The 54,994-nt window shown below is 72.0% G+C and carries 48 protein-coding genes and 5 tRNA genes; 32 read left to right on the forward strand and 21 right to left on the reverse strand.

The window, feature by feature from the left end:
- From HP507_RS01670 to HP507_RS01690, 5 genes are all read left to right on the forward strand, one after another.
- A partial coding sequence (locus HP507_RS01670) for a flagellar hook-length control protein FliK (protein WP_175350143.1) occupies positions 1-713 on the forward strand: 713 nt, incomplete at its 5' end.
- 39 nt (positions 714-752) lie between these two features.
- Positions 753-1,193: a flagellar hook assembly protein FlgD gene (locus HP507_RS01675; RefSeq protein WP_175350144.1), complete on the forward strand. Its 441-nt coding sequence runs from the start codon at positions 753-755 to the stop codon at positions 1,191-1,193.
- A 49-nt stretch (positions 1,194-1,242) separates the two neighbouring features.
- Positions 1,243-2,418 carry a flagellar hook protein FlgE gene (locus HP507_RS01680; RefSeq protein ID WP_175350145.1) on the forward strand — a complete coding sequence of 392 codons (1,176 nt, stop codon included), beginning with the start codon at positions 1,243-1,245 and terminating at the stop codon, positions 2,416-2,418.
- A 111-nt stretch (positions 2,419-2,529) separates the two neighbouring features.
- Positions 2,530-2,733 carry a hypothetical protein gene (locus HP507_RS01685; protein ID WP_175350146.1) on the forward strand — a complete coding sequence of 68 codons (204 nt, stop codon included), beginning with the start codon at positions 2,530-2,532 and terminating at the stop codon, positions 2,731-2,733.
- 118 nt (positions 2,734-2,851) lie between these two features.
- The gene (locus HP507_RS01690) at positions 2,852-3,916 is read left to right on the forward strand and encodes a YeiH family protein (protein ID WP_271207026.1); all 1,065 of its coding nucleotides are present in this window, start codon (positions 2,852-2,854) and stop codon (positions 3,914-3,916) included.
- 15 nt (positions 3,917-3,931) lie between these two features.
- Here HP507_RS01690 and HP507_RS01695 read toward each other — a convergent pair whose 3' ends face one another.
- The gene (locus tag HP507_RS01695) at positions 3,932-4,834 is read right to left on the reverse strand and encodes a LysR family transcriptional regulator (RefSeq protein ID WP_175350147.1); all 903 of its coding nucleotides are present in this window, start codon (positions 4,832-4,834) and stop codon (positions 3,932-3,934) included.
- A 130-nt stretch (positions 4,835-4,964) separates the two neighbouring features.
- Here HP507_RS01695 and HP507_RS01700 point away from each other — a divergent pair, with 130 nt between their 5' ends.
- The 5 genes from HP507_RS01700 to HP507_RS01720 all read left to right on the forward strand — a co-directional run bounded on the left by HP507_RS01700 (position 4,965) and on the right by HP507_RS01720 (position 9,846).
- On the forward strand, positions 4,965-5,648 hold the full coding sequence (locus HP507_RS01700) for a response regulator transcription factor (RefSeq protein WP_175350148.1): 684 nt from the start codon (positions 4,965-4,967) through the stop codon (positions 5,646-5,648).
- Positions 5,645-7,009 (forward strand): sensor histidine kinase, encoded by a 1,365-nt coding sequence (locus HP507_RS01705; RefSeq protein WP_175350149.1) that lies wholly within the window; start codon positions 5,645-5,647, stop codon positions 7,007-7,009. Before HP507_RS01700 ends, HP507_RS01705 begins: the two co-directional genes overlap by 4 nt.
- A 124-nt stretch (positions 7,010-7,133) precedes the next feature.
- On the forward strand, positions 7,134-8,588 hold the full coding sequence (locus HP507_RS01710) for a ferredoxin reductase family protein (RefSeq protein ID WP_175350150.1): 1,455 nt from the start codon (positions 7,134-7,136) through the stop codon (positions 8,586-8,588).
- Positions 8,585-9,109 (forward strand): FMN-binding protein, encoded by a 525-nt coding sequence (locus tag HP507_RS01715; RefSeq protein WP_175350151.1) that lies wholly within the window; start codon positions 8,585-8,587, stop codon positions 9,107-9,109. The genes HP507_RS01710 and HP507_RS01715 overlap by 4 nt, the downstream gene beginning before the upstream one ends.
- Positions 9,106-9,846 (forward strand): FAD:protein FMN transferase, encoded by a 741-nt coding sequence (locus tag HP507_RS01720; protein WP_271207025.1) that lies wholly within the window; start codon positions 9,106-9,108, stop codon positions 9,844-9,846. The genes HP507_RS01715 and HP507_RS01720 overlap by 4 nt, the downstream gene beginning before the upstream one ends.
- A gap of 35 nt (positions 9,847-9,881) precedes the next feature.
- Here HP507_RS01720 and HP507_RS01725 read toward each other — a convergent pair whose 3' ends face one another.
- From HP507_RS01725 to HP507_RS01735, 3 genes are all read right to left on the reverse strand, one after another.
- On the reverse strand, positions 9,882-11,462 hold the full coding sequence (locus tag HP507_RS01725; protein WP_175350152.1) for a Na+/H+ antiporter: 1,581 nt from the start codon (positions 11,460-11,462) through the stop codon (positions 9,882-9,884).
- A 145-nt stretch (positions 11,463-11,607) separates the two neighbouring features.
- A complete protein-coding gene (locus HP507_RS01730) occupies positions 11,608-12,357 on the reverse strand; it encodes an ABC transporter permease (protein ID WP_175350153.1) in 750 nt (249 codons plus the stop codon).
- Between the two features lie 44 nt (positions 12,358-12,401).
- The gene (locus HP507_RS01735) at positions 12,402-13,970 is read right to left on the reverse strand and encodes a helix-turn-helix domain-containing protein (protein WP_175350154.1); all 1,569 of its coding nucleotides are present in this window, start codon (positions 13,968-13,970) and stop codon (positions 12,402-12,404) included.
- Between the two features lie 221 nt (positions 13,971-14,191).
- On the opposite strand from HP507_RS01735, the gene HP507_RS01740 reads away from it, so the two are divergent.
- The 13 genes from HP507_RS01740 to csrA all read left to right on the forward strand — a co-directional run bounded on the left by HP507_RS01740 (position 14,192) and on the right by csrA (position 24,745).
- Positions 14,192-14,479 carry a flagellar FlbD family protein gene (locus tag HP507_RS01740; RefSeq protein WP_175350155.1) on the forward strand — a complete coding sequence of 96 codons (288 nt, stop codon included), beginning with the start codon at positions 14,192-14,194 and terminating at the stop codon, positions 14,477-14,479.
- Between the two features lies 1 nt (position 14,480).
- On the forward strand, positions 14,481-15,314 hold the full coding sequence (locus tag HP507_RS01745) for a motility protein A (protein ID WP_175350156.1): 834 nt from the start codon (positions 14,481-14,483) through the stop codon (positions 15,312-15,314).
- A 2-nt stretch (positions 15,315-15,316) separates the two neighbouring features.
- Complete coding sequence (locus HP507_RS01750; protein ID WP_175350157.1) at positions 15,317-16,285, forward strand: OmpA/MotB family protein; 969 nt, start codon at positions 15,317-15,319, stop codon at positions 16,283-16,285.
- Between the two features lie 88 nt (positions 16,286-16,373).
- Positions 16,374-17,267, forward strand: coding sequence for a flagellar motor switch protein FliM (locus tag HP507_RS01755; RefSeq protein WP_175350158.1), 894 nt, complete (start codon positions 16,374-16,376; stop codon positions 17,265-17,267).
- On the forward strand, positions 17,264-17,974 hold the full coding sequence (fliN, locus tag HP507_RS01760; RefSeq protein ID WP_175350159.1) for a flagellar motor switch protein FliN: 711 nt from the start codon (positions 17,264-17,266) through the stop codon (positions 17,972-17,974). Before HP507_RS01755 ends, fliN begins: the two co-directional genes overlap by 4 nt.
- A gap of 11 nt (positions 17,975-17,985) precedes the next feature.
- Positions 17,986-18,519: a FliO/MopB family protein gene (locus HP507_RS01765; protein WP_175350160.1), complete on the forward strand. Its 534-nt coding sequence runs from the start codon at positions 17,986-17,988 to the stop codon at positions 18,517-18,519.
- A 50-nt stretch (positions 18,520-18,569) separates the two neighbouring features.
- Entirely contained in the window at positions 18,570-19,337 is a 768-nt protein-coding gene (gene fliP / locus HP507_RS01770; protein WP_254700880.1) for a flagellar type III secretion system pore protein FliP, read from the forward strand.
- Positions 19,337-19,609 carry a flagellar biosynthesis protein FliQ gene (fliQ, locus tag HP507_RS01775; protein WP_175350162.1) on the forward strand — a complete coding sequence of 91 codons (273 nt, stop codon included), beginning with the start codon at positions 19,337-19,339 and terminating at the stop codon, positions 19,607-19,609. The genes fliP and fliQ overlap by 1 nt, the downstream gene beginning before the upstream one ends.
- A gap of 3 nt (positions 19,610-19,612) precedes the next feature.
- Positions 19,613-20,371 carry a flagellar biosynthetic protein FliR gene (locus tag HP507_RS01780; protein WP_271207024.1) on the forward strand — a complete coding sequence of 253 codons (759 nt, stop codon included), beginning with the start codon at positions 19,613-19,615 and terminating at the stop codon, positions 20,369-20,371.
- A 5-nt stretch (positions 20,372-20,376) separates the two neighbouring features.
- Positions 20,377-21,576: an EscU/YscU/HrcU family type III secretion system export apparatus switch protein gene (locus HP507_RS01785; RefSeq protein WP_175350163.1), complete on the forward strand. Its 1,200-nt coding sequence runs from the start codon at positions 20,377-20,379 to the stop codon at positions 21,574-21,576.
- Positions 21,573-23,627, forward strand: coding sequence for a flagellar biosynthesis protein FlhA (locus HP507_RS01790; RefSeq protein WP_175350164.1), 2,055 nt, complete (start codon positions 21,573-21,575; stop codon positions 23,625-23,627). Before HP507_RS01785 ends, HP507_RS01790 begins: the two co-directional genes overlap by 4 nt.
- Entirely contained in the window at positions 23,602-24,474 is an 873-nt protein-coding gene (locus tag HP507_RS01795; RefSeq protein WP_175350165.1) for a hypothetical protein, read from the forward strand. Before HP507_RS01790 ends, HP507_RS01795 begins: the two co-directional genes overlap by 26 nt.
- Positions 24,475-24,478: 4 nt before the next feature.
- Positions 24,479-24,745: a carbon storage regulator CsrA gene (gene csrA, locus HP507_RS01800; protein ID WP_175350166.1), complete on the forward strand. Its 267-nt coding sequence runs from the start codon at positions 24,479-24,481 to the stop codon at positions 24,743-24,745.
- Between the two features lie 12 nt (positions 24,746-24,757).
- Here csrA and HP507_RS01805 read toward each other — a convergent pair whose 3' ends face one another.
- Positions 24,758-26,848, reverse strand: a complete 2,091-nt coding sequence (locus HP507_RS01805) for an acyl-CoA dehydrogenase family protein (RefSeq protein ID WP_175350167.1) — start codon at positions 26,846-26,848, stop codon at positions 24,758-24,760.
- 215 nt (positions 26,849-27,063) lie between these two features.
- Here HP507_RS01805 and HP507_RS01810 point away from each other — a divergent pair, with 215 nt between their 5' ends.
- Complete coding sequence (locus HP507_RS01810; RefSeq protein ID WP_175350168.1) at positions 27,064-28,530, forward strand: peptide MFS transporter; 1,467 nt, start codon at positions 27,064-27,066, stop codon at positions 28,528-28,530.
- A gap of 146 nt (positions 28,531-28,676) precedes the next feature.
- Here the strand turns inward: HP507_RS01810 and HP507_RS01815 are convergent, their stop codons facing one another.
- From HP507_RS01815 to HP507_RS01835, 5 genes are all read right to left on the reverse strand, one after another.
- On the reverse strand, positions 28,677-28,985 hold the full coding sequence (locus tag HP507_RS01815; RefSeq protein WP_175350169.1) for a hypothetical protein: 309 nt from the start codon (positions 28,983-28,985) through the stop codon (positions 28,677-28,679).
- Between the two features lie 49 nt (positions 28,986-29,034).
- Positions 29,035-32,415, reverse strand: a complete 3,381-nt coding sequence (locus tag HP507_RS01820; protein WP_175350170.1) for an ATP-binding protein — start codon at positions 32,413-32,415, stop codon at positions 29,035-29,037.
- A complete protein-coding gene (locus tag HP507_RS01825; RefSeq protein ID WP_175350171.1) occupies positions 32,412-33,230 on the reverse strand; it encodes a DUF4194 domain-containing protein in 819 nt (272 codons plus the stop codon). The genes HP507_RS01820 and HP507_RS01825 overlap by 4 nt, the downstream gene beginning before the upstream one ends.
- A complete protein-coding gene (locus HP507_RS01830; RefSeq protein ID WP_175350172.1) occupies positions 33,227-34,762 on the reverse strand; it encodes a DUF3375 domain-containing protein in 1,536 nt (511 codons plus the stop codon). The genes HP507_RS01825 and HP507_RS01830 overlap by 4 nt, the downstream gene beginning before the upstream one ends.
- A 96-nt stretch (positions 34,763-34,858) precedes the next feature.
- A tRNA-Val gene (locus HP507_RS01835) sits at positions 34,859-34,931 on the reverse strand.
- A gap of 226 nt (positions 34,932-35,157) precedes the next feature.
- Between HP507_RS01835 and HP507_RS01840 the strand changes: the two genes are divergently transcribed.
- The 3 genes from HP507_RS01840 to HP507_RS01850 all read left to right on the forward strand — a co-directional run bounded on the left by HP507_RS01840 (position 35,158) and on the right by HP507_RS01850 (position 35,497).
- Positions 35,158-35,229: transfer RNA gene (locus HP507_RS01840), tRNA-Gly, on the forward strand.
- An 82-nt stretch (positions 35,230-35,311) separates the two neighbouring features.
- A tRNA-Cys gene (locus tag HP507_RS01845) sits at positions 35,312-35,382 on the forward strand.
- A gap of 40 nt (positions 35,383-35,422) precedes the next feature.
- Positions 35,423-35,497: transfer RNA gene (locus HP507_RS01850), tRNA-Val, on the forward strand.
- A gap of 108 nt (positions 35,498-35,605) precedes the next feature.
- Here HP507_RS01850 and HP507_RS01855 read toward each other — a convergent pair.
- The 3 genes from HP507_RS01855 to HP507_RS01865 all read right to left on the reverse strand — a co-directional run bounded on the left by HP507_RS01855 (position 35,606) and on the right by HP507_RS01865 (position 42,521).
- On the reverse strand, positions 35,606-41,677 hold the full coding sequence (locus tag HP507_RS01855; protein WP_175350173.1) for a hypothetical protein: 6,072 nt from the start codon (positions 41,675-41,677) through the stop codon (positions 35,606-35,608).
- A gap of 247 nt (positions 41,678-41,924) precedes the next feature.
- Entirely contained in the window at positions 41,925-42,167 is a 243-nt protein-coding gene (locus HP507_RS01860) for a hypothetical protein (RefSeq protein ID WP_175350174.1), read from the reverse strand.
- Between the two features lie 123 nt (positions 42,168-42,290).
- On the reverse strand, positions 42,291-42,521 hold the full coding sequence (locus HP507_RS01865) for a hypothetical protein (protein WP_175350175.1): 231 nt from the start codon (positions 42,519-42,521) through the stop codon (positions 42,291-42,293).
- Positions 42,522-42,563: 42 nt separating this feature from the next.
- Between HP507_RS01865 and HP507_RS01870 the strand changes: the two genes are divergently transcribed.
- The 4 genes from HP507_RS01870 to phoA all read left to right on the forward strand — a co-directional run bounded on the left by HP507_RS01870 (position 42,564) and on the right by phoA (position 45,751).
- A tRNA-Gly gene (locus tag HP507_RS01870) sits at positions 42,564-42,635 on the forward strand.
- Positions 42,636-42,741: 106 nt separating this feature from the next.
- Entirely contained in the window at positions 42,742-43,164 is a 423-nt protein-coding gene (locus tag HP507_RS01875) for an SIP domain-containing protein (protein ID WP_175350176.1), read from the forward strand.
- 121 nt (positions 43,165-43,285) lie between these two features.
- Positions 43,286-43,795: a Dps family protein gene (locus HP507_RS01880; RefSeq protein ID WP_217508385.1), complete on the forward strand. Its 510-nt coding sequence runs from the start codon at positions 43,286-43,288 to the stop codon at positions 43,793-43,795.
- Positions 43,796-44,059: 264 nt separating this feature from the next.
- On the forward strand, positions 44,060-45,751 hold the full coding sequence (gene phoA, locus HP507_RS01885) for an alkaline phosphatase (protein ID WP_175350177.1): 1,692 nt from the start codon (positions 44,060-44,062) through the stop codon (positions 45,749-45,751).
- Positions 45,752-45,825: 74 nt separating this feature from the next.
- Here the strand turns inward: phoA and HP507_RS01890 are convergent, their stop codons facing one another.
- The 6 genes from HP507_RS01890 to HP507_RS01915 form a co-directional block, all read right to left on the reverse strand.
- A complete protein-coding gene (locus HP507_RS01890) occupies positions 45,826-46,488 on the reverse strand; it encodes a response regulator (protein WP_175350178.1) in 663 nt (220 codons plus the stop codon).
- Positions 46,485-47,720 (reverse strand): sensor histidine kinase, encoded by a 1,236-nt coding sequence (locus tag HP507_RS18090; RefSeq protein ID WP_175350179.1) that lies wholly within the window; start codon positions 47,718-47,720, stop codon positions 46,485-46,487. The genes HP507_RS01890 and HP507_RS18090 overlap by 4 nt, the downstream gene beginning before the upstream one ends.
- Positions 47,717-48,412, reverse strand: coding sequence for a DedA family protein (locus tag HP507_RS01900; RefSeq protein ID WP_175350180.1), 696 nt, complete (start codon positions 48,410-48,412; stop codon positions 47,717-47,719). Before HP507_RS01900 ends, HP507_RS18090 begins: the two co-directional genes overlap by 4 nt.
- Before the next feature lie 92 nt (positions 48,413-48,504).
- The gene (locus HP507_RS01905) at positions 48,505-49,392 is read right to left on the reverse strand and encodes a glycosyltransferase family 2 protein (protein WP_175350181.1); all 888 of its coding nucleotides are present in this window, start codon (positions 49,390-49,392) and stop codon (positions 48,505-48,507) included.
- A complete protein-coding gene (rfaE2, locus tag HP507_RS01910; RefSeq protein ID WP_175350182.1) occupies positions 49,389-50,882 on the reverse strand; it encodes a D-glycero-beta-D-manno-heptose 1-phosphate adenylyltransferase in 1,494 nt (497 codons plus the stop codon). The genes HP507_RS01905 and rfaE2 overlap by 4 nt, the downstream gene beginning before the upstream one ends.
- The gene (locus tag HP507_RS01915; RefSeq protein WP_175350183.1) at positions 50,879-52,315 is read right to left on the reverse strand and encodes an aldehyde dehydrogenase family protein; all 1,437 of its coding nucleotides are present in this window, start codon (positions 52,313-52,315) and stop codon (positions 50,879-50,881) included. The genes rfaE2 and HP507_RS01915 overlap by 4 nt, the downstream gene beginning before the upstream one ends.
- A 145-nt stretch (positions 52,316-52,460) precedes the next feature.
- On the opposite strand from HP507_RS01915, the gene HP507_RS01920 reads away from it, so the two are divergent.
- Positions 52,461-53,549, forward strand: a complete 1,089-nt coding sequence (locus HP507_RS01920; RefSeq protein WP_175350184.1) for a glycosyltransferase family 9 protein — start codon at positions 52,461-52,463, stop codon at positions 53,547-53,549.
- Positions 53,550-53,644: 95 nt separating this feature from the next.
- On the opposite strand, the gene HP507_RS01925 is transcribed toward HP507_RS01920, so the two are convergent.
- Positions 53,645-54,349 (reverse strand): SDR family oxidoreductase, encoded by a 705-nt coding sequence (locus HP507_RS01925; RefSeq protein WP_175350185.1) that lies wholly within the window; start codon positions 54,347-54,349, stop codon positions 53,645-53,647.
- 63 nt (positions 54,350-54,412) lie between these two features.
- On the reverse strand, positions 54,413-54,994 hold a 582-nt coding region (locus HP507_RS01930; RefSeq protein ID WP_254700874.1), incomplete at its 5' end, for an adenylyltransferase/cytidyltransferase family protein.

The following is a 54,994-nucleotide window of genomic DNA, read 5'->3' on the forward strand; positions in this document are numbered from 1 at the left end:
ACAGCGCCGCCGTCGGAGCTACCACCGCCCAGCGCGCCCCGGCCGCGAGGCCCGACCACGCGCCGACCGCCCCGGTCGTCGCGACGACCACCGGCGCGGCCGCGACGCCGTCGGACGCGACCCGGGGAAGCAGCGCCCAGACCGGCCACGGGACGGACCGGGGGACGAGCGGCCAGGGCGATCCGGGCCTCCAGTCCGTCACCGCCCCGCGCGGCGGCGAGACGCCCTTCGCTCTCCCGACCGCGACGCCCACCGCCGCGCCGGTGCCGACGTCGGGGGCGACCACCGCGAACGCGCCCGCCCCCCTCGCGCAGCAGCTGAGCCGTCCCGTGTTCACGCTCGCGCAGGCCGGACCGGGCGAGCACGTCGTCACCGTCCAGGTGACGCCGGACGCCCTCGGGCCGGTCACCGTCCGCGCGCACGTCACGACGCACGGGATGCACGTCGAGCTGTTCGCCGCCTCCGACGCGGGGCGCGACGCCGTGCGGCAGGTCCTGCCGGACCTCCGCCGCGACGCGGCCGGCACCGGGCTGTCGACGACGCTCGACCTGTCCTCGCAGAACCACCCGGACAGCCGCTCCGGGCCGGACGAACGGTCCGCCCCGGCCGTCCCGCTCGTCGACACCGGCCTGGAGGCGCTCCCCGCCCCGCGCGCACCCGGCACCGCCCACACGCCCACCGTCCGCACCGCCGGACTCGACGTCCTCGCCTGAGCGACGACCGCCTCACCAGCGCAACCGAAGGGAACGACCATGCCGATCGACGGCATCACCGGCACCGTGGACCAGGCCGCGCAGGCCGCCGCCCTCGCCGCGAACCAGTCCAGCTCGCGGTCGCAGACGATGGACTCCGACGTCTTCATGAAGCTGCTCGTCACGCAGCTGCAGAACCAGGACCCGTCCTCGCCGATGGACACCAACGACATGATCAGCCAGCAGACGCAGCTCGCGATGATGGAGCAGATCACCAACCAGACCACGACGGCGAACGAGAACTTCTCGCTGCAGATGCGGATCGCCGCCGCCAACCTCGTCGGGAAGCAGGTCAGCTACACCGACGCGACCTCGGGCCAGGACGTCACGGGGACGGCGACCGCGGTGTCGTACGCCGCGAGCGTGCCGACCGTGACCGTGAACGGGAAGGAGGTCAACCTCGACGTGATCTCCGGCATCAGCACCACCACCTCCTCCTGACCCCCTCCTCCTCCTTCTTCCTCGTCGTCGTTCCACGAAAGGACGCACCATGCTCCGCTCGCTCTACTCCGGGATCTCCGGCCTCCGTTCGCACCAGGAGATGCTCGACGTCACGGGCAACAACATCGCCAACGTCAACACGGTCGGCTTCAAGTCGTCGTCGACGGTCTTCCAGGACACCCTGTCGCAGATGACCCAGGGCGCCGGCGGGCCGCAGACCGGCGTCGGCGGCACGAACCCCGCGCAGATCGGCCTCGGCGTGCAGGTCGCGGGCGTCTCGACGAACTTCGCGCAGGGCTCCGCCCAGGCCACCGGCAAGGCCACCGACCTCATGATCTCGGGCGACGGCTTCTTCGTCACCCGCCTCGGCAACGACACCGTGTACACCCGTGCCGGCGCCTTCGACTTCGACGCCGACGGCCGCCTGGTCAGCTCCGACGGCAAGATCGTCCAGGGCTACCCGGCCACGAACGGCGTCGTCAACGAGAACGGCGCACTGTCGGACATCGTGCTGCCGCTCGACGCCGCAGCGCCGGCCGTCCGCACCAGCACGGCCGACGTCACCGGGAACCTGCCGTCCGAGACCGCGGTCGGCACGACGCTCACGCGTGACGCCACCGTCTACGACGCCTCGGGCGCCAAGCACACCATGTCGCTCGCCTACACCCGCACCGCCGCGGGCTGGGACGTCGCGGCGACCGACGGGCAGGGCACCTCGGCGACGACGTCGCTCACGTTCGGCGCCGACGGTGCACTCACGAGCGGCGGCTCCGTCGCGGTCGGCGGCATCGCGGTCGACATGTCACAGCTGACCGGGTTCGCGTCGCTCGACACGGCGTCGATCTCGTCGCAGAACGGGCACGAGGCGGGGTCGCTCCAGGGCTACTCGATCTCGAAGGACGGCACCGTCGTCGGCACGTTCTCGAACGGCGCCTCGCTCGCCATCGGCCGGATCGCGCTCGCGACCTTCGCCAACCCGGCCGGACTCGAGAAGACCGGTGCCTCGGGCTACCGCGCCACGGCGAACTCGGGCAACGCGTCCGTCGGCGCGCCGGGGTCGCCCGGTGTCGGGCAGCTCGCGTCGGGCACGCTCGAGATGTCGAACGTCGACCTGTCGCAGGAGTTCACGAACCTCATCGTGGCCCAGCGCGGGTTCCAGGCGAACGCGCGCATCATCACCACGTCGGACGAAGTGCTGCAGGAGCTGACGAACCTGAAGCGGTAGGCACCGGCGTAGCGCCCACTGCCCCGGTGCCGTGGCCGTCGCGGCCGCTGCGCCGCGGCGGTCGCGCCACCCCCGCGGACAGCACGAGGGTCCGCGGGATAGCGTCACGGCATGAGCGATCCACGAGACGACGACGCCCTCGACGGATTCCGCGAGGCGCAGGACACCGACTACGAACCGACCCCCGCCGTGCACGACCCGGACGACCTCCCCGTGGCCGACGACGGCGACGAGGAGCTGCTCCCCGACGACGACCGGCCGGTGCCGCTCGACGGCGACGACGCGGACGACGCGGACGACGACGAGCTCGGCTGACCGGCACGGGCGAGCACACCGGTCCGCCGGACGACGACGCGGGGCCGCAAGCTGAGGTTGCGGCCCCGCAACGTCGGGCTGCTGGCGCCGCCACCGAGCCGTGCGGCACGATCGCATCGTGTTCGTGAATCCCCAGTCCCTCCGGTCCGCCGTCCCTGGCGTCGCGGTCGCCGTCGCGGTCGGTCTCGTCGCCACCCTGGTCGGGATGGCGGTCCCGGTGGTCGGTGGTCCGGTCCCTGCCGTCGTGATGGGTGCGGTGGTGGGCTGGCTGGTGCGGCGCCGTCGGCAGCGGGACGGCGGGACCGGGGGTCTGGGCGTGTTGCAGCCCGGGGTGAGGTTCGCGTCGAGCCGGGTGCTGCAGGTCGCGGTCGTGCTGCTCGGCGCGCAGTTGTCGATCCGGTCCGTGCTGCGGATCGGCGCGGAGACCCTCCCGGTGATGCTGACCACGCTGGTGGTGTGCCTGACCGCCGCGTGGGGGATCGGCCGGCTGTTGCGGGTGTCGGGCGCGCTCCGCACGCTGATCGGTGTCGGCACGGGCATCTGCGGGGCATCGGCGATCGCGGCCGTCACGCCGGTGATCGGTGCGGTGAGCGCGGACGTCGCGTACGCGATGTCGACGATCTTCCTGTGCAACATCGCGGCCGTGTTCGTCTTCCCCCTCGTCGGCCACGCGCTCGGGCTGAGCCAGCATGCGTTCGGGGTGTTCGCGGGCACCGCGGTGAACGACACGTCGTCGGTGGTCGCGACGGCGACGGTGTACGGCCGCCAGGCGACCGACACCGCCGTGGTCGTGAAGCTGGTCCGGACGTTGATGATCATCCCGATCGTGGTCGGGCTGGCCGGTCTGGAGGCGCGGCGGGCGTCCCGTGAGCAGCTCGCCTCCGCAGTCGGGCCGGGTCGCGCCGGCGGCGTGGGCGTGTTCCGGTTGGTGCCGTGGTTCCTGATCGGGTTCCTCGTGGTGGTGCTGCTCCGGACTGTCGGGGTGGTGCCGGCTGCGGCGGCTCCGGGGTTCGCGACGGCGGCGACGTTCCTGATCACGGTGGCGCTCGCGGCGATCGGGGTGTCGACGGACTTCGGTGCGCTGCGGCGGGCGGGGTTCCGGCCGATGCTGCTCGGGATCGTGCTGTGGGTGCTCGTCGCCGGGACGAGCCTCGGCGCGCAGGCCGCGTTCGGACTGCTCTGACCCTCCGAACCACTATCAGCGTCCCGGGGCGCTCGTCCGCAGTGCCACGTCGAGGAAGTCCCGTGCGAGGCCGGTCAGCGTGCTGCCGCTGCGCCAGACGGCGCTGAGCGGCCGCACGAGTCGGACGTCCTCGACGCGCACCTGCGTCACGCGTCCCAGGGCGATGTCATCCCGGACGGCGAGGACCGACAGCACCGCCGGGCCGGTGCCGGCGATCACGGCGGCCCGCACCCCGGCGGACGTCGGGACGACGTGCAGCGGAGGGGCCGTCCGGGCGATGCCGTGCTCCGCGCAGAGCCGTTCGAACGAGGTCCGCGTGCCCGAACCGGCTTCGCGAGCGATGAGCGGCATCGCGGCGAGATCCGCGAGCCGGACGCCGCCGGTACGAGCGAGCTCGTGTCCAGGCGGCACGACGAGGACGAGCTCGTCGCGTGCGACGACCCGGCTCTCGAGGTCCGTCGGGACGTCCGTCGTCTCCACGAAACCCAGGTCGACGGTGCCGTTCCGGACACGTTCGACGACCTCCGAAGAGTTCACCACCGCGAGGTCCACGACGTCCCCGGTCGCCGCCGACTCGACCATCCACGACGGGACGAGGTGTTCGGCGACCGTCAGACTCGCCGCGACCCGGATCCGCCGCCCCGGTCCGGGGGTGAGCGAGTCGAGGCGATCCGCGAAGACCGCCGCCGCCGCGAGGAGCTCGTCGGCCCACGCCGTGACGCGTCGGCCGTCGTCCGTCGGGCTCATGCCCGACGTCGTCCGGTCGAAGAGCCTGACCCCGACCCGCCGCTCGACGGCTCGCACCCGCGCCGACACCGCCTGCGGGCTGACGCCGAGCCGAGCGGACGCCGCGGCGACGCTCCCGGAGTCGGCGACGGCCGAGAGGACGTGCAGGGCATCGAGCGGGAGTTCGGGCACCCCTCGACTCTACGAACTCTCCGCGGAGCCTGGTTTGCTGGTCCCATGCGCCGATCTGCTCCGTCGACCCCGCCGCACCCCGCCGGGCCGTACGATCGCGACCTCGCCGGCCGTCGCGGGTCGGTGTGACGTGGCGACCATCCTGGTGGTCGAGGACGACCCCGCGATGGGGGACCTCGTCGAGCGTGGCCTCACCGGTGAGGGGCACGCGGTGACCGTCGTCACGGACGGCGTCGCCGCGCTGGTGCAGGCCCGGTCGCAGCCGTTCGACGCCGCGGCGATCGACGTGATGCTGCCGGAGATGAGCGGGTTCGAGGTCTGCCGTCGGCTCCGCGAGATGGGTCAGGACCTCCCGGTGATCCTCATCACCGCACGGGACGCCGTCGACGACCGCGTGTTCGGTCTGGACTCGGGTGCGGACGACTACCTGACGAAGCCGTTCGCGATCGCGGAGCTCAACGCACGGCTGCGCGCGCAGCTCCGCCGACGCGCGGCCGGTGGGACGACGGTCGTGACCGCGGGGACGGTGCGACTCGACACCGTGGCGGTCCGAGCGTCGGTCCGGGGGCGGGACCTCCCGCTCAGCGTCAAGGAGTTCTCGCTCCTGCGGTACCTCATCCAGGGCACGCCGGCGGCGCGGACACGTGCCGAGGTGCTCGAGGAGGTCTGGGGGAGCGCCGAGCACTTCGACCCGACCATCGTCGACCAGTACGTCAGCTACGTGCGGAAGAAGCTGCAGGCGGCGGACGCCGACGTCGTGATCCGGACCGTGCGCGGTGTCGGGTACGCGCTCGAGGTCGTGCCGGCGTCGTGAGGTTCCTGCGTCGGCTGTCGATCCGGGCGCGGATCACCCTCGGGAGCCTCCTCGTCGGCGCGGTCGTGCTCACCGGGGTCGCCGTGGTGCTGCACGTGCAGATCGAGCGCGCCACGCTCGCGACCGACCAGTCGCTCGCGTCCGGGGACGCCGCGCCGTTCGTGTCCGACCTGCGGCACAACCCCGACGAGCCGCCGGACCGGCCGGCCGAGGACGTCCTGGTGGGCATCCGGTCGTCCACGACGGGCTGGGTCGTCGATTCCCTTCCGCGCGACGTCCGTGCCGTCCTGCCGTCGTCGGTGCCGGACGAGGGGGTCACGCTCCGGCTGCACACCGACCGTCGTGTCGCGACGGTCGTCGGGATCCCGGTGCGCAACCACGACGGCTCCTTCGTCGTGTGGGCCGCTCACGACGGCCGAGCCGGTCAGGAGACGGTCTCCCGGGTCGACCGGTCGCTCGTGATCGGCACGGTCCTCGCACTGGCCGCCTTCGCGGCGGCGGCCTGGTTGCTGTCCACGCTCGCGCTCCGCCCGGTGGCCAGGATGCGCCGGACGGCGGAGGCGCTCAGCTCCGGGACGGCCGAGGGACACCTCCCGGTCGGCACGTCGGACGACGAGCTGGCGGCGCTCGCGCGGACGCTCAACTCGTTCATCGACCGACAGCGCGAGAACGCCGAGCGGGAGCGACGGATGGTGTCCGACGCGAGTCACGAGCTCCGCACCCCCCTCGCTGCGCTCACCGCGCGTCTCGAGCTCGCCCACGGAGCGTCCGGGGACGCCGTCGCACTGGAACGCGAGCTCGACGCCGCGGAGGCCGACGCCGCACGCCTGGTCGCACTCGCGAACACCCTCCTCGAGCTCAGCCGACTCGACGAGGCGGGACCGGTGCCGTCCACGGCCACCGCGGAGCTGGTGACCGAGCTCATGGGGTCGATCGACCGTGCACGCGCCCTGGGCGGCACCGGCTCGCGGGACATCGACTTCACGGTGGGACTGGACGCGCCGGACGAGCGGTACGCGCTCGAACCGGCGGCCTTCGCCCGGATCGTCGACAACCTCGTCGCGAACGCGATCGCCGCGGGCGAGGACGGCGGCGTGGTCCGCGTGGCCCTCGCTCAGGACGGCGCGCACGATCTCGAGCTGCGCGTCGTCGATGACGGGCCCGGCGTCCCGGAAACGTTCCTGCCGCAGGCGTTCGACCGGTTCACCCGTGCCGACAGCGCGCGTCGAGCGGTCCTCGGCGGCAGCGGACTCGGCCTGGCCCTCGTGCGCGGCATCGCCGAACGGGCCGGGGGCACGGCCACCCTCGAGAACCTCCCCGGCGGTGGCGCCGTGGCGGTCGTCCGGCTCCCCGCCCGCTGACGACGAACACCGCCGTCCCGATCACTCGAAGTCTCGAACGAACGGAACCGCCGGCTCCGGGTTGCCGCATAGGCCCGGTGCCGATGCTGTGTGTCACCCGATCACACGCTGGAGGACCGAGACGATGATCGACACCGCTCGCCCCACCCCGAGAGCCGCCGACCGCGCGCAGCTGCGAACGGCCGCCCCACCACCGGAGCCGCTCGACGTCGCGGCGCGACGACGCGGTCGAGCCGGACGCCGCCGTGCACTCACCACCGACCTCCTCGGCATCGCTGCATGGGCGTCCGCAGCGGTCGCGGTCGCACTCTGGCTCGCTTCGCCCGGGTCGCACACGGTCGTCGGCATCGGCGGCTGGCTGACGGACGCGGGGATCGTCGCCGGTCTGGTCGCGACGGACCTCGTCCTCGTGATGCTGGTCCTCGCCGCCCGTGTCCCGCTCATCGACCGCACCTTCGGGCAGGACAACGCCATCGCGGTGCACCGGTCGCTCGGCAAGCCGGTGCTGTACCTGCTGCTCGCGCACGGCGCGCTCCTGACGCTCGGGTACGGCGCGTCGGCGGGGACGGGTCCGGTCGCCGAGACGGTCGCACTGTTCTCGACCCCGGACATGCCCCTCGCCTACCTCGGACTCGGCCTCTTCGTCGCCGTGGTCGTGTCGTCGCTGGTCGCCGTCCGCCGTCGGCTGCCCTACGAGGCCTGGCACGTGATCCACCTGCTCAGCTACGCCGCCGTGCTCGTGGCGCTGCCGCACATGCTCAGCGTCGGGAGCGCCCTCGCGCACGGGACCTGGCAGCGCGCGTACTGGATCGGCCTGTACGTCGTGGCGCTCGGCCTCATCGCCGTCTACCGGTTCGCCCTGCCGATCGTCGTGACGCTGCGGCACCGGATCCGCGTGGTCGGCGTCGAGCCGATCGCGCCGGGGGTCGTCTCGATCCACCTCGCCGGACGGGACCTCGACCGACTCGGAGCCCGCGGCGGCCAGTACGGGGTGTGGCGGTTCTGGACGGCGAAGACGTGGTGGCACGCGCACCCGGTGTCGTTCTCCGCGGTCCCCGGCCACGACCGGGCCCGGATCACCGTCCGGGACCTCGGAGCGGGATCGGCCCGCCTCGGGCGCATCCGGCCCGGTGCGTTCGTGTCCTTGGAGGGCCCGTACGGACTGTTCACCACCCGTGCCCGTACGGCGCCGTACCTCGCGCTCGTGGCGTCCGGCATCGGGGTCACGCCCGTCCGCGCGCTGCTCGAGGACACCGACCTCCGCCCGGGCGAGGCGACCGTGCTGCTGCGCGGTGCGGACGCCGACCACCAGTACCTCTGGCGCGAGACCGCGGCCATCGCGGCGTCGACCGGCAGCACGCTCTACGCCATGGTCGGTCACCGCGCATGGTCCCGGGAGAGCTGGATGACCGAGGAGGACGTCCGGCGCGGCGTCACCCTCCGGTCCGTGTTCCCCCGTCTGCTCGACTCCGATCTGTACGTCTGCGGGCCACGGGCGTGGTCCGACCTGGTCGTGCGTGAAGCACGGCTGGCCGGTGTCCCCGAACACCGCATCCACCAGGAGAGGTTCGAGTCGTGAGGGCGCGGGTGATCGTCGGCGGGATCGTGTCGTCCGCGGCGGTGCTGGTCATCGGCTGGCAGCTCGGCGGGCAGCCCTCGATCACGGCCCAGCAGGGCACGGCGTCCGGGAGCGGCAGCAGCAGCGCGTCGGGGAGCGGCAGCAGCAGCGCGTCGGGAAGCGACAGCAGCGGCGGTGCGAGCACCGGCTCCAGCGGTGGTGCGAGCACCGGTTCGAGCGGCACCTCCGGCAGCGGGTCGACCGTGTCGGGGACCTTCGCCGGGGACACGACCCAGACGCGCTTCGGCCCCGTGCAGGTGCAGATCACCGTGTCGAACGGGAAGATCACCGACGTCACCGCGCTGCAGCTCACGAACAGCGACGGCCGGTCGATCCAGATCAGTCAGCAGGCCGCGCCGATCCTCCGCCAGGAGGCGCTCCAGGCCCAGTCCGCCCAGATCCAGTCCGTGAGCGGCGCGACGTTCACGAGCGAGGGCTACACGACGTCGCTCCAGTCCGCGATCGACAAGGCCGGGTTGTGAGCAGCGTCCTGACGTTCGAGACGATGGGCACCGTCGTGAGCCTGCGGGGTGCGACGCCGGAGGCCGCGTCCGAGGTGCGCGCCGTGTTCGCCGGCTACGACCACCGGTACAGCCTGTACGACCCGTCGTCGGTCCTCAGCCGGGTCGCCGCCGGGGCGCTCCGCCTCGCCGACGCCCCCGAGGAGGTGCGCGACGTCTACTCCCTCGCGCTCGACTGGCGGGAGCGGACCGGCGGCGCGTTCACCCCGCACCGCCCGGACGGCGTCATCGACCTCTCCGGTGTCGTGAAGGCCCTCGCGATCCGGGACGCGGGGGTCGTGCTCGACGCCGTCGCCGATGACTGGATGATCAGCGCCGGCGGCGACGTCCTCGCCCGCGGACACCTCCGCGACGACGAACCGTGGAGCGTCGGCGTGGTCGACCCGTCGCGTCGGGACACGATCGTCGGGGTCATCCGGCTGGACGCGCCCCGTCGCGCGGTCGCGACCTCGGGGACGGCGGAACGCGGCGAGCACATCTGGCGACGGGCCGCCCCGACCTTCGTCCAGGCGACCGTCATCGCGGACGACATCGTGACGGCCGACGTGCTCGCCACCGCCGTCGTCGCCGGAGACGAGGACGACCTGCGCCGGATCACGAGTGACGGCGGCGTGGACGTGCTCGCCTTCGGTGCCGACGGCCGCGTGTGGGCGACACCGGGCGCCTCGCACAGCGTCGGGCGCGCCTCCGTGCGCTGATCCCGAGCCGACCGGATCGGCCGACGGCTGCTCGCTCAGGCCGGCGTCGAACCGTTGAGCCGCGCTTCCTCCGCGTCGTACCCGGACCGCACCTGACGCAGCACGAGGTCGTCGATCTCGTCCGCGTCACGGAGCCGCAGGAGCGTGGCGGCCTTGTGCCGGACCAGTGCGAGCTCGAGCGCGACGGCCGTGTCGTGGCGTTGGAGCGCCGGATGGTCGTCGTCCTCCTCCTCGCGCGCCTGGATGACGTCGAGGTGCGCCTCGTACTCCTTGCGCAAGCGCTCCACCGTGGCCCGGTCCGCGCCGGTGGAGCGGGCCAGGCGGGGGAGTGCGTCGAGCGCCTCCTCGATGGCGGTCCGTTCGGCGTAGCGGCGCTCCTCGCCGACGGACTCGTCCTCGGGCAGTGCGGCACGGCGCAGGACGGCCGGGAGCACGAGCGCCTGGCCGACGATCGTGACCACGACCACCCCGGCGGTCACGAACACGATGACGTCGCGGTCGGGGAACGCGGATCCCGACTCCAGCGTCCGCGGCACGGCGACGGCCATGGCCAGCGACACCGCCCCGCGGAACCCGGCGAAGCCGCTGACGAGTCGGTCCCGGTGCCCCTCGCGCGGTGTCCCACCGGTCCGACGGGTGACCAACCACACGCTCCCGCCCGCGACGTAGAGGAACGCGAAGCGCACCAGCACGAGTGCGACGGCGACCGCGGCGATCACGCCGGTGGCGCGGAGGAGTTCGGCCGGCTCGAGCGCCCGGGCGGCGACCATCGCCTCGATGCCGACCAGCACGAACAGCGCGCCGTTGAGCAGGAACGTCAGGAACGACCAGAACGCGCGGACCTGCTGCCGGGTCTCGGCGCGGTCCAGCTTCGGTCCGACCTGGCTCACGACGATCCCGGCGGCCACCACGGCGAGGACCCCGGACGCGCCGATCGCCTCCGCGGCGAGGAAGGCGACGAACGGCACGAGGAGCGTCACGAGGTTCTCGAGCACGACGGTGTCCACGCGCCGCAGGACCAGCGTGCCGAGCCACGCGGCGACGAGGCCCGCCGCGACCCCGCCGAGGTACGAGAGCGCCAGCATGGCGGAGACGCCCCAGACCGTCAGCTCCTCGGTGCCGACCGTGACCGCGACGGCGATGCCGTAGACCACGAGCGTGGTCCCGTCGTTCACGAGGCTCTCGGCACGCAGCACCGTGACGTTCCGGCGGGGCAGCATCTTCGTGAGCACGCCCACGGCGGTCGCGTCCGTCGGCGCCACGGCGGCTCCGAGCACCCAGGCCGGCCCCCACGGCATCCCGAGCAGGTGGAGGAGGACCGCGACGGCGCCCGCGGTGACCACGACGAGCAGGGTGCCCATCAGGACGATGCCGCGGAGGTTCTTCCGGATCTCCCGGAGCGACGTGGTGAGGCTCTCCCAGTAGAGCAGCGCCGGCAGGAAGAGCAGCAGGACGGCGTCGGCGGGGAGCTGCACGTGGGTGAACTCCGGCACGAGCGCGAGTGCAGCACCGAACAGCAGCAGGAGGACGGGCGGTGCGACGCGGATCCGGTCGGCGATGCCCGACGTCAGCGCGATGGCGAGACCGAGCACGACCACCAGTTCAGGTCCCAGCACGCGCGCTCCTTCTCCTCGACCGACACCACAGTCAACGCGTCGGGCGCTGACAGCGCTCGCGTCGGTGCGGTGGTCGGTCGCGACCGCGAGCGGGCGGGAGGCGCGGGACGGGCCCGAACCGCGCCTCCCGTCCGACGCGTCGGCGTCAGACCGCCGGGGCCGGGCGGGTCCGCACCGGCGCGAGCATGCGCGTCAACGAGGTCGCGACGAGGGCGCCTGCCGCGATGATCGCCGCCAGGACGACGATCTGGAAACGACCGGCCTCGAGCGGGGAGATCCCGCCGAAGATCGCCCCGACGAACGCGCCCGGCAGGGTGACGAGTCCCGTCGTCCGGGTCTGGTCGGTGCTCGGGACCATGGCCGCGTGGATCGCTCGCCGAACGAGCTCCGCGGTCGACTGCCGGGGCGTCGCCCCGAGCGCGAGCCACCCCTCGACGTCCTCCCAGCGGTCGTCGACGAGTTCGACGAAGCGGCGTCCGGAGAGCGTCGCGCTCGTCATCGCGTTGCCGATCACGATCCCGCCGACGGCGAGGACGTACCGCGGGGTGAACGCGATCGCACCGGTCAGGAAGACGACGCCGAGGGCGCCGACGACCCCCGCGGCCATGGCGAGCACCACGGGGACGAACCGCGACCGCAGCGTGCCGAGCCGCCGTGCCGCTGTCGTGGTCGCGACGCCGAACATCACCACGAGGGCAGCCGCGATCCACAGCGGGTCCCGGATGACGCCGCTCAGGACGAGGCTGATGAGCGCCAGCTGGACGGTCCCGCGCAGGACCGCGAGCGCCGGTGCCCACGGCGACGGAGCCCGCGAGAGCAGCAGCACGGTGGTGGCGAGGGCGACCAGGGCGGCGACCCCGACGAGCGTCCAGGTGATGGTGCCCGCGTCGATCACGTCTCGACTCTGCCACGCGCTCGACGAACGAGTGCCGCGGCGGGTCAGTCGTGGAACGTCTCGATGGAGGCGCCGAGGGAGTTGAGGCGTTCCTGCAGCTGCTCGTAGCCGCGGGCGATGATCCCGACGTTGCGGAGGACGCTCTCGCCCTTCGCCGCCAGCATCGCCAGCAGGATCACGACCGCGGGACGGAGCGCCGGCGGGCAGCTCACCTCGGCTCCCGAGAAGTGGGTCGGGCCGGTGACGTCGAGACGGTGCGGGTCGCGGAGTGTGACGCTCGCGCCGAGGCGGGTGAGGTCGAGCAGGTGGATCGCCCGGCCCTCGTACACCCAGTCGTGGACGAGCGTGGTGCCCTCGGCCATCGCGGCGATGACCACGAAGAACGGCAGGTTGTCGATGTTGAGCCCGGGGAAGGGCATCGCGTGGATCTTGTCGATCGGGGCGTGCAGGTCGGACGGGTGCACCGTGATGTCGACCAGACGCGTGCGGCCGTTCGCGGCGGCGTACTCCTCGGAGACGTCGAACCGCAGGCCCATCTCGGCGAGGGTGGCGAGCTCGATCTCGAGGAACTCGATCGGTGCCCGCGTGACCGTGAGTGTCGACTCGGTGACGATGCCCGCGGTGAGCAGGCTCATCGCCTCCACCGGGTCCTCGCTCGGCCAGTAGTCCACGACCTCGTCGATGCGGCTCTTGCCCGTGATGCGGAGGGTCGTCGTGCCGATGCCCTCGACGCGCACCCCGAGCAGCTCGAGGAAGAAGCAGAGGTCCTGCACCATGTAGTTGGGGCTGGCGTTGCGGATCACGGTCTCGCCGTCCCGGGCCGCGGCGGCGAGGATCGCGTTCTCGGTCACGGTGTCGCCGCGCTCGGTGAGGACGATCGACTTCGTCGGGACATCGGTGTTCGCCACGTCGACCTCGTACCAGCCGGAGGTCGCCTCGACGTCGACGCCGAAGGGGCGGAGCGCGATCAGGTGCGGCTCGACCGTGCGCGTACCGAGGTCGCAGCCGCCGGCGTACGGCAGGCGGAAGGACTCGTACCGGCCGCTGAGCGGACCGAGGAACATGAGGACGCTGCGGGTGCGGCGGGCCGCGTCCGCGTCGATCGCGTCGAGGCGCAGGTCGGACGGTGCGACGATCTCCAGGACCTCGCCGTCGTCCGACCACGCGACGGTCGCGCCGAGGCTGCGGAGCACGTCGATGATGCGGTCGACCTCGACGATGCGGGCCACCCGGTGCAGGCGCGTGACGCCGCGGTTGAGGAGCGAGGCGCAGAGGAGCGCGACGGCGGCGTTCTTGCTCGAGTTCACGGCGATGGAGCCGCTGAGCTTCCGGCCGCCCTGCACACGGAGGTGGGCTCGCTGCGGTGCGCCGCCGATCGAGACGATCTGCTGGTCGAGCGCGTCGCTGATGCGGGTGAGCATCTCGAGGGACAGGTTCTGCCCGCCCTGCTCGATGCGGTTGATCGCGCTCTGGCTGGTGCCGACGCGTTCGGCGAGCTGGGCCTGGGTCATGCTGCGGCCCTTGCGGGCGCCCCGGATCAGGGCACCGACTTCGCGGAGCGGTGCCGGCGTGGCGGTGGTGGCCGGCGTGACGACGGTGGTGGTGTCGGACATGGCGCCAACGTAACACGCTCATGAGATAAAGCAGGGGGCGGAACACTCAGGCTTCTCAGATTCGGCTCGCGAATACGTCGTATCTGAGAAGTCCGGCCTGTTGCGCGGGCACCGCACTAACGCGCGAGCAGGCGGGGTCGATAGTCCTCGGTGCAGGCCCACGGACGGGCCGCATCCCGCCCCACGGACGGCGGCGGGACGATCGAGAACCAGGACGGGCCATGATCGTCGTCACACGACTCAACGGCAGCGGATTCGCTGTCAACCCCGACCTCGTGGAGCGCATCCAGGAGACGCCGGACACGACGCTCATCATGGTCGACGGCGCCAAGTACATCGTGCGCGAGTCCATGGCGGAGGTCATCGAACTGATCGCCGCGTACCGCGCGCGCATCGTCGGCATGGCGTACGGCACCGACACCGCGGCTCGGAACGCGACGGGTCCGCAGCCGAGCCTCGCCCCGGTCGCCGCGATCCACCCGCAGCGCGCGCAGGACGGGGGTCGCTGACGTGGACATCGCGACGATCATCGGCATCCTCGTCGCCTTCGGCGCACTGTTCGGCATGGTCGAGATGGAGCACGTCGAGGTCGCCGGCCTGTTCCTGCCCGCACCGATGCTGCTCGTGTTCGGTGCGACGATCGGCTGCGGCATCGCGAGCACGACGCTGAAGGACGCCATCGCCAGCTTCAGGGCCGTGCCGAAGGCGTTCACGGGCAAGGTCACGCCGCCGCAGTCGGTCATCGACGACGTGGTCGGCCTCGCCGAGACGGCCCGTGCGAACGGCCTCCTCGCGCTCGAGCAGGAGGCCGACAAGCACGACGACCCGTTCATGAAGAAGGCGCTGCAGAACATCGCGGACGGCACCGACGGCGACGAGCTGCGGATCCTGCTCGAGGACGAGATCGAGTCGAACGCGGCGCCGGTCCGGAGCGCGAGCGCGTTCTTCATGGGCCTCGGCGGGTTCGCGCCCACCGTCGGCATCATCGGCACCGTCGTCTCGCTGACCCACGTCCTCGCCAACCTCGGTAAGCCGGACGAACTCGGTCCGCTCATCGCGAGCGCGTTCGTCGCGACGCTCTGGGGCCTCCTCACCGCGAACTTCCTGTGGCTGCCGATCGGCGGCAAGCTCCGCAAGCTCGCGCAGCTCGAGGCCGACCGGCAGACCCTCCTGATGGAGGGACTGCTGGCGGTGCAGGCCGGCAGCCAGCCCCGACTCCTCGGCGAGCGGCTGACGGCGATGGTGCCCCCGGCTTCCCGAGGTGGCGACGCCAAGGCGGGCAAGGGCGGGAAGCCGAAAGCGGGCAAGGCCGACGACGCCGACGACCAGCAGCTGGCGGCCTGACCATGAGCGCGAACCCCCGCGGGCGCGGGCGTGGCCGTGGCGGCCGGAAGCAGGGAGGGCACGACGAGGCCGAACACCCGGACGAGCGCTGGATGGCGTCGTACATGGACATGATCACCGTGCTGATGTGCATGTTCCTCGTGCTGTTCGCCATGTCGACCGTCGACCAGCAGAAGTACATCCAGCTGAAGAACTCGCTCGCGACGGGCTTTGGCGAGGTCCGGTCGCAGAAGGTCGACACCGCGTCCGGGACCGTCGTGACGAAGGACCAGGTCGAGGACGGCTCCGGGTACTCGGTCGACAAGTCGCAGGCCGACCACTCCAGCGCGTCGAGCGGCGAGGAGAACAGCAACGCCGAGGCCGGCGCGGCCACGACCGCGACCGCCGACCCGACGAACACCGCCGTTCCCACGACCGCGACGAAGGCGGACGTCGCCGCGGCGAAGCGGGAGCTCGACGACCTCCGGGCGATCGAGAGCGCGATCAAGGCGAACCTGGCGAAGTCCGGTCAGACCTCGAACGTGCAGTTCACGGTCGACGCACGCGGCCTCACCGTCCGCCTGGTCGGCAGCGAGACCTACTTCACGACGAACAGCGCCGACCTGTCCGACCAGGCGAAGCGGATCATGGACGCCATCGCGCCGGTGCTCAGGACGAGCAGCCACGACGTCAGCGTCGAGGGGCACGCCGACCAGCGGAACTCGACCGCACCGTACGCGACGAACTGGGAGCTGAGCGCGGCCCGGGCGACCGGGGTGCTGCGCGACCTCGTCGAGCGCGGTGGGATGCCGGCGGAACACATCCAGAGCGTCGGCTTCGGGTCGAGCCGCCCGCTCGCGAAGGGCGGCACGGACGCCGACCTCACGCTGAACCGCCGCGTCGACATCGTGGTGCTGTCGAACCAGGACCAGGACGTCAGCGCCCTGATGCCCGCGCTCGCCAAGGCACAGGACGGAGCACGCCAGGGCTAGCACCCACGGAACGACAGCACACGACCCACCGCCCCAGTACGGGGTACAGCGCTGACGGGAGTCGCACAGCGGACCGATAGACGCACCCGTGACCGAGACCCTGCCAACGCCCGAGGTGTACGACTTCGCGCGCCCGTCGACGCTCGCCCGCGAGCACGCCCGGGTCCTCGAACTCGCCTTCGAGACCTTCGCGCGCCAGTGGGGCACCCAGCTCACGGCGAAGGTCCGTGCCGTGAGCCAGGTCACGTGCGAGCAGGTGCAGATGACGACGTACGACGAGTACGCCGCGTCGCTGCCGGCGCTCACCGGCATGGTGCTGCTCCCGATCGCGGAGGTCCTGCCGAAGGGCGTGCTGCAGGTGCCGCTCGACGCCGCGTTGACCTGGGTCTCGCACGCGCTCGGCGCTTCGAAGCCGCTGCCCGCACCCGACCGCACGTTCACCCCGATCGAGCAGGCCCTCGTGCGCAAGATCGTCGAGGACGCCCTCGACGACCTCCGCTACTCGTTCGGCGGCCTCCTCGCGCACGACGTCACCGTGGGCGGGTTCCAGTTCAACTCGCAGTTCGCGCAGGCCGCCCAGAAGGGTGACCTCATGATCGTCGCCTCGTTCACGATCCGCGTGGGGGACCGGGTCGCACCGGGCACCCTCGCGCTGCCCGCCGAGGCCGTCCTGCCCCAGCTCGGCGAGGCCGCCGCGCACGTCAGCCCGGCCGACGCACGCGCCCTCGTCGACGCGCAGCTCGCGGGCGTCCCGGTCGGCGTCAGCCTGCGCTTCGCGCCCGCGACGGTCCTGCCGTCGCAGGTCCTCCGGCTCGCCGTCGGCGACGTCCTCCCGCTGCCGCACCCGCAGCACCGCCCCCTCACCATCGCGGTCGACGGGGAGCCCGTCGGCACCGCCGCCGTCGGCGCGAACGGCTCGCGCCTCGCCGGCATCGTCGTCACCACCACAACCGCCGCAACGAGCACGGAGCAGCACGCATGACCGTCACCACCACCCTCCACACGCAGGCGGCCGAGGCACTCGTCGCGCAGCTCCCGACGGCGATCCCGCTGGCAGCGGTGGCCCAGCCCGGAGGCGCGACCCCCGTCGCCCTCGAAGCGGCCGGTGACGCCGTGGTCGCGTCGTTCGTCGGCGGCCTGTCGGCCGATCTGGTGCTCGTGCTCACCGACCTCGAGGCCGTCACGGCCGCGGGTGGCACCGATCACGGGATCGTCGACGTCACCGACGTCCTGCGTCCGTCCCTCGAGGCGGCCGCGACCGTCCTCGGCGTCGGCGTCCTCGGGGATGCCCGGCGCGAGTCGGCCTCGGCGCTCCTGGCCGACCCGGATGCGGTGGTGTTCGAGCTCACCGCCGGCGGTGTCCCCGGCGGCTGGTTCGCCCTGCGCGTCCGAGAGAACGGCACCGTGTCCGCATCGGCAGCGCCCGCGACGAGGGCGCCCGCCGGGAACCTCGGCCGGATCAACAACGTCGAGATGACCCTCACGGTCGAGATCGGGCGCACCCGGATGTCCGTCCGCGACGTCCTCGGCATGGAGCCCGGCGCCGTCGTCGAACTCGACCGCAGCGCCGGCGCCCCCGCGGACGTCCTGCTCAACGGGCGGCTCATCGCGCACGGCGAGGTCGTCGTCGTGGACCAGGACTACGCCGTCCGCATCACGAAGATCCTCGACGTCGCCGAGAGCGTCTGAGTCCCGCGACCGTGGACACGCTCGTCATCACCCTCCGCGTCGCGCTCTCGCTCGGCGTCGTGCTCGCCCTCATGTGGGTGCTGCACCGACGCATGGCGAAGAGCGGCCTCGGCGGCGGCAAGGCCAAGGGTCGCCGCTCGGCGACGGTCGACGTCGTCGCGCGCCAGGGCATCGGCGGCAAGGCGAGCGTCGTCGTCGTGGACGTCGAGGGGGAGCGCCTCGTGCTGGGCGTGTCCGAACACGGCGTGAACCTGCTCACCAGCGGGCAGGCACCCACGCCCGAACTGACCATCGTGACCGCACCCGTCCAGTTGCCCGTGCGACCGACCCCGTCGGCCGACGCGTTCCGTCAGGAACTGGAGCAGCAGACCGGAGCCGAGCCGTCCCTCCCGTCCGACGCGGCGGAGGCGCTGCCCATGCGCCCCCGCAACCGCCGAACGCAGCGCGCCACGCTGCCGTCGGCGCAGCAGCTGCAGGGGTCGATCCTGTCCGCCGACACCTGGCGGCAGGCCGCCGCCGCGCTCCGGAACCGGCGGGTCGGGTGACCGCGGCGCGCGCCGGACGCCTCACCGCCCTCGTCGTCCTCGGCCTGGCGATGGTCGCCGGCTTCCTCATGCTCACCGCCACGGGCGCGCACGCGGCCGGCGTCGTCGAGCCGACCGCGCCCACCACGCCGACCGCGCCCTCGACGGGCGACTTCAGCGTCAGCGTGAACGGGCCGGACGGCACGCCGTCCTCGGCGGTCGTGACGCTCATCGGCATCACGCTGCTCAGCGTCGCACCGGCACTCATGCTCATGATGACGTCGTTCACGAAGATCTTCGTGGTCCTCGCGATGACGCGGAACGCCCTCGCGCTGCAGTCGATCCCGCCGAACCAGGTGCTCGCCGGTCTCGCGCTGTTCCTGTCGCTCTTCGTGATGGCGCCGGTCCTCGGGCACATCAACGACGACGCCCTCCAGCCGTACCTGGCCGGGCACCTCGACTTCAACCAGGCCGTCGACATCGGCACGAAGCCGCTCCGGACGTTCATGCTGCACCAGACGCGCGAGGAGGACGTCGCGCTCATCACCCGTGCCGCCGGTCAGGACAACCCGAAGTCGATGGCCGACGTGCCGATGACGACGGTGATCCCGGCGTTCGTGATCTCCGAGCTGCGGAGCGCGTTCATCATCGGGTTCGTCATCTTCATCCCGTTCCTGGTCATCGACCTCGTCGTCTCGGCGGCGCTCATGTCGATGGGCATGATGATGCTCCCGCCGGTGATGATCTCGCTGCCCTTCAAGATCCTGCTGTTCGTCCTCGTCGACGGGTGGGGGCTCATCATCAAGTCGTTGATCGAGTCGTATCAAGGGATGAGTTGATGGACCAGCAAGCCGTCATCGACCTGACGCTGCAGGCGCTCCTGGTGTCGGCGAAGCTCGCCGCGCCCGTCCTGGTGACGTCGCTCGTCGTGGGCTTCGCGATCTCGCTCTTCCAGTCCGTCACGCAGATCCAGGAGGTCACGCTCTCCTTCGTGCCGAAGGCCGTCGCCGTGGCGATCGCCCTCGTCGTCTGCGGCAACTGGATGATCTCCGAGATGGTGGCGTTCACCCACGTCGCGTTCGACATGATCCCGAAGCTCCTCGGGACGTAGCCGGTGGAACTCGTCATCAACGGGGACCGCCTCGAGGCGACCATGCTCGCGGGCGTCCGGCTCGTGGCGTTCTTCGTCATCGCGCCGCCGTTCTCGTACCGGGCGTTCCCGGCGACCGTGAAGGTCATCCTCGGCATCGGACTCGCGATCGGCGTCGCCCCTCGCGTCGCCCAGGGCTACGAGTCGCTCGACACCGGCCCCTTCCTGCTCGCCCTCCTCACCCAGCTCGTCGTCGGGCTCGCCCTCGGGTTCCTCGTGTTCCTGGTCTTCGCGGCCGTGCAGTCCGCCGGTGCCCTCATCGACCTGTTCGGCGGCTTCACGCTGGCGCAGGCGTTCGATCCGCAGTCCCAGGTGAACGGCGCACAGTTCACCCGGCTGTTCCAGATGGCGGCGCTCGCGCTCCTGTTCGCCTCCGGCGGCTACCAGCTCATCGTCGCCGGCCTCGTCCGGTCGTTCGACGCGGTGCCGCTCACCGGCACGTTCGAGCTCGGCGGACTGGCGTCGCTCCTGGTCACCGCGCTCACGCAGATGTTCCTCTCGTCGCTGCAGATCGCCGGTCCGCTCGTCGCCGTGCTGTTCCTCGCCGACGTGGGCCTCGGTCTCCTCACCCGTGTGGCACCGGCGCTCAACGCGTTCCAGATGGGCTTCCCGATCAAGATCGGGCTGACCGTCGTCTTCGCCGGTGCGCTCTTCATGGCGCTGCCGTCCGTCGTGTCGTCCCTCACCGGCGACGCGGTGAACGCGATCACGGGACGGGGGTGACCGGTATGTCCGACAGCGGAGCGCGGTCCGAGCAGGCGACCCAGAAGCGGATGCGCGAGGTCCACCAGAAGGGCCAGATCGGCCGGTCGCAGGACCTCGGCGCGTGGATCGGCATCGGGGCGGCCGCGCTCATGATGCCGGCGGCGATCGGGAACGCCGCCGCGGCCGGGTCGGACCAGCTGCGCGCGGTGCAGCGGGTCATCGCCGACCCCTCGATCGGGACCATGAACGCAGTCTTCCACGACGCCCTCGGCTCGATCGCCGGCACGCTCGGTCCGATGCTCGGGGTGGTCCTGGTCGCCGTGGTCGCCGCCGCGGTGGCGCAGGGCGGGGTGCACTTCCGGAGGATGACGCCGCAGCCGGACCACTTCGACCCGATCGCCGGCCTCAAGCGCGTGTTCGGCACGCAGGCCATGTGGAACGGCCTCAAGGCGCTGCTGAAGACCGCCGTCGTCGGACTCGTGCTCTGGTTCGCGGTGCAGGCGCTCGTCCCGGTCCTCATGACGAGCGGCTCGCTGCCACTCTCCGCCGTGCTCGACGCCGCGGCCGGTGGCGCGGGAACGCTGCTGCGCGCCGCGATCGCCGCCGGGCTCGTCCTCGCCGGGCTCGACGTGTTCGTGGTGATCCGCCGGAACCGCAAGCGCACGATGATGACCAAGCGCGAGGTTAAGGACGAGAACAAGCACAGCGAGGGCGACCCGCTCGTGAAGTCCCAGCGGCGCTCCCGGCAGCTCGCGATGAGCCGGAACCGGATGGTGCAGGCCATCGGCACCGCGGACGTCGTGATGACGAACCCGACGCACTACGCCGTCGCGCTCAAGTACGAGCCGGGTAAGTCCGCACCACGCGTGGTGGCGAAGGGCGCGGGTCCCGTCGCTTCCGTCATCAGGGACAGGGCGCTCGAAGCCCGTGTCCCGATCGTGCAGGACGTCCCGCTCACCCGGGCGCTGCACGCCGCGTGCGAGCTCGGGCAGGAGGTCCCCGTCGACCTCTACACGCCCGTCGCCCGCGTCCTGTCCTTCGTCATGGCGCTCAAGGCGCGGGGAGCCGCGGCAGGCACGCACGCACCGCCGCGGCCGACCACGCCCGACGAGGTCGCCACGGTCATCGACCCGGCCACGCTCACCGGAGACCTCCGGCCGCGCAAGCTCCGCCGGCCCCGCACATCAGCACCAGAACCGACCAACCAGGGAGTCCCCGCATGAACCGCAAGGACCTGCCGAAGCTCGCCGTCCCGGTCTTCATCGTCGGGATCATCCTGCTGCTGATCCTGCCGGTGCCGTCGTTCCTGCTCGACTTCCTGATCATCTGCAACATCCTGCTGGCGCTGGTGATCCTCCTCACGACGCTGTTCGTGAAGAAGCCGCTCGACTTCTCGGTGTTCCCCTCGCTGCTGCTCGTCGCGACGCTGTTCCGGCTCGGCCTCAACGTCGCGTCGACCCGGCTCGTGCTCGGCGAGGGCTTCGCCGGTGACGTCATCCAGGCGTTCGGCCACGTCGCCGTCTCCGGTTCGATCATCATCGGCGCGGTGATCTTCCTCATCCTCGTCGTGATCCAGTTCGTCGTCGTGACGAAGGGCGCCGAGCGCGTCGCCGAGGTCGGGGCCCGGTTCACCCTCGACGCGATGCCCGGCAAGCAGATGGCGATCGACGCGGACCTCAACGCCGGACTCATCACGGACGCCCAGGCGAAGGAACGGCGTGCGGCGGTCTCCGCCGAGGCCGACTTCTACGGCGCGATGGACGGCGCGTCGAAGTTCGTCAAGGGCGACGCCATCGCCGGCATCCTCATCATCGTCATCAACCTGATCGGCGGCATCGCGATCGGCATGCTGCAGAACGGGCTGTCCGTGACCGACGCCCTGTCGAAGTACGGCATCCTGACGATCGGCGACGGTCTCGTCACGCAGATCCCGGCGCTCCTCATGGCAGTCTCGACGGGCATGATCGTCACCCGCTCCGGCGCGGAGACGGAGATCGGATCGTCCGCCACCACGCAGCTCACCCAGTCGCGGAACGCCCTCGCGATCGCGGGCGTCGCGGCGATCGCCATGGGGTTCATCCCCGGCATGCCGATCATCCCCTTCCTGCTCATCGGGGCGACGCTGCTGATCGTCAGCTGGCGGCTCGGTCAGCAGAGCAAGCGCGCCGAGCAGGATGCCGCCCGCCAGGAGGCCCTCCAGGCCGCCGCCCCGTCCGCCGACACCCCCGAGGACCTCATCGAGCAGATGCGCGTGCACGCCCTCGAGATCCTGCTCGCCCCGGACCTCGTCGACATGGTGTCCGGCGCCTCCGACGACCTACTCGGCCGTGTCCGCGCGCTCCGCCGCAAGATCGCGATCGACATGGGGATCGTCGTGCCGCCGGTCCGCACGCGGGACAGCATCGAACTCCCGCCCTCGACGTACGCGATCCGGATCGCCGGTGTCGAGGCGGGTCGGGGCACCGCCCCCTCCCGCAGCGTCCTCGCGCTCGGCGACCACCTCGAGGGGCTGCCGGGGGAGACGACCGTCGAGCCGGTGTTCGGTCTCGCCGGCAAGTGGGTCCCCGCCGAGCTCCGGCACGCCGCCGAGATGACCGGAGCCACCGTGATCGACCGCGTGTCGGTGCTCGTCACCCACCTGCAGGCCATCATCGGCGACAACGCGGCGCGGCTCCTCACCCGCGAGGACGTCAAGGTCCTCACCGAGGGCGTCAAGCAGGTCAACCCGGCCGCCGTCGAGGAGCTCGTGCCCGGGATGCTCTCCCTCGCCGAACTCCAGCGCGTCCTGCAGGGCCTGCTCGCCGAACGGGTGCCGATCAACGACCTCGGCCGGATCTGCGAGGCGCTGACCCTCCGCGCGAAGGTGTCCACCGACCCCGAGGGACTCGTGGAGGCCGCCCGAGCGTCGCTCGGCCCAGCGCTGCCCGCCCGCTACCTCGACGCCGGCACCCTCCGGGTCATCATGATCGACCCGCTGCTCGAACAGTCGATGCTCGAGGGGCTGCGGCCCTCCGAACAGGGCACCCAGATCGTGCTCGACGCGCACCGCATCGAGCAGGTCCTCGGATCCCTCCGCGACGCCGTCCGCTCCGTCGAGGACCAGGGGATCTCCGCCGTCCTCGTCTGCGCCCCGCAACTCCGACCGGCCGTGCACCGCATGGTGTCCGCACAGTCGAACGGCCTGCCCGTGCTCTCCTACCAGGAGGCCACCGCCGCGGGCTCCACCATCGAGACCGTGGGAGTGGTCCGTGCCGCCGACCCGATTGCAGCGTAACGGCGCCACGCTCGACGACGTCCGGGCCGCCGTCCGCGCCGAGTTCGGCGCCGGTGCCCGGATCGTCGCCGCCGAACGCGTCACCACGCCCGGCATCGGCGGGCTGTTCCGGAAGGCGCACGTCGAAGCCACCGTCGAGGTGCCGTCGCCCGACGAGGTCCCGACCGCCCGCGTGGCCATCGCGGACGGCGCGGACAAGCGCGTCGGGATCGCGGCGCTCCTGGCCGACGCCGAGGAGGCCGAAGCGCGCATCGCCGGCGGCGACGGCACCGCGTCCACGCGGGCCGACGCGTTCGCGTCGGTGCTCGACGGGTTCGTGGCGGACGGGATCACGACCGGCGCCCCGCGCCCGACGTCCGCACCGCCGGACGCGGGGTCGACCGAGCAGGGCGGGTCGCGCCTCCAGGCCGCCGCTCCTCGGACTGGAGGCGCGGCTCGGCCCGTTCCCCCGGCCGTGCGTTCTGCGGACGGCGACCTGGTGCTGCTCGTCGGCCGGCCGAACGACGTGGACGCCGTCGCCGGGATCTTCGCAGCCCGGTACGCGCTGCGCCCCACCGACGCCGCGGACCGGCGGAGCGGCATCCTCGCGCGGGCCGAGGGCGTGCGCGACCGGCACGCCCTGCTCGGCGTCGCCGCGTGGGACGACGTCGCCACCGTCCACGGCCTGGCACCCGACCAGCTGTGGGTCGTCGTGGACGTCGGCCGGAAGCCCGCCGACTCGGAGGCGATGCTCGCCGCGGTGGCAGGCCGAGCGAGCGTGGCCGGCGTCGTGGCGATCGGCGCGGGGGAGACCGCCACGCCGGAGTCGGTGCACCTGCTGGGGGTGCCCGTCCTGTCGCTAGGCTGATCGGGTGCTGGTACTCACGCGGAAGGTCGGCGAGCGGATCCTCGTCGGTGACGACATCGTCATCACGGTGCTCGACAGCCGCGGGGACGGCGTGCGGATCGGCATCGATGCTCCCCGCGGGGTGAAGATCCAGCGCGAAGAGGTGGTGCGGGCCGTGACCGAGGCGAACGCCGAGGCCGCTGCTGCCGCTGCCGGATCGGGCGACGACGCCGAGGCGCGGTTGCGTCGGGCGCTCGGAGACCTCCCGGCCCGCGAGACGCCCGACGCCTGACGCTCGTCGCCGCTACGGGCGGGGCTTCTTCTCCTGCTCGGGCAGCCGACCGGCGGCGGCTTCGGCAGCGAACCAGGCGCGTGCCTCGTCCTGACGCGCCTGCTCCGCGCCGAGGGCGATGGGTGCGCGGACGTGGCCGGGCTCGTACCCGAACGAGTCGAGCAGCTGCGGGACGATCGGGCGGACACGTGCCACGAGCCGGTCGATGTACGCGGACACCGCCCGGGCACGCTGGGCGGTGATCCGCCCGTGCATGAGGTACCAGTCGAGGTGCTGCTCGAGGAGCCCGAGCGCGAACAGGTCGCGGAGCCACACGAGCACGCGGCGGGTGTCGCCCTCGGGTACCTCGTCGATCGCCTCGGTGAAGGCTTCCCACTGCATCAGCTCGGCATGGGCCTTCGCGGCCTCGATGAGTTCGTGCTGCGACCGGTTCAGGAGCAGCGCACCTCGAGCACGGTCCTTGCCGGCCGAGGCCAGGCGCATGCCGATCTCGGTGACCATCGTGTCGACGCGGCCGGCGAGCAGGTCGTGCTGCGTCTTCGCGTCCTGCAGGTCGGTCACGGACGCCGCGAGCGAGCCGCGGTCGGCGACCGCCTGCCCGATCCGCCGGATGCCCGTCGCGTCGGCGAGCTTCGTGGCTGCCTGGGACGCGACGAACTTCGCCGTCGAGGCGGTGTCCTTCGGGGCCTTCGCGCGGAAGTCGGTGAGCAGACGCTTCCCGACGAGCTGGAGCAGGACGGTGTTGTCGCCCTCGAACGTGACGTAGACGTCGAGGTCGGCGCGCAGGCCGGTGAGGCGGTTCTCCGCGAGGAAGCCGGCGCCGCCGCAGGCCTCACGGCACTCCTGCAGGGTGTCGAGGGCCGACCAGGTGGACATCGACTTGAAGGCCGCGGCCTGGGTCTCGAGGTCCTCTCGGCGCTGCGGGGTGTCCTCGCGTCCGCTGAACACGTCGTCGAAGGTGCGGAGGAGCTTCTCGTGCGCGAAGGACTGGGCGAAGACGGTCGCGAGCCGGGGGACGAGTCGGCGCTGGTGGCGGCCGTAGTCGAGCAGGACGCCCTCGGTGCCGTCGCCGGTGGGGAACTGCCGGCGCTGGGCGGCGTACGTCAGGGCGATCTGCAGACCGATCTTCTGGGCGACCACCGCGGCCCCGTCGAGGGACACCCGCCCCTGCACCAGCGTGCCGAGCATGGTGAAGAACCGACGGCCGGGGGAGGCGATCGGCGAGGAGTAGGTGCCGTCCTCGGCGACGTCGCCGTAGCGGTTGAGGAGGTTCGTGCGGGGCACCCGGACGTGGTCGAAGTGCAGACGCCCGTTGTCGACCCCGTTGAGGCCGCCCTTGTACCCGTCGTCCTCGCCGCCGACACCGGGCAGGAAGGCGCCCTCGTCGTCGCGGAGCGGGACGTAGAACGCGTGCACCCCGTGGTCGACGCCGTGCGTCACGAGCTTGGCGAACACGACGGCGGCCTTGCCGTGCAGGGCGGCGTTGCCGATGTAGTCCTTCCAGGCCCCGCGGAAGGGCGTGTGGATCTCGAACTCCTCGGTCGCGGGGTCGTACGTCGCCGTGGTGGCGATGCTCTGGACGTCGGACCCGTGGCCGGTCTCGGTCATCGCGAAGCAACCGGGAACGTCGAACGAGACGATGCCGGGCAGGAACTCGCGGTGGTTCCGTTCGGTGCCGAGGTGGTGCACGGCGGAACCGAACAGGCCCCACTGCACGCCGGCCTTGATCTGCATCGACGGGTCGGCGGTGGCCAGCTCCTCGAACGCGGCGAGGTTGCCACCGTGGTTGCTCTGGCCGCCGATCTCCTCCGGGTAGGGGCGTTGGATGGCACCGGCCTCGACGAGCAGACGGAGCTGGTCGAGCGTCCGGGCGCGGTGCTCGGCGGAGGGCATGCCCTCGATCTTGTGCATCGCCGGGTCGAGCGCCAGGCGACGGGAGGCGCGTCGGTCCTCCGCCCAGCGGCCGAGCAGGTGCTCGGCGAGCAGGTCCACGTCGATGCGGACGCCGGTGTCCGTCCCGCCCGCCGGCGTACCCGCGGCGGGGTCGCCCGAGGCGTCGGCCTTGGGGGTGTTCGTGCTGGGGACGGGTGCGGTGTCGACCATGGTCGGGAGTCCTCCTGAACTGCTCTGTCCGGTGTTGCAGAGACCACGCTATTGACCGTGCCCGTGGATCGCGTGAACGCCGTCCGGGCCGCACAACCGGGCGCCGCCGGGCGGCCGGGACCGTCGTGGGAACCCTCCAAAAGCGCTCGCGCGCAATACGTGAGCAGGGCTAGACGATTGGGCGCGCCCCGTACGCGCGGGGCAGACTGTCCGGCATGTCAGGTACCACCGCACCGGAACGCACGCCGGAGCACAAGCGCACCTTCTTCGGACAGCCCTTCGAGCTGTCGACGCCGTTCGCGGTCGAGCTCTGGGAGCGGTTCTCCTTCTACGGGATGCAGGGCATCGTCCTCATCTACATGTACTACACGCTCTCGCAGGGCGGCCTGGGGATCGACAAGGGCATCGCCAGCGGGATCATGGGGGCCTACGGCGGCGCCGTGTACCTCTTCACGATCATCGGCGCGTGGATCGCCGACCGGCTGCTCGGCGCCGACCGGACCCTGTTCGGCAGCGCGATCGTGGTCATGCTCGGACACATCGCCCTCGCGCTCATCCCGGGGGTGGCCGGCGTCGGCGTCGGCCTCGTGCTCATCGCGCTCGGCTCCGGCGGGCTCAAGGCGACGGCGACCACGATCGTCGGCGGGCTCTACAGTCGAGACGACCCGCGCCGTGACGCCGGGTTTTCGCTGTACTACCTCGGCGTGAACCTCGGAGCGTTCTTCGGTCCGCTCCTGACCGGGCTGCTGCAGTCCTCGCTGGGGTTCCACTACGGCTTCGGGTTGGCGGCCGTCGGCATGGCGGCCGGCCTGGTGCAGTACGCGATCCGGCGCCGCAAGCTGCCGGACTCGGTGCGGCGCGTCACGAACCCGGTCGATCGCCGCCGGCTGCCACTCATCGGCGTGCTCGTCGTCGTCGGCCTGATCATCATCGTCGTCGCGGTCCTCACCGGCCTGCTGAACGTGGAGAACCTGCCCACCGTCGTGGTCGCGATCGTCGTGCTCGCCACCGTCGGCTACTTCGTGGTGATCCTGACGAGCGGCATCACCGCGCAGGAGCGGTCCCGCGTGCTCGCGTTCATCCCGCTGTTCATCGGCAGCGCCGTCTTCTGGTCGCTCTACCAGCAGCAGTTCACGGTCGTGACCGTCTACTCCGACGAACGCCTCGACCGTTCGCTCTTCGGCTGGGAGATGCCCGTGTCGTGGGTGCAGTCGATCAACCCGGTGTTCATCATCGTCCTGTCCGGCGTCTTCGCCGCGATCTGGACCAAGCTCGGCGACCGCCAGCCCTCCACGCCGACGAAGTTCGCGATGGGCACCGGCATCATGGGCGTCGCGTTCCTGCTGTTCCTGCCGTTCGTCGGCACCGGGGAGAACGGCACGCCGCTGCTCGCCCTCGTCGGGATCCTGCTCGTCTTCACGATCGCCGAGCTCCTGCTCTCGCCGGTCGGGCAGTCGGTGGCGACGAAGCTCGCCCCGCCGAAGTTCCAGACGCAGATGGTCGCGCTGTTCTTCCTGTCGGTGTCGCTCGGCACAGCGGTCACCGGTGTCCTCTCGCAGTACTACGACCCGAAGAACGAGGCGCCGTACTTCGCCGTCCTCGGTCTCGCGGCGGTGGTCGTCGGCGTCGTGCTGCTCGCCCTGGCCAAGCCGGTCCTGAAGCTCATGCGCGGCATCCGCTAACCTGAGAACAGCCACACCGGCCCCGGAACCAAGGAGTCCCCAATGCTCGAACTCATCGCAGGCTTCATCATCGGCATCGGCGTGCTCGGCGGCGTAGGGGTCTGCATGGCCTTGGCCGCCATGATGAAGAGCGGTTCCGAGGAGTACTAGGCCTCGGTGTCCGGTGCCGGCTGGATCGGCACCAGCTGACGACTCAGGACGGTCGCGCGCTCGAACGGGCCGCGGCCGTCCTTCGTGTACACGGCGTCGTCGAACGCGACCGTCCACGACAAGGGTTCACCGACGCCCGGGAGACCGACGTGCTGGTTCCCGCCGGGCGCCACGATGACGCCGATCGGCTCGCCAGCCCAGCGCTCCCCGCCGCGGTCGGTGTCGACGACCTGCACGAGGGCTCCGATGCCGAGGCCAGGGTGGTCGCTCGGCTCGGGGCTGGGGGAGCGGCGGCGTCCGAACACGCGCCAACCGTACCGTGCCCGGCCGGCGCCCGCCCGTCGGCAGCGGGTCTCAGGCGCCGGGGGCGGCGACGCGCGCGATCTCGGTGATCGACGAGTGCCCGGTCTCCGGGTGCTTCCGCATCGACAGCAGGCGTTCCATCGACGGCTCGAGCGCGGTCACCTTGTCGAGCGGCGCGCTCACCACGAGCTGGAACCCGAGCCGGAGCCACGCCGTCACGGCACGCCCGGCGAACTCCGAGTCCGCCTTGATGAACGCCTCGTCGAGGAACACCGGTGCGAACCGCGGTCGGGGCCGGGTCTCGTCGCCGAGCTGGTAGCGCAACGCGGCTCCGACGATGAACGCCACGAGCTCCTGCGTCTCGCCGCCGGACTTGTCGCCGAGTGACGAGTACACGCCGAGGTCGTTGCCGTCGGTGTCGTACCGGACGGCGGTGATCTCCATGTGGCGCCGGACGTCGAGCACGGCGTCCCGCTGCGTGGTCCGACCGCGCGGCGAATCGCTGTCGGGACGGATGACGGCCATGAAGCGCCGGAGTCGGCGGAACCGGGTCTCCAGCACGTCGTCGGTCAGCTCCGTGTCCACCGACGCGGAGAGTGCCCGTAACTCGCGGCGGAAGGCGGTGACGTCCTCACGGGTCACCCGGCGGATCTGGATCTTCAAGCGGTCCCGGTTCGCGCCGAACGGCAGCTCGCGCAGGATCTCGTTGACCGGTTCGAGGCGCTCCTCGATCTCCACGACGGCGCGGTCGAACGCGCCCGCGAGCGGCACGAGGTCCTCGCCGCTCCACTGCGACAGCCGCCGGCGCCACTCGCTGCGCCGCGCGTGCAGGCCGGTCGCGAGGATCTGGTCGAGGATGGCCCGGTAGTCGGGGTACGAGGCGACACCGGTGCCGAGGTTCGGATCGGGCCAGGCGTCCTGGTACCGCTGGAACGTCAGGGTGAGGGCGTTCGAGGCCGAGGCCGCGCCGTCGAGCGCCTGCGACAGCCGCTCCTCGAGCCGGCGCCGGAGCCGCCTGGTCGCGTCGTCGAAGCCGTCGACGCCGTCGGGCGCCCCGACCTCCTCGAAGGTCTCGGCGAGCAGCTGCTCCTGCCGCTCGTCCGGCACGCTGTCCGGGGAGGACTCGAACCGCTCGAGGATCTCGGCGGCGGCGTCCTGCCCGTCGACGAGCACGGCGTGGCGCTCCTCGAGCCGGGCGACGGAGTGCCGTGCGGCGGCGCGGCGGTCGGCGGCCTCGTCGAGGGACTTCCGGAGCCGCGCCACGGACTCGCGCAGGGTCCGGAGCCCGTCGTCGGCGGCGAGCAGCGCGTGGCGCTCCTCGTCGAGTCGTGCCAGCGACGCCTCGAGCCCCTCCACGTCGACGGCGTCCCAGGTGACGTCGACCACGTGCTGGTGCGCCGCCCGGAGGGTGTCGAGCGCAGCGATGTCCTGCGCGACGTCGGTGCGCCGGGCTTCGAGCGCGGCGAGGTCCTGTGCGATGGACTCCAGTTCGTCCGAGACCGAGGCCATCCGCGCCTCGTTCGTGAAGCCGATGACGTTCGACTGCCGCCGGTCCCCGTGCGCACCTCGACGGCCGTCGCGGAGCTGACCGGAGAGCGTCACGCGACGACCGGCACCGCCGAGTTCGTCCGCGGAGTCCACGCAGCGGGCGTCGGTGCGGTCGGACTCGATGCGCTCCCGGACCCAGGTGCTGAACGGCGACGACTTGATCGCGAGCTTGCCGGAGACCATCGAGGGGTCGCCGTCGAGATCGAGGTGCGGCCCGGTCGGGACGCCCTCGAACTGCACGCGGACCGGCAGCCGCACGCCGTCGATCGCCCTGCTGAACGACTCGAGGCGGTCCTGGTCGACCAGCAGCGTCCGGGCGAGGGGTGCCAGGACCGACTCGATCGCGGTGCGCCAAGGCTCCTCGCCGGGCAGGACGTCGAGCAGTTCCGCGACGAACGGCAGTTCCGACGGGTCGATGCCGGCCGCTCGCGCCATGGCGAGCCGGGCCTCGTGCATCGGCAGTGGCATGGCGCCCTGCCGGTGCTCGAGCGACTGCCGCTCCTGGCGGAGGGATCGTTCCCGGTCGAGGAGCGGGTACTCCTCGCGCGTCAGGGCGTCCCGGCGTTCGTCGAGTGCGGTGCGCTGCGTGGTGTAGGTGCCGAGGAACTCGTGGGCGGTGCGCTGCGCCGCGGTGAAGTCGGACTCGGAGGACACGGACACGCCGAGCACGGCCGTCCGCTCGTCGAAGGTCGCGCGGGTCCGCACGACGGCGTCGCGTTCCCGGGTCCGGCGCTCGATGCGGTCCTCGAGCTGTGCGAGGGCGTTGCCGCCCTGGTCGCGGAGGCGGGCCTCGGCGTCGCGGAGTTCGACCTCGACCGCCGCGTGACGCGCTGACGCGGCCTCGACCTCGGCGCGCGATGCCGTCCGCTCGCGGCCGTTGCGCTCCACCTCGGCGTCCAACAGGGCGCGCTTGCGGGTCGCCGTCCAGTGCGCGAACGGCGAGACCTCGGCGCCGGTGGCGATGCCGTCGAGCGCCTCCGCCGCGGCGCGCGAGCGCTCGATCTCCTCGTGCAGCTCGGTGATGGGGGAGAGGATGCGGACCTTCCGCTCCTCGGTGTCCATCGCCTCGTACGCCTCGTCGAGGGCGGAGAAGTGCGCGAGGGCACGGTCGGCCGCCTCGTACGTCCCCGGTGTCTCGAGGACGAGCGACTTGTACAGCGCGTCGACGGTCGGCAGGTGCTGCCCGGCCTGGATGCGCGCGAGGAGGCGCATCGCCCGGTTGCCGCCACCGGAGTCCCCGATGCCGAGCCTGGTCTGCAGCGTGTACGCGAGTTCCTGGTACGTGTCGCGGATGACGAGCCCGGGCACACGTCCGGTGAGCTCGAGGTGGTGGAACCGCGTCGGCACGAACTCCTCGAGCCGGCGCAGGTCGAAGGTGTCGTCCACCGTCGCCATCGTCATCTGGATGTCGCCGACGCCACGCGCACGCCGCGGCACGATGTAGGCGCGCAGCACCGTGAAGCGGCGCTCGTCGTCGTTCCGGAACGTGACCGCGACGGCGCCCCACGTGGTCTGGTCGTCACCGCGGAGGGTGACGTCGCGAAGCGCCCCGGACTCCGGGTCGCGACGGGTGTCGACCTTGCCGCGGAGGTACGTCAGCAGGTTGCGCTGGTCCGCGCTCCGTGCGCGCCCGGTCGTCGCGTCGTTCGAGGCCCCGTTGAACGGCACGTCGGACGGCATCATGACGGCGAGGTACGCGTCCATGAGCGTCGACTTGCCGGTGCCGGAAGCACCGGAGATGAGCGTCGCCGTGCCGGACAGCTCGACCTGTCGGTGTCCGTGGAAGCCGCCCCAGTTCACGACCTGCATGGACTCGGCGCGCCACTGCGCCACCGTGTCGAACAGGGCCGTCATCCCGAAGGCGTCGGTCGCGGTGTCGGTCATGCTTCCGTCTCGCCTTCGTCGTCGGTGTCGGTGTCGCTGTCGCTGTCGTCGCTCGGGAGGGACGGATCGTCCCCGTCGGTGTCCTCGCCGTTCGGGGTGGTCGCGTCATCGTTCGTGGTCGCCTCCGCCTGCGCGGCGGCGTTCCGCAGCCACGCGTCGAGTTCGAGCAGACGCTCGAGCGGGAGCAGCACCTCGACGACGCTCGCGACCCGGAAGCGGTCCGGGTCTGTCGTCCTCAGCAGGATGCGGGCGGTCACGAGGCGCTCGATGGCCTTCGCCACGCGGCCCTCGTCTCGCGTGCGGTCGGTCGCCGTCGCGGGCCGGAAGCCGGCGACGTGCCCGAGGATCTCGGAGCGGTCGACCACGACCTGGTCCGGACCGGGACGGGTGTCCGCGCGCAGGCGCATCCGGAGGTAGACGAGGACGATGGTCTCCTCGCGCGTGTACGGGACGTCGCGCAGCAGCGTCGGGAAGCCGCGGCGCTGGCTCTCCGAACGGGCCTGGCGCTTCCAGGCGACCTCGCGGTCGCGGTCGACGTGCAGTTCGAGGAACAGGTCGTTGAGGCGCGAGCGCAGCTGGTACTCGGCGTCGAGCACCGCCCGCCACTCGTCGGGGTGCGTGCGCGCGCTCACGTACGGGTTGCGGAGCAGCGCGACGAGCGCGCGGCGCTGGCGGTCGTCGAGCCGGCCCTCGTCGCCCTCGAAGAGGGCGAAGCTCGTCTCGTCGCGCTCGTCGCGCTCGTCGTCCTGCGGGACGGCTGCGGGGTCGTCGTAGGGGACCGTCTCGTCGACCGGTGCCGGTGTCGTGTCGCTCACCGCGCCTCCTGTGCGTGTTCGTCGTGCGTCGTGTCGGGCGTGACCGGACGGTGCTCGTCGGTGAGCGCCGCGGTCGGCATGTGGAAGGCGACCGGACTGCCGTCAGGGCGTACCGTGCGGTGCTCGGCCACGTGCGCTGCGGACTCGAAGTCCTCGTGCCCGGTGAGCAGGTGGGCCAGACCGAACAGCTCGACCGGGCGGCGCTGCGAGGGCGGGAGCTCGTGGAAGGCGTCCACGCTCGAGTCCCCGGCGGCGAAACGCAGGGCGGCGCGGAGCTCGGTGAGCAGGGGACCGCCGTGGCGCCGGAGCGTCTCGACGTCGAGCTCGTCGAAGACCTCGTCGTCGGGCTCCTCGATCGGCGGCGGGACGGACTCGGCGTCCGGGTCGTAGAAGCGTTCGCGGAGCGTGCCGACCTCGGCCGTCGCGGGGAGCAGCCCGAGCGGCAGGCGGTCCCGCGCTGAGCCCCGGTCCATCCACGTCGCGAGGCCCCGGTTGATCGACCGGATGACGGCGTCGAGCTCGCGGTCGCGGACGACGTCGTGAGCGACGATCTGGTCGCGGAGCGTCGCGGTGAGCTGCCGGCGCTGCGCGAGCACGTCCTCGATGCCCTGGCGGAGGATGCTCACCGTGTTCCGGAAGGCCCGGCGCTCGCCCGCCCCGAGGGACTCGGCGAACGGGTGGGCCAGGATCGTCGCGATGTCGTCCCGGAGCCGCAGGAGCAGGGCGTCGTCACGGAGGAGCTCGAAGGCCCCCTCGAAGGCGCGGCCCTCGGGCGTGGCCTCCATCAGGTTGTCCGTGCGCGCGAGGTAGTCGTCGAGGATCTCGCCGATCGGACGGACCTCTTGTCGGAAGTCCTCGACGATGGAGCGGTGCATCGTCGCCACCGCTTCCTCGACGCGCTTGAAGTCGCTCGGGAGCTGCCGGATCAGGTCGGAGATGTTCGTGTAACCGTCGCGCATCCGGGCGTCGTCCACGGTGTCGACCCCGCCGTGTTCGAGTCGCTCGCGCTCGGCCTGCAGCTCGGCGATCTGCGCGTCGATGCGGCGGATCTGCACGTCGGGGTCCGGCTCCGCTCGGGCGGCCCAGCGGTGGACGGCGTCGACGATCATCGCGAGGCGGCTCTCGCTGATGAGGGCGCGGTCGGCCGAGAGGGCGTCGACGAGGGACAGGGCCTCGAGCGCGTGGCTCGTGAGGGAGTACTGCTCGTCGCCGTCCGGCGAGTTCGAACGGACGAGCCACTGGGCGCCGACCCACTCGCGGCAGAGGGCACGGCCGTTCGGTCGGCTGTCGTCCGCGCCGGCCTCGCCGTTCTGTTCGCTCGCCGGCACGCGCGCACCGGTGGCCTGCAGCCGGGCGACGTGCTCCTCGACCTGCAGGTGCATGCGGTCCGCGGGGACGTACTGCACGTCACGGTCGAACACCGTGCGGAACACGGCGAGCACGGTGGCGCTGGTCGGGCGGGACATGAGCCGCAGGGTCGGACGGTCGAGGACCGCCCGGACCCGGGCGAACTCGAGGTCGACGTCGGTCATGTGCCCCTTCGTCCGGTCCGGTGACTGTTGCGCGCGGTGGCTGCCGCACGAGATGCGAAGAGCCCGACGCTGTTGCGCCGGGCTCTTCGTGGTGGGTGGGCGATACCAGACTCGAACTGATGACCTCTTCGGTGTGAACGAAGCGCGCTACCAACTGCGCCAATCGCCCCTGCACTGTGCGTGCCAGTCGATAGTAGCGGAAGTCTCGTGGTCCCACGAACACGAGCCGCGCCCCGGGTGTGGCGTGCCCCGATCGGTGCGTTCCGCGGCGCCGTGGACCCCACGCGATCGGCATGAACACGGGGGACACGCCCGGTGAACGAGAAGGATTTTGGTGGAAGCCCCCGGGTTCGTATAGAGTTTACGTCGTCGCCGCGACAGCGGGTCTGACAAATGCGGATGTGGCGCAGTGGTAGCGCATCACCTTGCCAAGGTGAGGGTCGCGAGTTCGAATCTCGTCATCCGCTCGAGTGTGGGTCTCTCCGGAGTCCTACGACTCACCAGAGGGTATCCCACCGTTCGGGTACTCACGGAGACGTGAACCTCGATGGTGGGGTGGCCGAGAGGCTAGGCAGCGGCCTGCAAAGCCGTCCACGCGGGTTCGAATCCCGTCCCCACCTCAAGACTCTGCACGGACCTCGGTCCACGCAGGGACGCTCTGGGCGATTGGCGCAGCGGTAGCGCGCTTCCCTGACACGGAAGAGGTCACTGGTTCGATCCCAGTATCGCCCACCACGAAGAAGTCCCCGGGCCGGCCCATCTGGGCCGCCGGGGGCTTTCGTCGTTCCCGATGCGAGGAACCCGAGCCCTCAGCAGGCCGGCGCGGGCTCGGCACGATGCCGATCACTTCTCCCGACTCCGGATCCGTCGGAGGCGCCGGTGGGCTCCTTGTGCCAGGAGGAGTGCACCACCCGCCACCAGCGCGAGCGATCCGCTGATGACGAGCGGGACCAGGTTGGCTCCTGTGAAGGCCAGACCAGCGGCCGCGGGGCCGGTTCCGGAGTCTCCCGCGGTGGCGCCTGACGCAGAGCTGCCGTCGTCCGTTGAGCTGCTGGTCGTGTGGCGGTTGGTGATGGTGCAGGTGACCTCGTCGCCGTTGTGGAGCGCGAGCGTGTCGCCGATCGGCGTTGCGCCGACGCACCGCCAGCCCTCAGAGGTGTATCCGGTGGTGGCCTGGCCGTCCACCGGAGCTTCAGCGAGCGTGTAGCGACCGGGCTGGAGCGGAGCATTGGTGATGTCCGCATCGCCGCTGGTGCCGGAGATCGTGGTGGGTCCGGTGGCGGAGAGCCGCCACGAGGTGGGACGGGCGGTTCCTCCGACGACGCGTTTGATGAGGGTGAGTTGTGCCGGGTCGAACGTGTTGGTGATCTCGCAGCGCACGTCCGCGCCGCGGGGCACGGTCACCGCTTCGCCCTCGAGGTTCCCGCCGGTGCAGTTCCAGTTTCCGGCGGTGTACTCGTCGAGCGGCGCTCCTGATCGGTTCGCGGTCTCCTTGAGCGTGTAGCTGCCAGCGAGCACGGCGGCCTGGGTGACGGAGCGCTGACCGCTGGTGCCGCTGATCCGCGTTCCGCCGTCGTCGGGGGTGGCGGAGAGCGTCCAGTCGCTCGGCGCGGCGGTGCCGCCGACGACGTTCTTGGTGAGGGTCAGTGAGCCACCGGTCCAGTCGTTCGTGATGGTGCAGACCACGTCGAGGTCGGCGGGGTCGAGCTGGATGCGGGCCTGACCCGAGCCCGTCTGGACCGGCGTGTTCGCGGAGCCGGTGCACGTCCACTCGCCGGCGGCGTAGCCGGTGGTGTCGGCTCCGGCGTCGGTCGGCGCCTCGGAGAGGTTGTACGTGCCCTCGCCGACGGCGACGTCAGTGACGCTCGGGTCCCGGGTGACGCCGAGTCCGGCGGGTCGCCCTGCAGAACCCTGGAACCGGAGTGTCCAGTCGTCCGTCGAGGGGAGGGGACCTCCATCCACGATTTTGCGCAGTGTCAGGTGCGGCGGATCGAAGAGGTTGCTGAGGGTGCATGTCACGTCGGCGCCGGAGTCGAGGGTGATCGTTCCGGTTCCAGGAGTACCGCCGACGAATCTGAAGGAGCCGACGGGGGAACCCGTGCAGGACCAGTGTCCGGCCTTGTAGCCGGGGTCGACGGCGGTGTTCGGGGCCTCGGAGAGGCCGTAGCTGCCGCTTCCGACGTAGCCATTTCCGGTACCGGACACATCGAGTCGATCGTTCGTGTCCTTCACGGCCGAGAGCGTCCAGTCGGATGCTGTGCCCGGGGTCGCGGGCTCGAGTCCACCGTTGTCGACGTCCTTGACCAGGGTGAGGTGGGCGCCGGTCCAGGTGTTCGTGATCGTGCAGGTGACGTCCGTGTCCGCCGAGGTGAGCAGGAGGGTCGCAGTGCCGTCAGCGGTTCGGTCGGGCTCCTCGGTCGCGCCGGTGCAGCGCCACGTTCCCGCCCGGTAGTCGGCTCGAGTCGTCTCGCTGAGCGTGACGGTGCCGGTCCCGGCCGCGGCATCGGTGACGGCGGCAGCACCGGTCACGCCGGATCCGGAACGGCCGGTTCCGGGGTTGGTGAAGCGGAGGGGCCAATCCGTGGACGTGGGGTACGGGCCACCGCCGATCACGGTCTTCTTCAGTGTGATGTGCGGTGGGAGGAAACGGTTGACGATGGTGCAGGTGATGTCCGCGTCTGCGCCGGCGGAGACCGTCAGCCGAGCATCCGTGGGGTCGAACGTCGTGCCGGACGGGGTCGTGCACGACCAGTCGCCGGCCACGTAGTCGGGGTTCACGGTGCTGCCTTCGGCCACTGCTTCGGACAGCACGTAGTCCCCGGGCGGCACCGTTCGACGGACGAGCGCGGTGCTGTCGCCGGGGCCGGTGACGATGGTCCCTGCGGCGGTACCGCTCCCGGTCGCCGTCAGGGTCCAGTCGTGCGTTGTACCCGGCTCGCTCGGGGCGGGTCCGCCGTCGTCGACGACCTTGACGAGTGTCAGCGCGCTGCCGACCCAGGTGTTCGTGATCGTGCAGTGGACGTCGGCGTCGGAGCGCGTCAGGTCGACGGTGGCGACCCCTTCGGCGGCCTGCGCGACCGGAATCGTCCCTGTTGCACCTGTGCAGGCCCAGTCGCCGGAGCGGTAGCCGGGTCGTGGTGTCTCGCCGAGCTGCACCGTGCCGCTCCCGACGGCCGCATCGGTGACCGAGGCCGTGCCGGTCACCCCGGTGCCGGAACGGCCGGTGCCCGGGTTCGTGAAGCTCAGCGGCCAGTTCGCCGGGGCTGCCTCCGGGCCGCCACCGCTGACGATCTTCGTGAGCGTGAGATGTGGGGGGAGGAACCGGTTGACGACCGTGCAGGTCACGTCCGCATTCGCGCCGGTCGCGAATCGCAGCGTGCTGTCGGACGGGTCGAAGCTGACACCCGCTGGCGTCGTGCAGACCCAGTCGCCGTTCACGTAGTCGGCGTTGACGGTGCTTCCCGCGGTGAGGACCTCGGAGAGCGCGTAGCTCCCCGGGGGTACCTGCTGCCGCACGATGCTCTGACTGTCACCGGGTCCGGTCACGGTGGTGTCGTCGCCGGTCGCCGTGAGCGTCCAGTCGTGGGACGTTCCCGGCTCTGTGGGAGCGGGGCCACCGTTGTCGACGGTCTTGACGAGGGTGAGCGTGCTCCCGGTCCAGGTGTTGGTCACGGTGCAGACGACGTCGAGATCGGAGGAGGTGAGGGCCAGGTCAGCGGTGCCGTCACCGTGATCGCGCACCGTGCCACCGGAGCACTCCCACGCTCCCGTCTGGTACCCCTTCGTCGAGGCCGTCGGGTCGGCGGTCGCCTCGCTCAGTGTGTAGTCGCCCGAGCCCACGGCGACGCCCGTGATGTTCGCGTCCCCGGTGACCCCGGTGGCGTCCTTCGTCGCACCCTGGAAGGACAGGTCCCAGTCCGCAGAACGGCCGAGGGGGCCGCCACCCTTGACGACCTTGCGCAGCGTGAGGTGCGGTGGGGCGAACAGGTTGACGAGGGTGCAGGTCACGTCCGCGCCGGGATCGATCTGCACGGTGCCCGTGCCGGGTGAGCCGGTGTCCAGGGTGAAGCCGTTGCCGCTACAGGTCCATTCCGCGGCGTGGTAGTCCCCGGAGACGGGGCCGCCGGTGAGGGCTTCGGAGAGGTCGTAGCTGCCGGACGGCACGAAGGACGGGCCGGACCCGCCGGCGCCGGACAGCGTCACCGGCCCTGCGGCGGTCAGGGTCCAGTCCTCGGGCGTGCCGGGAGGCGTCGGCGTCCCACCCCCGTCGGAGACCTGCTTGACGAGTGTCAAGGTGCCGCCGGCCCACGTGTTCGTGATCGTGCACGTCGCGTCCTGACCTCCGGACAGCGTCAGAGAAGACCCGTCGAGCGTGCCGTCGGTGCATGACCAGGACCCGGCGGCGTACCCGCGTGTGGCGTCCGAGGAACCGCTGACCGCGGCCTCGCTGAGCTCGTAGCTGCCGGCGTCGACGGAGACGTCGGTGATCGAACGGTCACCGGTCACCCCCGTGACCGGTGCTCCGGGCCCATCGGCCGACAGGCGCCAGTCGTTCGCCGACGCGGGACCGCCGTCGACGTGCTTCACGAGCGTCAACGTCGGACGTACGAAGGTGTTCGTGGCGGTGCAGACCATGTCCTGGCCCACGTCGAGCACGGCGACCGTCCCGTTCCAGCTCGTGCCACCCACGCAACTCCAGCTGGACTCGTACCCGGTCGGGCCGTCCTCGGTGAAGACGTAGTCGCCGGGCGCGGTCGTCACGTCGGTGACGGCGGGGTCACCGCTGGGTCCGGACAGCGCCGCATCGCCCGGTCCGCGGGCCTTGAGCGTGAAGTCGGAGACCTCGGCGGTGCCGCCACCGCTGTTGTCCAGGTCCTTCACCAGGGTGAGGGTCGGTGGGATCGCACGGTTGGTCACCGTACAGGTGACGTCGGTGCTCGCCGGGACGGAGATCCGGTCGCCGGTGACCGTTGCGCCGACGCACTGGTAGCCCGCGAGCCGGTACCCGGATGGCCCGTCGGTCTCACTGAGGATGTAGTCGCCGGGTGCGATGGGCACGTCGCTGATCCCGTCCTGTCCGTTGCCGCTGAGCGCCTCCGGGCCGTCCGGCGTCGCTGCGGGCGTCACGGCGAGCGTCCACTCGGACGGCGTGTGCGAGCCGAACGGGCTGTTGACCACCTGCTTGTGGAACGTCATCTCCGAGCCGGTCCACTTGTTGCTCACCGTGCAGATGACCTGCATGCCCTCCGTGATGGCCACGACATCGGGATGCCCCGCGGCATCCGCTCCCGTCAGCGCCAGCGTCCCGCTGTTCGCGTCGGTGCAGGACCAGCCCTCGGACCGGTACCTGGCGAAGTACCCGTCGGGATCGGCTCGGCCCGGCCCCTCACCGAGTGTGTAGCTACCCGGACGTACGAATGCGTACGTCACGGTGCTGATGCCGGTCCGGCCGGCGATCGTCACGGGGCCGACGGCGGAGAGCCCCCATGCGGTTCTCGTGAACGGCCCACCGCCCGTGTTGTCGACCTGTTTCACCAACGTCAGCTGCGTCGCCGTCGGCTCGCGGCTGTTCGTGATCGTGCAGGTGACGTTCGCGGCGGCGCCGACAGACACCGAACGGACCGGGGCGTCACTTCCCGTGCAGACGTAGCCGTCGCTCGTGTACCCCTCGGACGGACCCGACTCGCTGAGCCCGTAATCACCGGTGGGGACCGGAACGGTCGTGACGGCGCTCGACCCGGTCGTGCCTGAGACGGAGGTGCCCGACGCGATCCCGCTGCCCGTCGCGGTGAGCGTCCACGAGCTCGCCGCCTGGCTGCTGTTCTCGACCTTCTTGACGAGGGTGAGCCAACCGCCGGTGAACGTGTTCGTGATCGTGCACGTGACGTCAGCGCCTGCGGCCAGGTTCACATGCGTGGCGTCCGTGCTGTTGATGGTCCCCGACGACGCCGCGCATGACCAGCCGGAGTTCGAGTACCCGGCCGGGCCGTTCTCACTGAGCGCGTAGTCCACGTCCGGCTGCGCCAGCACGTTGGACACCTGGTTCGAACCCGTCGCGCCGGAGATCGGCGTCCCGGTCGGCGGTGCGGCCGTGAGGGTGAAGTCGGATGCGGAGGCAACCGCGGGATTGCCGGTTCCTGGTGATCGCACGACCTTCACCAGCGTCAGATGCGCATCCGTCGCCGTCGCCGTGTTCGTGATCGTGCACGTCACCGCCTGGCCGAGTGCGATCGTCACCTGGTTGCTCCCGCTGACGGGCAGACTCCCGCTGCCGCCGGAACCGTCCGTGTACGTGCACGTCCACGGACTCGCGGTGTAACCGCCTCCGCCCGCGGGCCCCCCACTCTCGGACAACGTGTACGGTCCCGAGTTCACCCGGACCGGCTGGTTCGTCACCTGCCCTGAGTTCCCGGGTCCGCTGATGTTGGACGGTCCCTGTGCTGTCAGCGTCCACATCGCCGCGGAAGCGCTGCCACCTTCGACGACCTTGCGCAGCGTGAGCGTGGAGGTCACGGCCACGTTCGTGATCGTGCAGGTGAGGTTCTGCCCCTCCGCAAGCGAGATGGTGGGCGTCGGATCGGTGTACACGGTGCCGCCGCAGTTCCAGTCCCGGAACCGGTAGCCCGCCGGCGTGTTCGCTTTGGACACTTCGGAGATGCGATAGCTGCCGGTGGGGATCGTCCGGGTCTGGAATCCGTTCAGTCCGTCTCCCTGGAAGGCCTGCCCGGTCGCGACGTCGACGGCTCGGACGTCCCACTTGCTCCGGTCGCCCTCGCTCGATCCCGTGTTCAGGTTCTCGATCGCCTTGTACAGCGACAACGTTCCTGTACCCGCGGCATCAGCCGGCGCGGCCGTCGCCAGGCTGAGAGCGGCGAGCAGTCCGGCGACCAGGGACGCCGCGCACGCTGTGGCCATCCAGCGTCGAAGAGAGCGGCGAGACATCGGGAAGCACTCCCTTGAACCCGTGCCGCCCGGATACCCGACAACTGTCGAGCCGCAGTGGTCCGTGAGCGACCGCGACCGAATGAATCGAAAGGATGATTCGCGCTCAGACTAAGTCGAGGCATAGTCGATGGCAAGGCGTCGGTTCACCGTACGGCACTCGTCGCGGCCTTCCGAGCGGCCGCGGAGAAGCAACCGGGCGCAGATGGCACGTACGCCGTCACGAACGGTCGGATGACACGGTCAGCCAGCGCACCCAGGCCTGGAGCTGCGCCTGCGCGCTCTCCAGGCTCGTGTGGAACCCGCTCACGTCGTGGTCCGCCGACCGGACGACGTACCGCGACCCGAACTCGACCGTGCCGATCACGACGGACCCCCACCGTGCCTCCCAGTTCCGGGTGTCGACGACCACCCACCGGACCTGCTCGGTCTCGGACTGGTCAACTCGGAGGAGGGACGTCATGGTGCTTCCGTCGGCTTCGGACGATGAGATCGTTCCGGCGGCCGGGGACTCGGGTCACCGCGCTCGACGGTAGTCCGGGTCGGCTGGACACGCACGGACACCCAGGTGCACCTCGGGCGCTGGTCACGGCCCGGTGGTGGTCCCGGGCTCGGCCACCGGCCGGTAGACGGCGATCGGGGGCGCCTGGTCGTCCCCGTCGTGGGCCTCTCCGGACGCGAGCCAGGTGCGGCCCTCGTACTCGATCGTCGTCGGGAGGTCGCCGTGCACGAGGATGCGCACCGCGGGGTCGTCGCCGTCGACGAGGTCGACGCCGTGGGCCTCCGTGCCGCCGGGGGAGTCGTGGACGTAGCTCATGGTCCGATCGAACGCCCCCGGCCTGGTAGAGTTCCCCCGTACGCGGATGTGGCGCAGTGGTAGCGCATCACCTTGCCAAGGTGAGGGTCGCGAGTTCGAATCTCGTCATCCGCTCGGAACAAGGCGGCGAGCCCCGGTCATCACGACCGGGGCTCGCGTCGTTCCACAGAGCCGGTGCAGTGCTCTTGTGATGAGGTAAGGCTTGCCTTACCGTTGCCGTATGGCACGGACCCGTCGACAGCCCAGCGCACGCATCCTCCTCGCCGGCGGCGTCGACGACCTCCCCGAGATCACGCGGATGCTCGAGGAGCTGCCCGAGAACGCCTACGGCCAGGTCTTCGTCGAGGCCGCGCTCGAGGAGCAGGTCCGCCTGCTGCCGGCGCCGCCGCGCGTGACGGTCACGTGGCTGCTCAGGAGCGCCCGGGCGTCGGCCGTCTCGCCGCTCGTGTTCGCCGACCACGGCGAAGCGCTCGCACATGCCGTGACGGGGTGGGCGGCGGAGTGGTGCGTCGCCGGCTGCGAGCCGCGCACGACCGTCTGGATCGGCTGCGCGGACAGCCCCTGGGTGGAGCGCGCGCGTTCCGCCGTGCAGATCGAACTCGCCGACGCCGGCCAGCAGGTCCAGGTCGAGTACGGCGGGTAAGGTCAGCCTCCGCTTCCTTGCGGCATGCAAAAGAAGCGGGCATGGTTGGGGTCATCGGATGCACCGAGCAGGTCAGGACAGGCCCAGCGGAGCGGTGTAGCCACGAGGTAGGAGGAAGCACATGACCACGCAGAGCACCACGCAGAGCAGCACCACGACCACCACGTCCCCGTTCTCGACGACGCCGGAGCTCGCCGCCGGGGTGGCGCAGTTCCTCGCCCCCGTCGTGATCGACCTCGAAGCCCTCGTCGTCAACGGCAAGCAGGCGCACTGGCACGTCCGCGGCCGCAACTTCGTCGGTGTCCACGAGCTCCTCGACACCATCGTCGAGCACGCTCAGGAGTGGGCCGACCTCGCCGCGGAGCGCATCGTCGCCCTCGGGTTGCCGGTCGACTCGCGCATCTCGACCGTGGCCGCGAACACCACGATCCCGCCGCTGTCGGAGGGCTTCCAGAACTCGGACGTGACGATCACCGAGGTCATCGCCGAGATCGATGCCGCCCTGCTGCAGGTCCGCCGGGCGGTCGAGGGGCTCGACGAGGTCGACCTCAACAGCCAGGACATCGTCATCGAGATCGAGCGCGGCCTCACGAAGGACCGCTGGTTCCTGCAGGCGCACCTCGCCGCCTGACGCGACCATCCGCTGACCGGAGGCGCGGTGCCAGTCGGCACCGCGCCTCCAGTCCGTCTGCGGTCCGGTCCACGGCGTGGCGCCGCAGCTCCCGTGCGTGCATTCCGACGTCGCACCGGTCGATCGACGCGTGTGGTGTCGAGCGATGCCCGCGCAACGACCCCGGCGTTCACCCACTCGCCCCGGCTCGTTCACCCGCCTGTACCCACGCACAGGTCATCCTCGGATGGCACCCGTTCGGGGCACAGACGAGGGGAACACGCAATGCAGCACACTCCGCAGCGCCGCCACCGCGCAGCGCTCGCACTCGGCGCCGCGCTCATCGCCGGCGCCATCGCACTGCCGGGCACGGCCGAGGCCGTCGGGCAGCTCGCACTGAACCAGCACGGCGGCGCACAGCGTCACCAGGGCGACCAGACCCGGTCGATCCAGCAGGCGATCGAGAAGGCCGGCGCGAAGAACGTCATCCTGCTCATAGGCGACGGGATGGGCGACTCCGAGATCACCATCGCACGCAACTACCAGTACGGCGCTGCCGGGCGACTCCCCGGACTCGACGCGCTCCCGCTCACCGGGTCGTACACGACGTACTCGCTCTACAAGGACGGCGCCGACAAGGGCAAGCCCGACTACGTCACCGACTCCGCCGCGTCCGGGAGCGCCTGGGCCACCGGCACGAAGACGTACGACGGTGCGATCTCCGTCGACATCGACGGGAAGCCGCAGCAGACGCTCCTCGAACTCGCGAAGGCGAACGGACTGCGCACGGGCGACGTCTCGACCGCCGAGATCCAGGACGCCACCCCGGCGGTCCAGGTCGCCCACGTCGGCGCCCGCTCCTGCTACGGCCCGGACACCGCGTCCTGCGGCACGGACGCGCTGCAGAACGGCGGTCTCGGATCGATCAGCGAGCAGCTCCTCAACACCCGTCCGGACGTCACCCTCGGCGGCGGCTCGGCGAGCTTCGAGCAGACCGCGAAGGCCGGCCAGTGGCAGGGTTCGACGCTGTTCGACCAGGCCGAGCAGCGTGGCTACCAGGTGGTCTCCGACGCCGACGGCCTCGCCGCGGTGCGCCGAGCGGACCAGACGAAACCGGTCCTCGGCCTGTTCACCCCGGGCAACTTCCCGACCCGCTACGCACCCACCACGGCGACCGTCGGCGGGGCCGACGAGGCACCGGTGCAGTGCACGCCGAACCCCGCACGCCTGTCGACCGGTCTGTCGCTGCGGTCACTCACGGACAAGTCCATCGACCTGCTGAACCGCGACCGGGGCAAGTCCGGCAAGGGCTTCTTCCTCCAGGTGGAGGGCGCGAGCATCGACAAGCAGGACCACGCCGCCGACGCCTGCGGCCAGATCGGCGAGACGATCGACTTCGACGAGGCGGTGCAGTCCGCGCTCGCGTTCGCGAAGAAGGACGGCAACACGCTCGTCATCGCGACGGCCGACCACGCCCACTCGAGCCAGATCGTGGACAGCACGCCGCCGACCTCCCTGTCGACCGCGCTCCGCACCGCCGACGGCACCACGATGAAGGTCTCCTACGGCACCGCGGCGGCCGGTGGCTCGCAACAGCACACCGGCACGCAGGTCCGCATCGCGGCGTACGGCCCGGGTGCAGCGAACGTCGTCGGACTCTCCGACCAGTCGGACACGTTCTTCACGATCCGCGATGGTCTGCAGCTCGACGAGGACCTCGCCGCACTGTCCCGCGGCGCACGCATCGACCTCTCCGTCGGGGCGCCGCGTCCGAACCAGCGCGTCACGCTCACCGGTTCGCGCTTCGCCGGTGACCGCCAGGTCCGCGTGCAGGTCGGTTCGACGGACCTCGGAACGGTCGACGTGATCGACGGCGCCGCCACGGTGCAGTGGCGGGCCGTGCAGGGCAGCACGACGGTGTCCTTCACCGGCGTGCAGTCCGGTCAGCAGGCGTCGAAGCAGGTCCGCGTCCGCTAGTCACGATCGTGCGGTGTGTCGCACGGCCCGGCCGCCAGCCGCCGCCGTGCGGCACACCGTCGGTGTTCCGGGCGTCAGCCCGCCGGGGTCACCAGGCCGATCTCGTACGCCAGCACCACCGCGTGCACCCGGTCCCGAAGCTGCAGCTTCGCCAGGATCCGGCCGACGTGCGTCTTCACGGTCTGCTCCGCGATGAAGAGGTCACCGGCGATCTCGACGTTCGAGCGACCCCGGGCGACGAGCAGGAACACGTCGCGCTCGCGCTCGGTCAGGACGTCGAGCACCTCCGTCCGCGGTGCGGCCGGCGGCGGACCGGAGACGAACGCCTCCACCAGGTGCCGGGTCACGCGCGGCGCGAGGAGCGAATCGCCCTCCGCCACCGTCCGGACCGCCTGCACGAGCTCGTCGGCGCTGGCGTCCTTGAGCAGGAAGCCGCTCGCCCCGGCGCGCAGCGCGTCGAACACGTAGTCGTCGATGTCGAACGTCGTCAGCATCACCACCCGCACGGGGTGGTCGGCTGGCGCGGCCGTGATGCGCCGGGTCGCCTCGATGCCGTCGAGCTCCGGCATGCGCACGTCCATCAGGATGACGTCCGGTCGCAGGCGCAGGGCCTCGACGACGGCGTCGGCGCCGTTCACGGCTTCGCCCACGACCTCGACGTCGTCCTGGGCCTGGAGGATCGCCCGCAGTCCCACGCGGAACATCTGCTGGTCGTCCACCACCATCACACGCGTCATCGGCTTCCTCCGTCGGCCGCCGGTCCCCGGGTGGGCATCGCCGGCTGGGTGGGCAGGGTGACGGCGACACGGAAGCCGCCGTCCAGGGCCGGCCCGTGGTCGATCGTGCCGCCGAGCGCAGCGACCCGTTCGCGCATGCCCGCGAGGCCGAAGCCGCCGTCGTCCGGGGGAGCGGCAGGGACGGTGCCGGCCGGTGACGCGCCGTTGACGACCTCGACCGCGAGGGCCGGCCCGCTCGTGGCGACCGTCACGACGGTGGACGCACCGGGCGCGTGCCGGGCCACGTTGCCGAGCGCCTCCTGCACGATCCGGTAGACGGTGAGCTGCGCGAGCCGATCGACGTCGTCGTCCGCGTCGAGCCGGAGCTCCACCGGGATGCCGGCGGCGCGCGTGGCCTCGACGAGTGCGGACAGGTCGGCGAGCCGGGGCTGCGGCGCACGCTCCGCACCGTCGTCACCGCGGAGGGTGCCGAGCAGCTGCCGCATCTCGCGGAGCGCCGTGCGGGACGTCTCCGCGATCGCCGCGAACTCGGCCCGGGCCGCGGGCGGGAGGTCGGTGACGCGGTACGGCGCGGACTCGGCCTGCATGTGCACGACGGACATGCTGTGCGCGACGACGTCGTGCAGCTCGCGGGCGATCCGGGAGCGCTCCTCGACCGAGCGGCGGCGGGCCTGCTCGAGTTCGGCGTCACGGCGGGCCTCGGCGAGCTCCTCGCGGATCGAGCCACGCTGCCCGATCACGATCGCGGCCGCGGCGAGGATGAGGGTGTCGCCCGCGGTCACCACGAAGCTCGTCGCCCAGACGTCCGCCTGACCCCAGCGGCCGGGCGTCACCGCGACGAGCACGAGGGTGAGGACGGCCGCGGCGGCCCAGACACCCGCGGTCGTGCGCCAGGTCGAGCGCACACCGAGGACGACGAGCAGGACACTCAGGCCGATGACGCCGGTGACGGGCACGGGCCACGGGCCGGTGGTGCTCGGTGCGGTCGCCAGCCCGAGAGCGGCGAGACCGGCGAGGTGTGCGATCGACGACGACCGGGGGAACAGCGGGGCGAGGCCGATGCTCAGCGAGAGCACCGCGGACACGAGCATGGCGAGGGGGACCGGAACCTCGTAGAGGACCGCGGTCACGGGGGCGGCGACCGTGAAGAGCGTCACCGCGACGACGACGAGGCCGATCCGGACGGCGAGGAGCATCCAGGACGGCCGCGGCGGCGTCGGCGTGCTGGTCACGGTCGGGCGGTCTCTCCGGTGGGGACGATGCGGGGCGCGGGACGGGGTGCGGTCGCGGTGTCCGCGACCGCCGCGGCGCGGGCTGCCGCGCGGGCGTCCCGCCTGCGGTTGACTCTACCGATGACCCGGTCGACGACGACTCCGAGGCCGGCGGCGACCACCATCGAGACGAGCGCTGCCACGACCGGCTCGTGCAGGACGCTCGACGCCGCGAGTGCGATGCCGATCGAGGTCGCCGCCCACGCCAGACCGGCGAGCGAGCTGATCGCGAGGAACCGACGGTAGGGCAGGCGCGTCGCGCCCGCGGTCGTGTTCACCGCGACCCGCCCGACCGGGACGTACCGGCCGACGAGGATGAGGCTCGCGGACCGGCGGCGCATCTGGCGCTCGGCGAACGCGAACGCCGCGGCGATCCGCGGGCGCTTCGACCCGGCCAGCCGGTCGAGGCCGGTGCGCCGCCCGATCCAGTAGGCGACCGAGTCGCCCGCGATCGCTCCGAGTGCGGCGGCGACGAGCACCCCGGCGACGACCGGCTCGCCGGAGGTCGCGGCGACCGCGGCGATCGCCACCAGGGCGGACTCGCTCGGCACCGGCGGGAAGAAGCCGTCGACGAAGCACAGGGCGAAGAGCACGACGAACACGAGCGGGCTCGCGGCCAGCTCGACGACGAACGGGGTGATCTGCTCGAACACGGGTGGCTCCCTCCGCCGACGGACCTCGTCGACCGTGACGACGCTACGGAGCCGTCCGGACGCTGCCATCCCGCCCGGGTCTCGACCACCCCCTACCGCGGTATGACTTCCTCCTGCCCGAAGACCACGTCCGGGGCGTCCACGCGGCGGTCGGTCACCGTCGTGGGCGCCTCGAGGTGCACGGCTCCGGAGGGCAGGATGCCCGTTCCACCGAACCGTTCCATCACCCGCCACTGGGCGACGACGTCCTCGCCCGCGTGCTCGGGCGGGAGCGTCGGCCAGAAGCCGAAGCCGCCGACGGCCTCGAGCGCCTCGCGGTCGTACAGCACGCAGGCACCGACCCAGGCGATGCGGTACGGCACCCACCCGCCGGGTTCGACGTCGAGTTCGGCGGCGAGGTGCGTCGGGTTCGCGGCGTTGTGGAGCGACCACCGGTCGAACGCGGGGACCCCGCGGCGCACCACCTCGGGGACGACCGGACCCTCCCACCGCTCGAACACCGCCGTCTCGTGCGGCCGCCGGTCCGCCAGGAAGGACAGTCCCTGCACGGGGCTCCCGACGAAGCCGCACCCCGTGCTGCGGAGGGCGTCGAGCATCCGGCCGATCGATCCCGGTTCGAGCCAGACGTCGTCGTCGAGGAACAGGACCGCCGGGGCCGCCGCGTTCTCGAGCAGGAACTGCCGGTGCTCGGCCAGCCCGCGGCGCTCCGGGTGCGTGAGCAGTGTGACCGGGCGGCCCTGCGCCTCGAGGACCCGGAGCATGGCGGCGACCGCCGGTTCGGCAGCGGCGTCGCCGTCCGCCGACTGGTCGCTGAGCACGAGCCCGAAGTCGACGTCGACCTGCGCGGCGAGGCCTGCCAGGGTCGTCGCGAGCGCCGCCGGACGACCGACGGTGGGGATGAGCACGTCGACGTCGACGGCGCGTGCGGAGTCCGCCGGTTCGGGGGTCTTCGCCCACGACCCGGACCAGCGGGCGGTCACGGTGCCGGGTCCGGTTCCGGTCGCGCGGCGGCTTCCCGGATGCGTCGGACGACCGCCGTGGTCGAGTGCTCGGGCACGTAGTCGACCATGACGACCTCGCCGCCGTAGCCACGGACGACCTCGGTCTCGCGGAGCATCTCGGGGGAGTAGTCGCCGCCCTTCACGTAGACCTCCGGGCGGAGCCGTTCGATGAGCGGGATCGGGGTGTCCGTCGCGAAGACCGTGACCAGGTCGACGCAGGCCAGTGCGGCGAGGACGCCGGCACGGTCCTCGGCGGGGTTGATCGGCCGCTCCGGGCCCTTCAACCGTCGCACCGAGTCGTCGTCGTTCAGGGCGACGACGAGCAGGTCGCCGAGGTCCCGGGCCTGCCGCAGGTACGTCGTGTGCCCGCGGTGGACGACGTCGAAGCACCCGTTCGTGAAGACGACCCGTCGTCCGGCCTGCCGGGCACGCTCGACGGCCTCGGCGAGCTCGTCGTGGTCGACCACGGTCGCGGCGGGGGCGGTCACGGACTCGAGGAGCGCCGCGGCGGTGCAGACGGACGTGCCGGCCTCGCGGACGACCACGTCGGCGGCGGCCTGCGCGACCGACACGGCGTCACGGAGCGGGGCACGGACCGCCAGGGCGACCGTCGCCGCGGCGCAGAACGTGTCGCCGGCGCCGGACGCCTGCTGCTCCGACGCGGGGGTGGCACGGGTGCGGAAGCCCAGGTCCGCACCCGGAGCGACCAGCACCGTGCCGTCGCGGTCGAGCGTGACCACCGCTGCCCGGGCACCCGTCCGGGCGAGGACCTCCGTGCCGGCGTCCACGATCGCGGGCACCCGGTCGGGACCGACGCCGAGCGCGCGGCCGAGCAGAGCGGCCGCCTCGCCCGCGTTCGGCGTGACGAGGTCGGGGTGCAGGGGTGCCCAGCGCGTGAGGTCGTGCGCGTCGACGACGACGGCCCCGGGCCGGTCGCGGTCGAGCATGGGGACGACGTCCTCGGCGCGGACGCCGAGGCCGTAGTCGCAGACCACCGCGGCGTCGGCGCAGCGGATCGCGCGGGCGACGGCCTCCGCGAGGCGGGTGCCGTGCTCGGCGGTGGGGGTCTCGGCGAGTTCGTCCACGCGGACGACGACGCGGTCGCCGCCGACCACTCGGGACTTCGTGGTGGTGCGGGTCCCCGCGACCTCGACCAGGAACGACGTGTCGACCCCGGCGGCCTCCAGGCGCTGGCGGAGCACCGCGCCGGCCTCGTCGTCCCCGATCAGTCCGACCATGCGGACGCGAGCGCCGAGGGCACGGGCGTTCACGGCGGTGTTGGCCGCGCCACCGGGCACGGCCACGGTCTCGGTGACCCGGACGACCGGTGCCGGGGCTTCTCGCGAGACCCGCTCGGCCTCGCCCACGGTCCAGCGGTCGAGGATGCAGTCGCCGATCACGACCACGAGCGGTTCGCGGTCGTCGACGGTGGCGACGAGGTCCCGGACGAGCCGGACGTCGGCGGTCATTCCGCGGCCTCCGTGTCCCGTGCCGACACCGGTGCGGGTGCCGCTTCGAGGTGGACGACGGTCGTGGTGGTCATCTCGTCGAGCAGGTGCGGGCCGTAGCCGAAGCCCGCGCCCGACGCACCGCGGGGCTGCGCGCTGCCGCCGGGCGCTCCGCCGAACACGGCGTTCACCTTCACGGTGCCGACCGGCAGCGACGCCGCGGCGTGCAGCGCGTGCCCGGTGTCGTTCGTCAGGACGGTCGCCGCCAGGCCGTACCGATCGGCGGCGGCCAGCCGGAGCCCCTCGTCGAAGTCATCGACGACACGCACCGGTGCGATCGGACCGAACGTCTCCTCGGTCATGACGAGCATGTCGTCCGTGACCCCGGTGAGGACGGTGGCGGGGTAGAACGCCCCGAGCCCGCCCGGCGTGACACCACCGGTCCGGGCCGACGCGCCGCGCTGCAGGGCGTCGTCGACGTGCTGCTGCACCGTCCGGCGGAGTCGCTCGTCCACGAGTGGGCCGTAGGACGCCGCGGGGGAGGCCGTCCGCTGCTCGGCCTCCGCGATGAGCGCGGCCACGAACGGCTCGGCGACGTCGCGGTGGACGTACACGCGCTCGACGCTCGTGCAGATCTGGCCGGTGTTCGCGAACGCGCCGAGGGCGACCTGAGCCGCCGCCCAGTCCGGGTCCACGCCGGCGTCCACGACGACCGCGTCGTTCCCGCCGTTCTCGCGGATGACGTGCGCGCGCGTCCGCGCCGCGACCTCGGCGAGGCGGTCCCCGGTGGCGGTCGAGCCGACGTGGGCGTACACGTCGATGCCGTCCTGGGCGAGCAGGAGTTCACCGGTCGCGGCGTCGCCGTCGACCCCGAGGAGCACCCCGTCGGGCAGGACCTCGGCGAGCAGCGCGTTGAGGCGGGCGATCGTGCCGGGGGAGCGTTCGCTGCCCTTGTGGACGACGGTGTTGCCCGTGACGATCGCGGCGCCGAGGATCCCGCACGCGACCGCGACCGGGTCGTTCCACGGCGTCAGCGCGAGGACCACGCCGCGGGGGTGCGGCACCGACCAGTCGGCCGCGCCGAACTGCCCGCGGAGGGCCTCGCCGCGGTGCACCGGACCCAGTTCGGCGTACTGCACGAGGGTGCCGACGCCGGCCTCGACACCGCCGAGCGCGTCGCCCGGGACCTTGCCGGTCTCCCGCGTGTTGAGCTCGGCGAGCTCCTGCGCGTGCGCCCGGACGTGCTCGGCCGCGGCGTGCAACAGCGCACCGCGCTCGGCCGGTGCGGTCCGCGCCCAGGCGGGTGCCGCGGCGCGTGCACGGGCGACCGCGTTCCGGACGTCGTCCTCCGTCGCCCGGCGCACGGTGGACGCGATCGAACCGTCGACCGGGTTCGTCACCACCAGGTCGCCGTCGAGGTCGGCTTCGGTCGAGAGCGGGGCTTCGAGCGTCATGGGGTCCTTCCGGGGAGCGGGCGGGAGTCGAACGCTGCTCGCCGGTGCCTGGGAGCGCTCCCGGGATCCGCGCTGCGCGTCCTCCGCCCAGGAGCGCGGAGGAGTGCTGGACGTCCGACCGGCAGCCGCCCGGTAGACGGGAGGGGTGCAGCAGATCGGCAACGGCGGAGAACGGTTCGAGGACGTCCGGGACATCGCGGTGCTCCGCGGCGGGGGACTGGGGGACCTGATGTTCGCCGTGCCGGCCATGGAGGCCCTGGCCGCCGCCTACCCCGAGGCCCGCATCACCCTGCTCGGCAGCCCGTCGGCGCCGTCGGTGCTCCGCGGCCGGACCGACGCCGTGCACGCGTTCGAGGAGCTCCCGGTCGTCCCGGGCGTCCGCGACTCCGGCGACGGCGCGCCCACCCCCGAGGACTTCTTCGGCCGCCTGGCCGGCCGGTTCGACCTGGCGGTGCAGGTGCACGGCGGCGGCCGCAACTCGAACCCGTTCCTGCTCCGCCTCGGCGCACGGCACACCGTGGGCACCGCGACCGAGGACGCCGAGGTGCTCGAGCGCTGGGTCCGGTACGTGTACTACCAGCACGAGGTGGTCCGGGCACTCGAGGTCGTGTCCCTCGCCGGCGCGGAACCCGTCACACTCGACCCCCGAGTCCGGGTGACGGACGAGGAACGAGCCGCCATGCGGGAGCGACTCGGCGTGACCGGTCACCTGGTGGCGATCCACCCGGGCGCCACGGATCCGCGTCGTCGCTGGAGCCCGGACCGGTTCGCCGCCGTGGCGCGCGCCCGGCTCGAGACCGGGGACCACGTCGTGCTCGTCGGCGACCGGTCCGACGTCCCGGCCTCGTCCGCGATCGTCGCCGCACTGCCCGCGGACCTCGTCGGACGCGTGCACGACCTCACCGGGTCCCTGCCGCTCGGCGAGCTGCCGGCGGTCCTCGCCGCGGCCGACGTCATGGTCGGGGACGACTCCGGCCCGAGGCACCTCGCGGTCGCGGTCGGTACGCCGACGGTGGGCGTGTTCTGGTTCGGCAACGTCGTCAACGCCGGACCGTTCGACCGTGGCCGGCACCGCGTGCACCTCTCGTTCGTGACGCGGTGCCCGGTCTGCGGGGTCGACGTGACGCAGGTCGGCTGGTCCGCGGAACGGTGCGAGCACGACCCGTCCTACGTCGACGAGGTGGAACCGCAGGCGGTCCTGGCGGACGTCGCCGACCTCCTCGCCACCACCTGACGGACGGGACGGTCCGGCCCTGAGCCCTTCCCCGTCACGGACTGGAGGCGCGGCACCAGCCGGTGCCGCGCCTCCAGTCCGTCAAGCGGTCGCGTCTACGGCCAGCTCGGCTCCGTCGCCGGCATGATCGACAGCTCGCGGATCTCGCAGCCCGCCGGCTGCGACAGCGCGAACAGGATCGCGTTCGCGACGTACTCCGGCTCGATGAGCTGCGCGTCCGGGCCCGGCTTGTACTGCTCGGTGCGGTCGGCGAAGAAGTTCGTGCGCATGCCGGCGGGGATGACGTTCGTGACCCCGACCGTGCCGCCCGTCTCCGCGGCGAGTGCCTGCGAGAACCCGCGGACGCCGAACTTCGACGCCGAGTACGCGGTGCCGTCGCCGACGCCGCGCAGCGCGAGCGACGACGAGACCGTGACGACCCGCCCGTGCGTCGCCTCGAGCGCGGGGAGCGCGGCGCGCACGACGGCGGCGGTGCCGAGCAGGTTGACGGCGACGATGCGCTCCCAGTCGCCGGACGAGATGCCGCCGATCGGGGCCGGCTTGTCGATCCCCGCCGCGGTCACGACGGCGTCGAGCCCGCCGTGGCGCTCGGCCGCTTCGCGGACGGCCCGCTCGGTCGCCTCGGTGTCCGTGACGTCGACCGCGACGGCGTCGAAGCCCTCGGGGACGGCGTCGACCTTCAGGTCGAGGACGATCGGGGTGCCGCCGGCCTCGGTGACGGCGGCGACGACCGCCGCTCCGAGTCCCGAGGCGCCGCCGGTGACGAGGACGCGGCCGATGGGGGTGGTGGGGACGGGCATGGACTTCCTTCCGTGGAGGGCGTGGTGCTGGTTCGTGGACGAGCGGTGGGCGGGTCGCCCGGCTCAGCCGACGTGTTCGAGTGCTGCGGCGAGTCGGGTGGTGGACCGTCCCGGGTGGAACGGCACCGTGACGACACGGCCACCCCACTCGGCGAGCGTCGCGGTCTCGGGCAGTTCGCTCGCGGTGTAGTCGCCGCCCTTCGCCCAGACGTCCGGGCGGAAGCGGCGGAGGGCTTCGTCAGGGGTGTGCTCGTCGAACACGACGACGGCGTCGACGCAGTCCAGTGCGAGCAGGAGTTCGACGCGGTCCTCCTGGCTCATGATCGGCCGGTCGGGGCCCTTGAGCGCGCGGACAGAGGCGTCCGAGTTCAGGCAGACCACCAGGCAGTCGCCGAGTGCGCGCGCCGCCGAGAGCGTGCGCGCGTGGCCGGCGTGCAGCAGATCGAAGCAGCCGCCGGTCGCGACGACCGTCCCGCCGGCGCTCCGGACGTCGTGCACGATGCGCATGGCGTCGCGGTCGGCGCCGGGCACCCGGACCGGTGCGGGACCGTCGTCGGCGAAGAGGGCGCCGACGCCCCCGGCGGCGAGGTACTCGGACGCAGCGGTGACGCCGGCGGTGACGGCCTCGGTCACGTCGGCGCCGGC

This window comes from Curtobacterium pusillum, assembly GCF_013359865.1.
Lineage (GTDB): Bacteria > Actinomycetota > Actinomycetes > Actinomycetales > Microbacteriaceae > Curtobacterium > Curtobacterium pusillum.

Coding starts and splice junctions, on each gene's coding strand:
- HP507_RS01710 (WP_175350150.1), top strand. CDS start 7,134: ATGATCGACACCGCTCGCCCCACCCCGAGAGCCGCCGACCGCGCGCAG.
- HP507_RS01785 (WP_175350163.1), top strand. CDS start 20,377: ATGTCCGACAGCGGAGCGCGGTCCGAGCAGGCGACCCAGAAGCGGATG.
- phoA (WP_175350177.1), top strand. CDS start 44,060: ATGCAGCACACTCCGCAGCGCCGCCACCGCGCAGCGCTCGCACTCGGC.
- HP507_RS01810 (WP_175350168.1), top strand. CDS start 27,064: ATGTCAGGTACCACCGCACCGGAACGCACGCCGGAGCACAAGCGCACC.
- HP507_RS01880 (WP_217508385.1), top strand. CDS start 43,286: ATGACCACGCAGAGCACCACGCAGAGCAGCACCACGACCACCACGTCC.
- HP507_RS01830 (WP_175350172.1), bottom strand. CDS start 34,762: ATGACCGACGTCGACCTCGAGTTCGCCCGGGTCCGGGCGGTCCTCGAC.
- HP507_RS01860 (WP_175350174.1), bottom strand. CDS start 42,167: ATGACGTCCCTCCTCCGAGTTGACCAGTCCGAGACCGAGCAGGTCCGG.
- HP507_RS01680 (WP_175350145.1), top strand. CDS start 1,243: ATGCTCCGCTCGCTCTACTCCGGGATCTCCGGCCTCCGTTCGCACCAG.
- rfaE2 (WP_175350182.1), bottom strand. CDS start 50,882: ATGACCGCCGACGTCCGGCTCGTCCGGGACCTCGTCGCCACCGTCGAC.
- HP507_RS01685 (WP_175350146.1), top strand. CDS start 2,530: ATGAGCGATCCACGAGACGACGACGCCCTCGACGGATTCCGCGAGGCG.
- HP507_RS01735 (WP_175350154.1), bottom strand. CDS start 13,970: ATGTCCGACACCACCACCGTCGTCACGCCGGCCACCACCGCCACGCCG.
- fliN (WP_175350159.1), top strand. CDS start 17,264: ATGACCGTCACCACCACCCTCCACACGCAGGCGGCCGAGGCACTCGTC.
- fliQ (WP_175350162.1), top strand. CDS start 19,337: ATGGACCAGCAAGCCGTCATCGACCTGACGCTGCAGGCGCTCCTGGTG.
- HP507_RS01855 (WP_175350173.1), bottom strand. CDS start 41,677: ATGGCCACAGCGTGCGCGGCGTCCCTGGTCGCCGGACTGCTCGCCGCT.
- HP507_RS01740 (WP_175350155.1), top strand. CDS start 14,192: ATGATCGTCGTCACACGACTCAACGGCAGCGGATTCGCTGTCAACCCC.
- HP507_RS01790 (WP_175350164.1), top strand. CDS start 21,573: ATGAACCGCAAGGACCTGCCGAAGCTCGCCGTCCCGGTCTTCATCGTC.
- HP507_RS01675 (WP_175350144.1), top strand. CDS start 753: ATGCCGATCGACGGCATCACCGGCACCGTGGACCAGGCCGCGCAGGCC.
- HP507_RS01875 (WP_175350176.1), top strand. CDS start 42,742: ATGGCACGGACCCGTCGACAGCCCAGCGCACGCATCCTCCTCGCCGGC.
- fliP (WP_254700880.1), top strand. CDS start 18,570: ATGGTCGCCGGCTTCCTCATGCTCACCGCCACGGGCGCGCACGCGGCC.
- HP507_RS01750 (WP_175350157.1), top strand. CDS start 15,317: ATGAGCGCGAACCCCCGCGGGCGCGGGCGTGGCCGTGGCGGCCGGAAG.
- HP507_RS01820 (WP_175350170.1), bottom strand. CDS start 32,415: ATGACCGACACCGCGACCGACGCCTTCGGGATGACGGCCCTGTTCGAC.
- HP507_RS01865 (WP_175350175.1), bottom strand. CDS start 42,521: ATGAGCTACGTCCACGACTCCCCCGGCGGCACGGAGGCCCACGGCGTC.
- HP507_RS01915 (WP_175350183.1), bottom strand. CDS start 52,315: ATGACGCTCGAAGCCCCGCTCTCGACCGAAGCCGACCTCGACGGCGAC.
- HP507_RS01890 (WP_175350178.1), bottom strand. CDS start 46,488: ATGACGCGTGTGATGGTGGTGGACGACCAGCAGATGTTCCGCGTGGGA.
- HP507_RS01925 (WP_175350185.1), bottom strand. CDS start 54,349: ATGCCCGTCCCCACCACCCCCATCGGCCGCGTCCTCGTCACCGGCGGC.
- HP507_RS01805 (WP_175350167.1), bottom strand. CDS start 26,848: ATGGTCGACACCGCACCCGTCCCCAGCACGAACACCCCCAAGGCCGAC.